This window comes from Candidatus Paceibacterota bacterium (assembly GCA_035452965.1).
Lineage (GTDB): Bacteria > Verrucomicrobiota > Verrucomicrobiia > Limisphaerales > UBA8199 > UBA8199.
This window is the reverse complement of the sequence record DAOTCE010000004.1, coordinates 57,672-115,342: the sequence shown is the minus strand read 5'-3', so window position 1 is coordinate 115,342 and position 57,671 is coordinate 57,672. Positions and strand designations below refer to the sequence as shown.

The window sequence follows — 57,671 nt, the reverse complement described above, 5'->3', positions numbered from 1 at the left end:
CAAAACCGATCAGATTGGTCAGGCCGAACAACGTCAGCGCGGCCACCACCATCACTGTGCCCGCCAACATGCTCGTCGTGGCCCGCAGTTTCGCGCTCAGGCCGGCAAACAGGAAGCAGGTGAGCATGATCATGCCCGCGTTGATGTTGACAATGCCCTCAGGCTGGATGGTTTGGCCGCTCTTGTCCATGCCTAGCAGAAAGTGCCAGAATCCGCTGTGGGTCCCGTCTGCGCCGAAGAGGAACTGCACCATCGGCGCGGTGTCCACCCAGTCCTCGATGTACTTGGGCAGCACGTCCCAGAGCATCGGGAACATCAGCCACCAGACCGAGAAGATGACCAGGTAGAGCGCCAGGTGCGGCTTTTTCAGCTCCGCCAGCGCTTCGAGCGCCAGGCTGCGCTGTTTCTCGGCGCCCGAGCGGAGGCGCTGCTGGCGGGCGAGGCGCTCCTCCTTGCCCGGTTCGCGATAGGTCAGCAGCAGCAGGAAATTGCAGCAGATCACTGCCGCATTGATGTAAAACACGTACTTCCACGATAGCTGGCGCATTTGCAGCGCGATCAGCGGGCCAATCCAGCCGCCGATGTTCACGGTCTGGTAGAAGATGCCCCACGCCATGGAGCTGTTCCGGCGGTTGGTGGCTTTGATGAGCGTCCCCTGCACCCCCGGCTTGAAGATCGCCGTGCCGGTGGCCAGCAGCATGGCTCCCGCGAAGAAACCCCAGTAGCTGTGGAACCACGCCATGACCAGGTAGCCCAACGCCTTGATGACCGTTGAGGCGAAGATGGTCTCCTTATAGCCATAGCGGTCCGATAAGCCGCCCGTGAATATCGGTATGAGCGATTGGAGAAGATTCCAGCACAGCAACAACGTGCCGAACGTGGCCATGGTCACCCCCAAACCCCCTTCCGACGCGGGCCGCGTCGCGTAGAGCGTCGCGACCGCCCGCACGCCGTAATAGGCGAGGCGCTCGACCATTTCCATCCCGCCGCAGACCCAAAACACGTAGCTGAGACTGGCGATCGAGGCCCACAAGCCGAGTTGCTTTACATCGGCCAATGTGGTTTCGGCGGGCGGCGGGGGCGGAGGCGTCGCGGTTTGTTGGCTCATATCAAAGCAGCGTCTTGAACAGACCATACAGGCCCACGCTCAAGGCCGCCAGCGAATCGCCGGCGATGAGTCCACCGCCTATGAGCGACATCGTGCTCATGTCGGACGGCAACTGTCTTCCCGCAGACTGTGGGCGGCGCGCGGCGAGCCGGTCCTGGGCCGCATTGAACAACGATGACCCCACCCCGCCCGCCGTCCACCACAGCACCGTGGGCAATTCCACAAACCCCCCGAACGACGACGCGTAAGGGCTGGGCAGGAGCACCGCGTCGAGGACGAAATCCCCCGCTCGCGCCCGGCGCGAGGTCTTCAAAGCCTGCTGGTAGCCCGGAATCCGCTTGATCAGCTTGCGCGCGATCTCGATCAGCAGGCCGAGCGCGATGCCCAGCCGCAGGGCCTTCATAATGTGCGGCTGGGAAGTGGTGATGCCTTTCAACGCGCCGACCAGTTTGTAGGTCATGGCCGATTGCCATTGTTGGGCGCCTTCGATGTTCGGGTGGCTGAACTGGTCCTTGGTGAGCACGTCATACGAACTCATGAACACCTTCGCCAGCACCACCGCCAGCACCGCCCCCATCGCGATGCCGATGACCTGATAGCGGAACTGCACGATGCGGTTTGTCCCCAGCCGCCAGCCGGTCGAACGGTCCTGCTGCATGTCGCCCCCAGTGCTGCAAGCGATCAGGAGAATGGCCGCGCACAGCAGCCCCACGCCCGGGTCGCGCAGCCCCAACGCCGCCAGGATGAACACCGTCAGGACAAACGCGCTGGAGATGGGGTTCCAATCCGAGATCCCCAGCGAAATCCCGTTCACCAGCACAAAGAGGAAGCAGAGACCCACCGCGACCGCGAGAAAGAACACCGGCTGCTGCAGCAACTGGCTGCCGAGCACCACCGTCGCCGCGCCCCAGAACAGCACCCACAACACGAGCCGCAGCATGTTGACGCGCTTCCAGTCCTCGGCCGGCTTGGCGGGTTCGGCGCTTTGTTGGCGAAACCGGCGCGCGGCCTGGATGAGAATCAGCGCCAGGTCAAGAATCGCCGCCCCGAGAATGGTCCCCAGCGAAATGATAAAGCCAATCTTGCGGAACGGCTCGTCCGGCTTCAACCAGCCGATGCTCACCAGGTAAGGCGTCTGCCACACACCGATCAGCCCCACCACCAGGGCCGGAATCGCGATGCGCGCCCCCACGATCAACCCCGCTCCGAACGTGGAGGTGGAGATGCTTAAGTGGGTCAGCGCCTCGATCCCCTTCTGCGTCACCCCGAACCTGCTCAGCGACGGCAGGTTCAGCGCGAAGAGTCCTCCCCCGTAACCCGCCAGCATTCCACCGCCGAGCTTGGCAATCGAGCGTTTCAGCAGCGTCTTGTCCGTCAGCGCCCGCAGGATGTTGGCCACCGCAAAGCCCGATGGGAAGGCCAGTTGCATCCGGTCCACCAGCACCGGCGTGTAGAGCATGCCGATCCCGACACCAAACATCCCGATGGACATGAAGTACAGCACCAGCTTCCACACCGGCGGCTCAGGCAAGCCCATCCACACCATCGCCTGCACCAGCACCGCCATGCCGCACATGCCGGCTACGGACGCCGCCATCGTTTGCATGTAATTGGCCCCGTGCCGCCCTTCCGGGCCATAAGGGAGCGTGACCGTGCTGCCAAGGATGCCCGCCAGCACCTGGCCCCCGATGAAGAACCCGATCGAGAAGTTCATGAACGCCGCCGAGATCCCTCCCAGCGGCCCCAGAACCAGGATCGCCACCGCCGCCAGCATCAGGTGATAGGCCGGCGAGCCGATTCGCGGCAGCAGACGCCGCACGCCCGAATGAGCCGTTGGATGGTCAGCCATAGCGCAACTAATTCGGCGCAAGATAGGGAAGGGGGCACTGCAGGGAAAGCAAAACACCGCCGCTCCCACATCACGGCGTCGGGAAGCAACGTGAAAAACTCCCTTGACAACAGGCGGGATTTGGATTAGGAATATCCAAGTTCGAGTGCGGGGCTCGGCCCTCGGACAGCGCGGGAAGATGGAGCCCAATCAAGGACCAATTATGACCCAATCATGCTCTAATCATGCTGCAATCATGCAGTCAGCACGGGAACATCACGCCACTCGCACGCTCCGGTCCCGCTCAGCCCGCTCTCAGGCGGCGGGGCAGCGTGCGGGGTGCATGCGGCGCATAGCCTCAGCGTGTCATGAGTCAGTCGGCCTCGGCTTCAAGGCGGATTAAATGCGCCGACGGACGTCGGCGTCTGCTTCGGCACGAGCTCCGTGCCGGGCGGCCTGCCTCCCGCGGTCACGCCCAGTTCCGGCATAAGTTTTTACCGGCTGGAGTTGCTGCCGTGGTCTGGCCAGCCGTTGCAGGCCGGGTTTGACATCTGTTTCCGGTGGCCTAGCTTGCCCCGATGTTCGACTCGTTAAGCAGCAAGCTGCAGAATGCCTTCCGAAACCTGCGCGGCCTCGGCAAAATCTCCGAGACCAACGCCGCCGAGGCGTTGCGGGAGGTGCGGCAGGCGCTGCTCGAGGCCGACGTGAATTTCAAGGTGGCGCGGGACTTCATCGAGCGGGTCAAGGCCAAGGCGCTGGGCCAGGAGGTCGTCCAAAGTGTTCAGCCCGGGCAGCAAGTCATCAAGATCATCCACGACGAGCTGGTGGACCTGCTCGGCTCGGCCAACGCGGGGCTCCAGCTGAGCGGCAACCCGAGCTGCGTGCTCATGGTGGGCCTGCACGGCTCAGGCAAAACCACCTCCAGCGGAAAGCTGGGGCGGCTGTTGCACAAGCAGGGGCGCACCCCCTTGCTGGTGGCCGCCGATGTTTACCGCCCGGCGGCCATGGAGCAACTGGAGAAGCTGGGACAGCAAGTCGAACTGCCTGTGTTCGCTCACAAGGGCGAGACGGACGTGCTCCGGATAGCGCGTGAGGCTCTGGACTTCGCGCGCGCGAACAACCGCAATACGCTGATCTTCGACACGGCGGGGCGCCTGCAAATTGACGAGCCGCTGGTGCGGGAACTGGTCCGGCTGCGCGACCTGGTCAAACCGCAGGAGACGCTGCTCGTGCTGGACGCCGCCACCGGCCAGGAAGCCGTCAACGTCGCAACACACTTCGACCAGGCGCTCCAAATCACCGGTTCCATCCTCACCCGGTTGGACGGCGACGCCCGCGGCGGCGCGGCCCTGAGCCTGCGCGCGGTGACGGGCAAGCCGATCAAGTTCGCCGGCATCGGGGAGAAGCTGGACGAATTCGAGCCGTTTCACCCCGAGCGCATGGCGTCGCGCATCCTGGGCATGGGCGACGTGGTCAGCCTGGTCGAGAAAGCGGCCGAAGCGGTGGACCTGGACGACGCTCGGCGCATGGAAGAGAAGATGCGCAAGGGCCAGTTCTCGCTGGAGGACTTCCTGGAGCAACTCCGTCAGATGAAGAAGCTGGGGCCGCTCGAGTCCATCGTCGGCATGTTGCCCGGCGGAACGGAAGCCCTGAAAGGGGCCGATTTGAACAAGCAAGAGAAGGAATTTCGCCACATGGAGGCGATGATTTGCGGGATGACGCCCCAGGAGCGGCGCAATCCCCATATCCTCAACGCGCGTCGCCGCCAACGAATCGCCAAGGGCAGCGGCGTCACGGTCACCGAGCTCAACACGATGCTCAACCGCTTTTCGCAAATGCAGCAGATGATGAAGAAGATGGGCAAGTTCCAGAAGATGATGGCCCGGATGGGCGGGGGGGCAGGCGGGTTGTTGCGGCCGCGTTGACTCCCACCGCTTTCACCGCCGGGTGAGTCGGGGGCAATTCAGCGAGGGGGTATTGTGCCACAAGCTGCTGCGATTGAGGCGCTCGCCCCAGGTGGCCACGCCACAAACGCAGCAACCGGACCAGTCCCGGCTCCCCCTCCAGGCGGAGCTCTGCGGCGCGCTACAGGTGGAAATGGCCCGCGGCTTCCGGCTGATACAACACCTCTTCGACTCGCAGACGCACGAGGCCGGCCGGCACCTGCCACTCGAATTCGTCGCCGACGCGATGTCCGAGCATCGCTGTGCCAATTGGAGCCACGACGGAAATCTTGTCATGCTCGATGCTCGCGTTTCCCGGAAAAACCACCGTGAAGGTCATTTCTTCCCCGGTGTCCAGGTCCCGCAGCCGGGCCTTGGAATTCATGGTGATGACATCGGGCGGCACGTCCGCCGGCGTAACGATCCGAGCCTGCTTCAGCTCGGCTTCTAACGCCCGCAGGTCATCGCGCGAGTTCTTGATGCCTTCGACCAGCGGGCGAAGCCGCTGCAGGTCTGCTTCAGTGATGTAGATGACGCGTGGATTCATAACGGACTTCACGATGGTGTTCTGTTGTTGTGTTGTTGATTGTGTTGAGAGGCGACCTGAGTCCGTCAGGCCGAAAGCCAAAAGGCCATTTCGTTGACTTGTTCGGGCGAGCCGAGGACGAGCAAATCGTCGCCGGCCTGCAACGTTTCGGTGCGGCCCGGGCTGACCAGCGAACGCTGGCCTCGCTCGATGCCGACGATCTGAATGCCGAACAGGGAGTTCAGCGCGAGCTCCCCAAGCGGCCGGCCGATCTGCCGCGAGTTGGCCGGCACCGTGAGGTGTTCGAGGCTCAAGTCCGCAAGTTGCGATTCCTGCCTCGCCGCCACGGTGAGCTCCGCCTCCTGGTTGAGCCAGCCTTCGGCGCGGCGCAAGTCTTCTTCCTGGCCGAGCAAGAGCACCTTGTCGTTCGGGTACAGAACTGTGGTGGAGCCGGGGTTCGGGATCCCCACGCCCTGCCGCTCAATGCTGACAATCGTGCAGGAAAACTTCTGCCGCAGCGGCAATTCGGCGATAGTCCGGGCTGCCGCCCAGCTGTTCTGTCCGATTGTGAATTCACCCAGGTTGAGATCCCATTTCCCTTTCCGGCCCGGCCAGCCCGCCAGCCGTGGCTTCGCGTCGGCGAAGGGTGAATCGGCCAGCTGCGTTCGCAACTCGACCTCGAACCGGCTGTGCACCCGAATCAGTCTGCGCCAGAACACCGCCGCCAGAATGAGGAATACCGCCGCCAGCGCGGCAAACCCCCATCCGGGCAGCGCGCCATAAGGCAAGAGCGCCGCCAGCCACACGAATATGGCTACCAACGCCGCGCCTTTCAGCAGCCGTTCAAAGAACGACTGCAGCCCGGCGCGTTTTGCCCGCCCGGCGAAGGCGGATTCGGCGCAGATCATGCCCAGCGCTTCCACGTTTCTCCACAGCGCGATCAGCGGCGCAAGCAACAAAATGCTAAACCCGAACCAGAAGATCAGCGGCAAGCCGTTGGCCGCGGGCCAATCCGCGCCCAGCCATTTCTCGGCCAGCGCATACAGTGGCTTGGCGAAAGTCAGCAACCCGGAAATAAACAGCACCAATAACGCGACCTGGACGATGCGAGGCGCCGTGAGTCTCCATAACAGGCTGGCGCCCTGGCGTTGTTTCATGCTCTCCACCCGTTCGCGGTAGAAGCCGAGCCACTCCTCCAACAAGCCCGGTTGCTGGCGCTCCACCCAGGCGCTCAGCCGGCCGGACCGGCGAATGAACAACGGCGTTGTGACCGCGGTCAGCAGACAAACACCGATGCCGAGGGCATAGAAGGACGGAGGCACCAGCCCCCCCTGAACGCCCGTCAGCGCAATGATGAGCGAAAACTCGCCAATCGCCGTCAGACACAGCGCGGCGCGGAGGGCGTCTCCGATCGGGTGCCCCACCATCAGCAGCGCGCCCGTGGCGGCAAACGCGCGGCACACGATGGCCAGGAAGAATACCCCCAGCACCAGCGGCCAGACCTCGGCCAGCAGCTTGAAATCGAACAACATGCCCATTGCCACGAAGAAGACCGGCGCAAACACTTCGCAGAGACCACCAAGCACTCGCTCAACCTGGTCCCCCCGCCCGGTGGTGGACACAATCGTGCCGAGCAGAAACGCCCCGAGCGCGGCTGAGAATCCGGCCTTGGCGGAGAGCAACGCCATCGCGAGCAACAATCCGACGATCGCCAGGGAGCGGACCTCGGAGGAAATGCCAAGCCCCAGGCGGTTCAGCAGCGGAGGGATGAGCAACAACGCGCCAATGACCATCGTGATAATGACGGCCTTCAATCGAATTACCGCGTGGACTACGACCATCGAGTCCGCTTGTCCGGCTTGAATCAGCGAAGCCAGCACCGTCAGGGTGATTACAGCCACCAAGTCATCGAGCGCCGTGACCGTCAACGCGGTCTGGCCGAAACGGTGGTGCGTGGCGTTCGCCTCGCGCAAGCTCTTGCCGATGACCGCGGTGCTCGAAACCATGAGCATCCCCGCCAGGACAAGGCTGTGCTGGCCGGGCCAGCCGAGCGCGGCGCCCAAAACGCGGCAGGCAACCAGCACCAACATGGCGATCAGCACTGTCGCCAGAACCAGCGGCAGGCCGACTTTCCTGAGGCGTTGCAGTCTTATCCCCGTGCCGATGCTGAAGATCAGAAAGACCAACCCGATTTGCGCCAGCGACTGGATCCGCCCGGTGTCGGAGACCAGCACGAACGAATGCGTGTGCGGGCCGATCAGAATCCCAGCCGTAATGTAACCGATCACCACGGGCAGGCCGGCGCGCTGGCAAACCCACGCCGCCGCCGCGGCGATCAACATCACCAATCCCAAATCCTGAATGAAATCAATCCCGGACATGTTCGGCTGATGGCTGGGTGTTTCCCGTGCTCCCCCGGCCCGGCGGGCTGGCGCTTTCGGTTGCGCACAAGACCGGGCAGGGCGCATGCCGCAGGATCACGTCTGCATTCGATCGCCTGGCCCCCATCAAAATGGCGTGGAGCAACGGGATGCCGGCCCGAACTGTCGCCTCGAAATCCACCAGCCAGCGCAGCCCTGTTCGCAGCCATTCGGCCGGCGCCGCTGCCACCGGGGGAATTTCCGCTGCCGGGCTCAAGCTTGACTGGCTTAGCGTGTTCATTTCGTCTTGGCTGCTGGAGGATTTGTCGCCCGCGTTTCTACGCGCCCTGAACCTGCGTGTCGCGCGCCTCGCTTGCCCGGGGTGAATCCAGAATTGAACCGCCCAGCACGCTGAGTTTTCTATCCGGGTTGGAGATCTCGCCTACGTTCGGTGTAGGGGGGAGCGGTATCCTGCCCTCTGAAGGAAGTTCCATCGGGGCAAAGCACCGCTCCTGAAGCATCTTCAAGACCGTCTCATAACTCCTGGCTACATAGCGGCAGCCCGCATCATGGCCGCGGCTCCGCCGCAGACGTCCATTTCCCGCTTCAACCAGCAATTCGCGGATGATTCTCAAGAACACCGAAACATCTATCGGCTTCTCGATCAGCGCCTCGACCCCGGCGGCGGTCGCCCGCCGCTCTTGTCCCGATTCCGCCGTGATGATCACTGTGGGAACGCGCGGGTTCAACTCGTTCATGGCTTCGAAGACATCCCAGCCGTTGTCCGCCCCGAGATTCAGGTCGAGAACAACCAGATCTACCGCAACGGACTTGAAGAGGACAATCGTGTCCGCGCCGTTCCGCGCGGAATGCACCTCGTAACCCTCAGACCGTAGAAGCTTAACGAGCGAGTCGCGCACGGACCAATCGTCGTCCACGACAAGTAATGTCGGTTTCATAGGCGCCAGTGTTGCTTTCTCAGCGTAATACGGCTTTTGCATGCCTGGCTTGGATTGCGCTAGACCGCCGCGCATTCCCGGGCGCGCGTAAACTCCCGGCGCAGCGCCGGCAAATGCCGCTTCAACGCCAGGGTGCCAGCCGACTTCTCGAACACAAAATGCTCGACGTGCAAACTGCCGAACACAAAGTCTCGATACGCGGTGCCATAAAGGTCGCTGGCGAAGTAAATGCGCGGGGCGAGGCGCTCCGCCAGCAGCGTGGATAACGCGGCGTCCACACCCGCGGCGACCTGGGCACAAGTTGCGTTGGTCCCGGTCACCGCGCTGTTGGCCAGGCTGTGCAGGTAGTAAATCCGCTGGTCCGGATAGTCCAGGCACACGCCTATTGTGTCCGAGCCCGCCAACGGGACCGAGGTGTTGTCTCCGAGTTCGAGGTCGTTGATTGCCACGGTGCCGCGCTCCCGCCACAGCCGATGCAAATGCTCCATCGTCTTTGGATGGAGTGCGTAGATGTATTTCGAAGATGCGCCCAGCTTCTGGCCCAACTTCACGTTCTCCTCGTGCAGGACCAGCAGTCCGCGGGGATAGGACGACAGCCGCGCCACCGGTTCCATGATGGGCCGCAGATCTTCGCGGCGCTGAAGCGCGTTGGCCGGAAACATCCGCAGTCTGCCCTGCTCAACCAGGCCAGTCGGCTCCCAGACCGTCTCGCTCAGGAATTCCTGCCGCGACCAGGTAATCATCGGGCGCCAGCCATCCACCGGCACCGAGGTGTCGTACTCGAAATGCACAATCTCGCTGGGGGCGCCGTAGCGCTGGAAGCCGTCCCAGACCCAGATGTTCACGACGCCAGGGTTCATCCCGGAACTGATGATGTGCGGGGCCGAGCGTTCCTGCTCCCGCGTCGGATGAAGCGCCGCCACCACGTCTGCCACACCTCGCTTCCCGTCGTTCAAGGCGGTGTTCACGTACGAAACGCCGGCCGCATCCGTCGCGGTCAAGATCGGCATGGTGTCCAGATCCGTCAGGTCGAGCACGATGTCAATCTCGTGTCGGCGCAGCAACTGATGGTAATGCGCCAAGTCATCCGGCAGGCTGATCCGGCAACCAACGAACTCGTAATCCAGCTTGTCGTGGTCGAGATGCGCGTCGCGCAACACGCCCTCATCCGGATCAACGAACACAACACGACCGAAATCCGTACGCCGCTGCACCAGGCGCTGCAAGAACGCCTGAGCGACGTGACCCGAGGCTCCCGCGATTAACAGATTCGGCCGGCGGGGTCCCGGCCTGGTGACCGCCGGCCACCAATCCGATGCGCTATTGCGCCTCGCCGGCCGGTTGTGCCTCCTGCGGTCGGCGGCGGCGGCGCCATCTACCCGAACCGCTCGCCTTGAACCTCCGATAACCGGCGCCGGTTCAAATTCGCGGACGATAGTATTGGTTTCATTGGTTTCTTTGTTCATGGCATTCCTCTGTTTCCCTGGGGTTCTCACCCCTTTCGATGGTTCTGCTTGTGAAACGGAATCCCCGACGGATCATTCCGCGGAGGATTCCCGCCTTCCCAGCCATCAGCCGCGAGCCGCAGGATGCCATCGGTGCGCATCCGCCCGATGACGGCGCACACGGCGGACCAGTCGTGCGGTCTTTCGCCGGCGGAGTTGACCCTCCATCTTCTCCGCCACAATGTCCAGCGCCGCAGCCGGGTCGTGGGCCGTGTGTTCGGCAACCAGGTCGTTGCCCGGAATCTCATAATGCACTCGGGCCCTGAACTGCTCCGGCGACGGAGTGGCGCGGACTCGGTGCAATTGCACCCGCGCCCGGAACGCTCGGGTTGCATATCGCCGCGCCCGGCCAATCTTCCGGCCGATCGCCGCGCGCAGTTTGTCGGTGAGGTCTACTCCATCCGTGCGAATGAGAATGTCCAAGTTCTCCTGCCGCCAGGAACTGACATTCACCTTTCTCGCCGCGCGTGGTGCGAGCAGCGAGGTTGCGGTGCGGCCGTTCTTTTTCATGAGCATTTGTCGTTGAGTTAAGCGCGGCGCCTTTAGTGCCGCGCGAGATGTCGTCTTGGTTTAGCTGGGTTCGTGCCACTTTGCCTTTCTCCCGCAATTCACACATTTTCGGGCCGGCGCGACACGCGGTTGACGGCAATAGCGGGCGATTTCGTTCCAGGACCGGTCTGATTTGTTTCGCTCCGGCCACACTTCCCGATTAGACTCGCAGGGGTTGAGCCCATGAGTGCAAAAGCACCATTTCGCCTGACTGAACTGCTGATCGCCGCCGTGATCGTTATGGGGGCTTTAGTCTGGGCTGAGCGAACGGCCTGGCGAGAAATCAGCACGCTGCGGGCGGAGATGAACGTAGAGCAAATTGAGAAACTGGCCGCAGCCGACCGGCTCGCAGCGGAACGTTTCGTGACCGGGACGAACGCAACCTTGATCCGGGTGCAGAGGTTCCTTTTTCTGTCACTCCTGGGTTTGCTGTTCAGCGGAGCGGTGGTAGTTGTGCTGATCTATCGTCGGATGATTGCGCCGCTGCGGAGCACTCTGACCGAGAGCCGCGCCATCATCGAGCGCCAGGAGAAGCTCGCATCGCTGGGTGTCCTGGCCACCGGCATTGCCCACGAAATCCGGAATCCTCTCACCGCCATCAAGGTTCGGCTGTTCACCCTCAAGAACAGCCATCGGGCCGGCACTTCCGAACATGAGGATCTGGAGGTTATCCACAACGAGATCAACCGGCTTGAGTGCATCGTGCGCGAATTCCTGCAATTCGCCCGTCCCGCCGAGCCGGAACTGCAAACCATGCCTGTGGGAAAGCTGCTCCGGGCCACCTGCGAACTGCTCGAATCCGAGCTGGCCCGGCGGGCCATCAAGCTCAAGCTGGATCTCCGCACCGACGAGCTGGTCCGTGTGGACCTGGACAAGATGAAACAGGTGTTGATCAACTTCGTTCAGAACGGTGCCGACAGCATGAAACCCGGCGGCACGGTTGTCTTGCGGTCGCGGCTGGATTGGCAGGTGCTGAACGCGCGGCCAGTTAATGCCGTCGTCATTGACATCGTGGACACCGGGAAAGGAATGCCTCCGGAAGTTCAGCGGCGGCTGTTTGATCCTTTTTTCACCACGAAAGAGGAAGGCACGGGTCTCGGCCTCCCCATCTCCGCCCGCATCGTGGAAAAGCACGGCGGCGTCATTCAATATCAAACCCAGCCTGATCGCGGGACCACGTTCAGCATTGTGCTGCCCTCCGCCCCGAAACATGAAATCGAATCCCAGAGTGCTGCTGATTGAGGATGACCGGAGCATCGCCACCGGCCTGCAGAAAGCAATGCGCGCCAACGGCTACGACGTCGTGGTGCAGCCGCGGGGCGACACCGGGCTAAAACAGGCCCTGGCCGAATCGCATGACGTCGTTATCACGGACCTGAAGCTCCCGGGAACGGATGGATTGGAACTGGTGCGCCAACTGCATCAAGCCAAACCAAAGCTCCCCATCATCCTCATCACCGCACATGGCACCACCGAAACCGCCATTGAAGCCACCAAGTGGGGTGCGTTCGATTACGTCCCCAAACCCTTTGAGGTCGAGGAACTGCTCGACCTGACCGCCAAGGCTTTGGAGAGCAGCCGTCTGATGTCCGAACCCGTTGACATGGGGGATGCCGTGTCCGCGCGCACCGCCATTGTCGGCAATAGCCGCGTCATGCAGGCCATCTACAAGGAAATAGGCCGCATCGCCGCCACCCCCGTCACCGTGCTCATCCGCGGCGATACCGGCACCGGCAAGGAGCTGATCGCGCGCGCCATCTATCAGCACAGCGACCGCGCAACCGCCCCGTTTATAGCCATCAACTGCGCCGCCATCCCCGAGACGCTCCTCGAAAGCGAGCTTTTTGGCCACGAGCGCGGCTCATTCACCGGCGCCGATGCGCGGCGGATAGGGCGCTTCGAGCAGGCCCATGGAGGGACGATCTTCCTGGACGAGATCGGGGACATGAACACGAATCTGCAGGCCAAGCTGCTGCGCGTCCTGCAGGAAATGGCCATCCAACGAGTGGGCGGCAAAGACCCGGTGCCGGTGGATGTGCGAATCATCGCCGCGACCCATCGCGACCTGGAGGCGGCCATACGCGAGCGTCTGTTCCGGGAGGACCTGTTCTACCGGCTCAGTGTGGTGACAATCGCATTGCCGACGTTGGGCGAGCGCACTGAGGACATCCCCGATATGGTGAGGTACTTTCTGCGTCGTTACGCTCCCGAGGCGGGGGTGACGTCGCCCTCCATCTCTCCGGAGGCGATCGCCTATCTTCAAAGCCAGCCCTGGCCGGGCAACGTTCGGGAATTGGAGAACACCACCCGCAAGGCCTTGTTGCTCGCCCGCGACTACACCATTGGGGTGGACCACGTCCGGGAAGTGGTGACCAAGACCCGCCAACCAACCGCGGTTTCGCAACAGACCCATGCGGCCTATATCACAGAACTGATGGATGCGATTGAACGCGGCGATGCCCAAAACGCATTCGCCAGGATGCTGGCGGATCTCGAGCCTGAACTCTACTCTCAGGCCATCCGGCGCGCAGAGGGCAACCTGACAAAGGCCGCGCAATGGCTCGGTGTCACCCGGCTGAAGATGCGCGAGAAACTAAAAGAATTCGGGCTGCATCCGAAGCAGGAGCGCGAGGGCCCCTGAGACCCGTCAAAGTCAGAGGCCCAGAAACCCGCTTACCTCTCGCCACACCTGCATCGCGCCGCGAGCACGCCAATCAGCACGCCCACGCCGAACGCTTTTCGGCTAGCCTTATATGGACGCCCGCAGTCGTGTTGCACTCCTGCACCTCCCCGCGCTGGAGAATCCACGTGATTTCGCAAGGCGGAAGCCGTAGTTTGGGGGAGGATGAATCGCTTGGTGCTGAAGGCAATGGTCCTGCGGAGCAATCGTTTCGCGGGGTTGGCGCCCAAAGTGCATTGGGCCCTGTTCAGCCTCTTCCTCCTGCAGTTTGCCCTGGTGTGGAGTCGCTTAGTGCTGCCCAAACCGATCTTCGGTCCTGCCCGGTGGCCCGACGGGCTGCTGGTGGTTCTTTCAGCCGCAACCCTCCTTGCCTCGCTCGCCCGGCAGTTGCCTGGCCAGAACGTGATAATGATATCGGTGATCATCGCGCTGATCGCCGGTGCAGTCCAGTCACTTGGCGCATGGACCGCCATCCCCTTCGGTCCCTATGTCTATACCGAGCACATTGGCCAGGAGCTTTTTCATCCGCTGCCCTGGGCCGTGCCCCTGGTCTGGATCACCGTCATTCTCGCTTCCCGCGGCGTTGCCCGGCTGATGCTGCGGCCCTGGCGCAAGTCCCAAACCTATGGCTTCCGGCTGATGGGATTAACCACCTTGCTCGTGGTGCTGTTTGATGTCGGCCTTGAACCTTTTGCCACCCGGATCAAGCACTACTGGTTTTGGAACCCCACTAAACTCAGGTTCGAGTGGTACACCGCCCCCTGGATCAACTTCTTTGGCTGGGCGGTTACTACCCTGCTCATTCTTGTCTTCGTCACCCCCTTCCTGATCAACAAGAGGCCCATGGCGCCGCCGCCGCCGGATTATTCGCCGCTGGTCGTTTGGCTTCTGTTGCTGCTGCTCTTCGCGACCGGCGCCGCGGTTGGGCAACTCTGGCCGGCCGTTGGCCTCATCGCCCTGGTCAGCATCGCCGCCGCCGTCTTCGCCCTCCGCGGCGCCCGGTGGTGAACCCCATCTTGATGACCGCCGGCTCACGTCGGCGGCTACACGCCTGCAGAGGCGACGTCAGCGGCTTGGGGGGTGCAGCGAATCCAGGAAGGTCCGCACGGGAAACAGCGCCCCGGGGCACCGCGTGTGCACCACATTGAACTGCTGATGCGTCTTGACGGCGCTCGCCGCGAGCTTGCATCGGGCCATTAACGCCTCCACCAGCGTCCGCAGGCTTTGCATTTGCCTGGCCGTGGGCCGGCGTTTGTCAAAGTTCCCCACCAGGCAGATGCCCAGCGCGATCTTGTTCTGCGCTGCGCTGGCCAGGTGGCCGCCATCGAGTTGCCGCGTCCAGCGCGGGCTCACCCCGATCTCGCCGTCTCGCATGCCGTTGCCGTTGCCGACCACGAAGTGATACGCCAGCCCGTTTTCCATGTGCCGCACCTGGCGGTGATATTTGTCGAAGGTCCTCATGCTCCCGGTATCCGTGCCGCTGTGGTGTATCACGATATGCTCCCAGCGCCCCTCGCGCACCGCCGCCCGGTCAATCGCGCGCCGTAATGAACGTGGCAGTTCAACGCGGGCAATCTTCTGGGTCGCGGCGCTCCTGGGTGTCACCTTTGGCCCGGCAGTGGCCACACCTGGAATCGTCAGCCGTTGCCCAACGTAAACCTGGCTGTCGCGGTTCAGCCCGTTGCACTCTGCCAGCGCCTCGCAGGTGATGCCGTGACGCTGGGCGATGCCGAAGAGGGTATCTCCGCGGCGGACCGTATAGGAGTGCGGCCGGGCGGCGGCTTGGGCCGGGATCCTTAGCCGCTGGCCGGCGTAAACGTGCTGATTTCGGTTCAGCCCGTTGCGTTCCGCCAACGCCGCGGAGGAAACGCCGTGACGCTGCGCAATGCCGTAAAGCGTGTCCCCCCGCTTGACCGTGTAGGACTGCTCCGCCGCAGCTACTCCGGCGCACACCGACAGGGCCCACAATAATCCACACAGCGCCGCATAAGGCGCTGTCCACTCGATCAATCGTCTCGGCGGCAAACGGTAGTCCACGCTCGCATAGGCTAAATCAGAACTTCTCCCTCCGGCCAGCCCTTTTTCGTGGCGCTGGCCGTGTCTGGTGAACCTCGGCTCAACCCTATAGTTTTCCCGCCGCCTTTGTGATCTTCACCCGCGCTACCAGCATGCCGGCCATTTCCTCCACCCGCAGTTCGCAACTCCCGACGCGCAGCACATCTCCCGTCTTCGGGAAGCCACCCAGCCGATGGGTGATCCAGCCGCTGACGGTGCTGATCCCCTCCTCGTGCAGCGGCTCTCCCGCCAACTCCTCCAACTCATGCAGCGGCAGCGTGCCCGCTGCCTCCCAAGTGTCCTCGCGGGTTCGCGCCAGCAATGGCTTCTCCTGGTCGAACTCGTCCTGGATCTGCCCCACCAGCTCCTCCAGGATGTTCTCCAGTGTTACCATGCCCAGCGTGCCGCCGTACTCATCCACGACGATCGCCAGGTGCAGCTTACGTTCCAGAAACATCTGCAACACCTTTTCCAGGCGGGCGGTCTCTGGAATATAGATCAGGCCACGAGCCGCGAGCCGCAGGTCTGCCCCTTCCCGCGCCTTGATGCGCATTGCGTACAGGTCTTTGATGTGCACGACCCCCAGCGTCTTGTCCAGATTCCCGCCTTCGCACAGCGGAAAGCGCGAGTACCGGGTCTTCTCTGCGACGTCCAAACACTCGGCGATGCTGGCCTCCGTATTCAGCGCCACAATCTCCTGCCTTGGGCGCATCACTTCCCGGGCAACGCGATGCCGCAGGTCCAGCGCATTCAAGACAATATCCCGTCCCAGGGCGGCGCTGCCCGCCTGCTTCTGCGCAGCGCCCAACAGCAGGCGCAGCTCCTCCTCGGAATGCGTGCGGCCCCCCTCGCCGGCCAATTGGATGCCCGCCTGGCGCAGCATCCATTGCGACGACCAGTTAAGCCCCACGACAAACGGATAGGACGCGCGGTAGAACCACAGCAACGGATAGGCAATCCACAGGGTCGTTGTCAGCGGCTTCTGGATGGCCAGCCATTTAGGCGCCTGCTCGCCCGCGCTGATATGAAGGAACGTGATGGCCGAAAAGCCAATGAGAAACGCAATCCACTCCTGCATCTGCGGCGAATCCAGGTTCAAGAAGCCGAACACCGGCTGCAGCAGGACGGCGAACACCGGCTTTCCGATCCAGCCCAAGCCCAGGCTGGTGAGGGTGATGCCCAGTTGCGCCGCGCTCAGAAACGCATCGAGCCGTTGCAGGATGTACTCGGCTACCTGCGCCCGCCGGTGGCCTCGCCGCACCAGGGGGCTTAGCTGGGTGTCTCGCACCTTCACCAACGAGAACTCCGCTGCGACAAAGAACCCGTTGAGCAGCACCAGGACCGCCACGCCCAGGACATGCAGGATCATGGAGAACAGCGAGTCCCAATTCATCTCACAGGCTCACCTTTCCGAAGACCACCTGCAGCACGTCCTGCAAGCTCAGAATCCCGATTTCGCGCTGTTCGCGGCTCAGCACGATTGCCAGCCGCTGTCCGCTTCGCTGCAGCCGCCGCAGCGCCACCTCCAGCCGCAGGTCCTCATCCAGGAACAGCGCCGGCTTCATGTATTCGCTCGCCGGCTTGTTTACGTCCATATCCGGCTGATACAGCAAAGCGTCCATCGCCAGCATCCCGACGATCCGCTGCCTTCCGTCGCGCTGATCCCACACGGGCAGGCGGGTAAACTGCCGCTCCCGGCACAGGGCCAGGGCCGCGCTGACCGGTGTCTGCGCCGTCATAGCCACCGTCTGCTCTAGGGGGCGCATCGCCTGGCGCACCGTAAGCGTCTGCAAGTCCAGCACGTGGCTGATCATCGTCCGCTCTTCGGTGGTGAGCGTCTGGGACGACTCCTGCATCACGAGGCGCAGCTCTTCCCGGTTGCCGAACACCCGCCCGGTAAAGGCCTTGCCGCCCCGCCAGCGCAGCAGTGCGCCCGAAAACGCCTCCACCAGCGCCACGAGCGGACGCAGCGTCAGGTGGATGAACCGGAACGGGCGCGCCAGGACCAGGCACAATCGGGTCGGATACATGCGGAACAGCATCTTGGGCAGCAGATCAAAGAATGCGTAGAACAGGAACACCGCCACCCCGAACACCCCCACGAACCACGCCCGATAATCGCCCAGCGCCCCATGCAATTGCACCACCAGCCAGCCCAGGATCAGGAAGTTCGCCACCGTGTTGCCCACGAGGATGGTCCACAGGAAGTTCTCCGGGTGCTCCAGGTAGTCGTGCAGCACCCTGGCCGACGCCTTGCCCGCGCGCACTTGCTGCCGTATCCGCAACCGGCTCAGGGCAAACACCCCTGCTTCCATGCCCGACAGCACAAACGACACTGCCAGGCACGCCACGAACAACACCCAGATCATCGAGTTTGTGGCCGCGTTCACGTTTGCGACTTCTTCACCACTTCCACCTGCAACTCCCTCACCCGCCGCTCATCCACCGTCTGCGCCGTGAGTTTGAGCCCGCGGAACATCGCCGCTTCGCCCTTGGCCGGCACCACATCCAGCAGGCTGGCCAGCAGGCCGCCCATGGTTTCGACCTCCGGGACATCGCCCAGCGCCGGATATTCCCGGCGGAAATCGTCCAACCGCAGCGTTCCGGCCACCCGCCAGCGCCCCGGGGCCAGCGTCTCCATCACAAATCCCTCGGCCTCCGCCTCGCCGTGAATCTCCCCGATCACTTCTTCCAGGATGTCCTCCATCGTCACGATGCCCGCCGTGCCTCCAAACTCGTCCAGCACGATTGCCAACCCGCGCTGCTGCCGCTGCAAGGCCTTGAACAGTTGCAGCAGGTTCATCGTCTCCGGCACGAAGGAAGGCAGCTCAATGGCGTCGGCCAGGTCAATCTGCGGGTTCAGCAACAACGCCCGTGTGTTGAGAATCCCGACAATGGTATCGGTCGTCTCGTCATACATCGGCAGCCGGAGGTGCCTGTGCTTGCGCGCCGCGGATACCATATCCTCGATGGACAGGTCATCCGAGATCGCGGCCATTCGTGACCGTGGCTTCATCACCTCCCGCGCCGTGCGGCGATCCAGGCTGATGATTTGCAAGATGATCTCCTTTTCCGACTGCGCCAGCGCCCCCTGCTGAAACGCCATCTCAAGCAACTCCTGATAGTCGGCGTCAGTCACCGCCACCCCCGGCTGGACCGTCCGGCGCGCGACCGCCCGGAGGATCGCCGCATTGACCCGCTGGGCTACCCGGCACAGCGGGAGGCTGAAGCGCAGCACCAGGGCCATCGGCCGCGCCACGCGCGATGCCCATCGCTCGGGCCGGCGCACCGCCAGCGTCTTGGGCCACACCTCGCATCCGATCAGGATCAGCGCCAGCAATACCACCACTGTCCACGCCAGCGGCCAGTGCCCGTGGATGGCCATCCACAGCGCCACCGCCAGCATCGCCGCGCTGGCAAACGTGGTTCCCAGCACCATCGTCGCCAGCAGGTCCTGCGGTTCCGCCAGCAACCGCTCCACCGTGCCGCCCGCTCGCGGTTCCCGCTCCGCCAACTGCCGCACTTGCCACTTGCTCAGCGAAAACAGCGCCGTCTCTGCGAGCGCGAAGAAGAAGCTCGCTCCCGCAAAGACCACCACCACTGCCACGGCTGCCAACGGCCCGGACGCCATGCCTGCAGCATGACGGCAAGATCGCGGCAAGGCAAGCCTGCCAGCAGGGCTGCCAGGGCTGGTGCATCGCGTCTTGCCGCCTTGCCGCCGGCTATCCGCCGGCTGGCCTCTCCGCTGATTTGATACTGCAGTCCATACAATCCCCTATCCCTGGACCGAATATCCGTTCCTGTGAAAAGCGGCGCTGTGTCCATTTTCTGGACAGTGGTGGTTCTCGGGCAAGTCCGTTGCCACAGCCCCCAAAGCCGGAAATGCCGGTGTGACAACGCTGCGACACCCGTTATTACCCAGTGTGTATCCCATGGGGCCCGACCCCCATGGGAACCACACCGTAGCCCCGCCGGATTCACGCCGTCTCAACGCCGTACCTGGCTTGGGCGCGGCGGGTGCCTCAGTTCGGGGTTGCTTCCCAACGAAGGTCGCGCAGAATCCGTCTCATGAATTACGCCTTGGTCCTGATCTCGGCCTGCCTGCTGCCGCTCACACTTGCCTTCGGCCAGAATGCCGACAGCCGGCCCAACATCCTCTTCATCATGAGCGATGATCACGCGGCACACGCCATCAGCGCCTATGGCAGCCGGGTGAATCGGACGCCTAACATGGATCGCCTGGCCAAGGCCGGCATGCGCTTTGAAAATTGCTTCGCGGTGAACTCGATTTGCGCCCCCAGCCGGGCGACCATTCTCACCGGCAAATACAGCCACCTCAACGGCGTGCCGACCTTTAACCGCTTTGGTGGTTCCCAGCCCACGGTCGCCAAATACCTGCAGGCGGCGGGCTATTACACCGGGATGATTGGGAAATGGCATCTGGGCAGCGAGCCCACTGGGTTCGACAAGTGGACCGTTCTGCCCGGGCAGGGGGTCTATCACGATCCGGCCTTCATTGAACCCGAGGGCCGCCGCGTGATCAAGGGTTACGCCACTGATGTCATCACCGACCTCGCCGTGGACTTCCTCAAGAACCGGCCGAAGAACAAGCCGTTCTTCCTCATGTGCCATCACAAAGCTCCGCACCGGTCGTGGGAGCCGGACGAAAAACACCGTGCCATGTTTGCCAACAAGCACATCCCCGAGCCGCCCACCCTGCGCGACGACTACGCCGGCCGCGCCGACGCCATCCGCGAGTGCCGGCAGAAGGTCTTCGAGGACATGACCCGCCGCGACCTCAAGCTGGAGCCGCCCGCCGACCTGAAGGGTGCCGCCCGCAACGAATGGCTCAACGTCAAGCCGACCGAGGTCGAGACTGAGATCAAAGGCAAGAAGCAGAAACTGACCGGGAAGGCCCTGAACAAGTGGAAATACCAGCGCTACATGCAGGATTACCTCGCCTGCATTCAGTCGGTGGATGATAACGTCGGCCGCCTGCTTGATTGGCTGGACAGGAATGGCCTGGCCAGGAACACCCTTGTCATTTACACCAGCGACCAGGGCTTCTTCCTCGGCGACCACGGCCTTTACGACAAGCGTTTCATGTACGAGGAATCCATCCGGATGCCGTTCCTGGTCCGCTGGCCGGGCGCAATCAAGGCCGGTTCCGTTCAGACCGCCATGGCCATCAACCCCGACTTCGCGCCCACCTTCATGGACCTCGCTGGCCTGCGCGTGCCTCCCGACATGCAGGGCCGCAGCCTCGTGCCCCTCCTCAAAGGCCAGCGCCCCGCCAACTGGCGCACCAGCTGGTACTACCGCTACTACCACGACCCGGGCGACCACAACACCCGCGCCCACTACGGCGTCCGCACCGAAACGCACAAGCTCATGCACTTCTGGAAGTCCGACCAGTGGGAGATGTACGACCTCGTGAAAGACCCGGACGAATTGCGCAACGTTTACAGCGAACCGGCGCAGCAGGAGCAGGTCGCCAGGCTCAAAGCTGAACTGTACCGCCTTAAAAAGGAGGTCAAAGACGAAGACCAGTTCGCCAACGAACAACCGCCGCACGATGTCTCCGGGGCGCAGCGGGCATTCCAACCCAAACGTTAGTTGGTCCGCTGCAGGCTCCTGTCCCTCAACCCCCATTAAGTAACAGCACGAAAGACAAAATAATATGAACCAAACTCCCCCTCCGCTAACGATGCCCACCCGGGTAAGGAATTGTGGCCTGGCGATCTGGAGCCTCGTGCTGGGCATTCTAAGTCTGACCTGCTTCTGGCTGTTGACGGCCATCCCGGCGGTCATTTGCGGCCATGCGGCGTATTCCCGAATCCGGCGCTCCGCCGGCGCCCTTTCCGGCGAAGGGTTGGCGCTGGGCGGACTGATCACCGGCTACGCCAGCATCGCCCTTTCCATCTTCGTCATTCCACTGTTGGCCGCTATCGCGATTCCCAACTTCGTCAAAGCGCGCACTATGGCGCAGAGGAATGCCTGTATCAGTAATCTGCAGCAGATTGACAATGCCAAAATGCAGTGGGCGCTGGAAAATAAGAAACCGGATACCGCCGTGCCGACGATCGAGGAGTTGGATTCGCTGCTCAAAACGAAACCGCAGTGTCCTGCCGGCGGGGTTTACACCATCAACGCGGTCGGCGAGAAGCCGTCCTGCTCGATTCCCAGCCACCAATTGCCCTCCAACTGAACCCGGCGCCTGCCACAGGTAGATTTGCTTTTTGCGCGCCCGCCTGTACTGCGCGCTGCGCGGGTGAGCGCCCACAACAGCTGACTTGACCGCAACGGGGCATGCGGCTATAGACTTTGGGCCGCAAGCGCTTGCCCTGCTGGAACGAGGCGTTGCGGCCCTTGGAACTGCTGCCGCACAGCCAGTATTCGGCAATGCGAATCCGGTTGTCAGCCGGATCGGAGTAGTGGCCTAAGCCAGTTTAGCTCAGTGGTAGAGCAACGGTTTTGTAAACCGTCGGTCCTCGGTTCGAATCCGAGAACTGGCTCCACTAACTTATTAGAGGATTGGCTGGGCGCACAGAACCTTACCCGGAAGGGCTGCGCCGGTTTCCGACGTGTGCTTTGCCGACGGTGCAAGTGTGCCGCAGTTCGCTACTGCGCCGCCGGTAGCCAGCCTGCTGCTGCCGGACGCGTCAGCAGTCATGACCTTTGATCGGCCTGTCCCGGATTGAGGCTACGCGGGGGGTGCCGGGACGGGAGTTGACGGCGGATGTCATGAATGGGCGGAGCAATTTCTCGTTCTTGCAGGCGCCGGAGTTGAAAGGACCAAATAGGGCCCGCCGTCTGCCTGGCGTTCAGCCGGATCAATTCGTTCTGGATCGCAATCGGTAGTTAGTGTATCGCTTTCGGCATTGTTGATCGCGAAATACTCACTGCACGAAGGGCCTTTTCAATCACGGGTGGGCCATGCCGTGAGCACAAGCAATCGCGTTCCTGAATAGAACGTATTCCTCGAGGAGAAACCACAAATGACAGAGCAGAACCTGGTGTACCGCGGCAAGTCAAAAGACGTCTTTAACATCACTGAAGGCCCCCACGTGGGGAAGTACAGATTCGTATTCACTGATAAAGCGACGGGCTATATAGAGAACGGCAGGACTGTCTTCGACCCGGGGTACGATACGGTCGTTGGCGAGATTCCCGGCAAGGGTGCCATCGCGTGCAGGTTCGCCACGCATTTCTTCAAATTGCTGAAGCAGAAAGGTGTCGCGACACATTACATCGAGACGGTCAACGAGAATGAGATGATCGTGGAGCCAGCTATCCCCCTGAGCATGCAAGCGGAAGCGCCGCAATTCCCGGGGTCGGCTCCATTGTTGAATCTGGAATTCACGTGGAGAAACAACGCCACCGGGAGCTTCTGGAGAAGATATCCATTTGTAGCTCCTTGCAAGAATCTTCACAAAGTTGTCGAGGTGTGGACCAAGGGCGACAGCGACCTCCTGATTACGCTGGAAGCCCTGGCAGCGACGGGCGCGCTGACCAGGAACGAGATCGCGCAGAGTGTGGAGCTGGTGAAAGACATCGCGGAAATCGTTTCTCAGGAGTTCACGTCGAAGAACCTCCATGTCATAGATGGCAAGTTTGAACTGGGCCGGTTGAAATTCGGTGACGGGAGAATCGTGCTAATTGACGAGATATCACCCGACGTGTTGCGGGTATGCCGGGGATTTCAACCTGACCCGGCCGGGAACTGCACGGTGTTCGACCAATGCGCCGTTGCGAATTATTCCGAGGGCAAGCGTACGATTAAGAACCGGAAACAGGTGTCCGCGGCCGAGTTCATCAACATCTTCCTATAGCTTCCCCAGGAAGAAAATCCGGCGAGTCCTGATGCTGGCCGCGGAGCCCTGCCGGTCCCTGGCTTTGAGCCGGGAACAGGCCTCATGTCTGGATTCAAGCAGTCGCGGCTTGATTGGAGAAGTGATTCAGCAGCGTATTGGGCGGGGCTTCCGCCGGTTCAAACGCCCTGCTGATTCGGCAGTGCGGACACTACCCGCGGCTAGCTGTGAATATCATGTGAATAACTAGTCTCTCATCAGGCTTGCTTTTCGGGGTCCGTAATGAGTGGGAGTTCGCAATGCCTGTAAATACTGGTTGAAATGCATGTTGAAGGAAGACGGCGACAACGAACTAACGGGCATTTCGAGTGCAAAGAACTTCCCGTAAGAGACGGCGCAACCCCATGCTGAGATTCGAACGTCGGCTCCAATCCCAGAACTGGTAAGACACGCTCCAGCCCCTGTTGAAGGCCGGTAACATTCATTTCGACCTGGCGGATCGAGCGGGGAGTGTGCGCGAACGGTGCTGAGGGTGAAGATTATCCAGCGGCGGGGAAACGAAGGCACGGCACTCTCCATTGGCTGATTGTCGCGAATTGGGAGCAGAAGCCCTTCCTCAATCTCGAACAATGGTTCGCGTGTTTCGGGACCGGCCCATTCCAAACTGCTGCCGCGCAGGCGCGAAATGTCAGGGCGAGCGGAGGCGGTAAAAACGGGAGGTGTAATCTGTCCAGGCAGGATCACTGAAGTAGAACCAACCATTGGAAAGGGTGTTCGTACTCAAGGCAATCCAGGTCGCGCCTCCGGAATTAGTGCAGGCCTCCACCGCGACAGAGGCATTTGTTGCCCAGGAAACAACAAACCCAAATCCGTCTGCCTGGATGCCAAAGTCGGGGCCGAAGCCCAAGATCACGGGGGATGGAAGCAACCATGGCGCGGTGGGAAGATTGTTGAATGTCGGGCCCCAGCCCCTCGTTCCCGGCAAGTAGTAGATGGTCGCCTGGTCGGCGGCCAGGAAGGCATGCGTGTCAATATCGGCTGGGGCGTCGCCTCGGAAATAAACCCCTGTCAAGTTGGTGCAGTAGACGAACGCATTTTCTCCGATAGTAGTGACGCCTGTGCCGATCGTAACGCTAGCCAGACTGCTGCAGTAATCAAACGCATGGGTTCCGATGCTGGCAACGCTGTCGGGTATCGTAATGTTGGTCAGGCTGGTGCAATAACAGAACGCATAATACCCGATGCTGGTGACGCTATTGGGGATTTCAACCCTGGTCAGGTTGGTGCAGCCCTGGAACGCAACGTCGCCGATGCTGGTGATGCTGTCGGGGATCGTGACGCTGGCGAGGCCGCTGGAATGGAACGCGCCCCACCCGATACTGGTGACGCTGTCGGGGATTGTGACGCTGGCCAGGTTGGTGCAGGCGTGGAAGGCATAGCTTCCGATGTGGGCGACGTTGCTGCCAATCGTGACGTTGGTCAGGTAGGAGCACGAGGAAAACGCATGGTCCTCGATGCTGGTGACGCTATGAGGAACTTCGTAACTGCCCCTCTTAGCTGTCGGGCACTGGATCAGGGTAGTCTGGTTGTTCCTGAACAAGACCCCGGCGGCGCTGCTGTAGACGGAATTGCCAGCATCCACCGTGATGGCGGTCAGTTTGGGACAGGAATAGAACGCCCTGACCCCGATGCTCGTGACGCTGCTCGGGATCGTGACATGGGTCAGGTCTGGGCACTGAGCGAACGCCCAGAGTCCGATGCTGGTGACCAGCAGTCCGTTGGTCGTGCTGGGAATGATCGCGCCACCGCCGGGACCGGTGTATCCCGTAATGGTGATCGAACCGTTGTTAGTCGTGTAGCTGAAATACGCCCCCGCCGTTACGGGAAGCATGAGCAACAGGCACAAGAAGTTCCTAACTAATCTTTCCATACGGCCTTGTATTCCAGGACAAAGTCTCCAGCCCCCCTTTGTCCAGGTCTGCGCTTTTGCTCATATCGCCTTCGTGCCGCTCAATATCGGGTGAGGCCTTCCTCCGGGATTTCAGGCGCGCGCGTCGCCAATCAGGCGGTCCAACTCGCCAGTTCCGCGTTTGCCGAAATCACTCAGGGGCGGACCTGATCATTACAGGTTCTTCCACTCGGAGCAGCATCCCCCCATGGCGCGGCCAAGACAACACGAAGAACTACGCAGGGACAGCCGGGGAAAGTACGGATAGACGGGCGGCGCAACCCGGGCGCGGCAAGGTCAGGCCGGCGGGGTCTGCGCGTAGCTCAAGGGCACAACCAGCACGGCGCACTCAGCCTTGCGAACAATCTTCTCGGCTACGCTGCCAAAAAGCGCTTTGCTCACGCTGCCATGCCCGTGCCGGCCAAGGACAATGACATCAATCTGTGCCGATTTGGCGAATTCAAGAATGGTCGCGGCATCCGGGCCGATGCGGAATTCCACCTTCACCTCCAGGCCTTTCGGCACGCGCGACAGGTAGGCCGCGGCGACTTTCGCATCAATTGCCTTCTTGGCCTCGTCGTTGATGTTCTCCACCTCGGCGAGCTGGGATTTCCAGTACTGCGCGTCCGGCTCCTGAATGACGTGGAGCAAGTACAGCGTCGAGTCGGGCCGGCGGACGGCCGCGTCCATGGCAAAATCAAACGCGGCATCCGCGCTTTCGGAGAAGTCGGTGCAGAAGAGGATGCGTTTGAAGCGCGACTCGGGCAGCGAGGGAAGGTTCATAATTCCTCCATTACCTAATGAGTGTGGGCAGGAAGGTGGCGATGGACGGGAAGATGACGAGCAGCATAGCCGCCAGGACGAGCGCCCAGAGGAAGGGCATGCTGCCACGGAAGACCTTTTCCAGCGGCACGTCGCGCGACATGCCGGCTACGACATACACGCATACGCCTACCGGCGGCGTAATCACGCCCATCATTGTCACCACCACTATCATGACTCCAAACCAGATGATGTCGTAGCCCAGGGCCAGGATCACCGGGTAGAAGATCGGGATGGTCAGAATATCGAGCGCCAGGGCGTCCAGGAAACATCCGCCAATAAGATAGAAGACGAGAATCAATCCGATGATGCACCAGCCGGGCAGCGACAATCCCGACAGCCAGGAGGCCAGGTTCGACGGCACCTGGGTCACGGCAAGGAACTTTCCGAAGATGATCGCCCCGGCGACAATCACCATCACCATGCACGAGGTGCGGATGGATTCGTTCAGACATTGGATTAGCTTGCGCCAGGTCAGTTCGCGTTTGAGGAAAGCGATGGCCATCGTCCCCGCCGCGCCAACGGCCGCGCCTTCGGTGGCGGTGAAGAAGCCGGCGAACATGCCGCCCATCACCAACAGGAACAACGACAGTGTTTCCCAGGTTCCCTTGAGCGAACCGAACTTCTCGCGCCACGAGAAGACCGGTCCCGGCGGGCCGAGTTGGGGCTTGCGCCGGCATTGAAGGTAGATCACGCCGCAAAACAGCAGCGCGATCATCAGGCCCGGCACCACCCCGGCGATGAACAGCTTGCCAATGGATTGCTCCGTCAGGATCGCATAGACGATGAACACCACGCTCGGCGGGATCAGCATGCCGATGCCGCCGCCGGCCGCAACGCAGCCGGTGGCCAGTTGCATGTCGTACTTATAGCGCCGCATCTCCGGCAGGGCGACCGACGCCATGGTTGCCGATGTCGCCGGCCCGGAACCGCAGATGGCCCCGAAGGTCGTGCAAGCGCCGACGGTGGACATCGCCAGGCCCCCCGGCAGCCGCCCCAGCCAACGATACGCGGCGTTAAACAGTCCGCGGCTGATGCCGCTGTGAAACGCAATCTGTCCCATCAGCACAAAGAGGGGAATGGTCGTGAGGTTGTAGTCCGAGAAGGTGGTGTAGAGGTCAATGGTCGCCATGCTGAAGGCCGCCGGGGGCGACACCATCATCGCAAAGCCAATCAGTCCCACCGCCGCCATGACGTATCCTACCGGCATGGACCCCGCCAGCAACAGCAGCAGCAACGCAAACCCAATCAATGCGCCTTCATGCGGGCTCATGGCTTGATCATCGGTTTGCCCGGATGCGTCAGGTGATACGCTTTGATCAGCACCACCAGCGCGCAGGAAACGGCCAGGACGTAGGGCACCCAGAAGATCGGCAGTTGCAGCGTCATGCTCACCTCGCCTCTGGCCCGCAATGAGTTGCCATAGTCCACGCAACCCCACGCCAGCAGGCCAAACAACGCCATGCCCCCCAGCCGCATCAACGCGTCCACTACGACGCGCCCGCGCCGGCCCAGTTTGTGGAAGAAGTACTCGACCGCCACATGGCCCTTAATGGCGGTCGTGTAAGGCAATGCCGCCGCGATGGTGATCGCCGCGGCGATTTTGACGATGTCATAAGCGCCGGTCAGCGACAGTCGGCACATCCGCAGCACGACCTCCGCGGTGGTTACCAGCACCATGACCAGCAGGCTCGCGCACGCCAGGTAGGCGAGCGCCATCACCAGCATCCGCAGCGCCTGATTATAGAATCGAAGCGGGGCCTTCTGGTCAGCCGACAAACCCGGCGGCGAACTCATTTGGCCCTGGTCGTCTTGGCCAGCTCTGCCTGGATATCGGCCAGCATTGCCTCTCCGGGCAGGTTCTTCTCCTTGGTCTTCTTCACGAAATCATCCAGGATCGGCTTGACCGCATTCCTCCACTGCTGCTGCTCGGCCTCCGGCAGTTGGATGAACTGGCGCTTGAGCCCGGTGACAAACTCGCGCCCGGCTTGATCGGCCTGGTCCCAGGCTGCGCCCTGCTTCGCGGTCCATTCCTGGCTCACGTCGGTGAACACTTTCTGCACCTCCGCCGGCAACTCGGCCCACTTGTCCTTGTTCATCACCACAAACATCGCCGTTGTGTAACCGATGGCCGTAGAATCCACGACGTATTCGATGGTCTCACCCTGTTTCCAACCTTTGAGCGTCTCGATGGGGCAAAGCGTGGCCTCGACGACGCCCTTGGAAAGGGCTTCGTAAGTCTCCGGCTGGCTCATCGCGACCGGCGTAGCGCCCAGCGCCTCGACGATCTTCGCCGACAGCCCGGTGGCGCGGATTTTGAGTCCCTTTAGATCCGCGAGCGACTTGACCGGTTTTTTGCTCGCGAGAATGCCCGGCCCATGCGCGTGAACGTAAAGGACCTTCACGTCAGCTAATTCGGCGGGTTGATACTTCTGGACCATCGCGTTGGCGATGCGCGTGGCCGACGCGCCATCGGGGTAACCGAGCGGCAAGTCCAATCCTTCGATCAGGGGAAAGCGCCCGCGGGTGTAGGCAAAGCAGCTCATGCCCAGATCAGAGATTCCTTTGATGACGCCCTCGTAACACTGGTCGGCTTTGGTAAGCGAACCGGCGGGGTAGATCGTGATCTGCACCCGGCCCGCGGTGCGTTTCTGGATTTCATTCGCCCAATCAGTCGCCGCGAGGCACTGAACATGCGTTGGCGGGAAGAAGACGCTGTAGGACAGCTTAATCACTCCCGCCGGTTTTGCGGGCTCGGCAGTTGGGGATTCTCCGGCGGGTTTACAGGCGGTCAGGCAGACACCGGTGAGCAACGTTGCCCCGGCCATCACGGTCCATTTTTTCATGTTCATAAGAACTGCGTTCAAGGTTTCGGCTTGTTTCAGCGCCCCATGCCTTTGCTGGCTCGTGCAGGCCTGGCGCCACATCACGGCACCCTTATAGCTCCATCAGGCGGCGGACCGCAACAACTCTTGTGTTCGCACGGGGAGTTTGTTTCCGGGCTGTCTCCGGGCTTGCTTTGCGGAGTGAAGTCGCTGAAGCTCTCGGCCGCTGACTATGGCGAATAAGGCATTGCTAACAGGCATCACCGGGCAGGATGGCTCATACCTGGCGGAACTGCTCTTGTCGAAAGGCTACGAAGTCCACGGGCTGATTCGGCGGGCCAGCACGTTCAACACCGGGCGGTTGGACCCTATCTACGACGATCCGCATTCCGGGAAAAACCGGATGTTCCTTCACTATGGCGACCTGAGCGACGCGAGCGCGCTGGCGCGGTTGATCGGCAAGATTCAGCCCGAGGAGATTTACAACCTGGCGGCGCAGAGCCACGTGCGGGTGAGCTTCGACAGTCCCGAATACACCTCGGACATTGTGGCCACCGGCACCGTGCGCCTGCTGGAGGCGATCCGCGAGACAGGCATCCGGCCGCGCTTCTACCAGGCGTCTTCGAGCGAGATGTTCGGCATGGTGCGCGAGGTGCCGCAGACGGAACGAACGCCCTTTTATCCGCGCAGCCCGTATGGATGCGCGAAGGTGTTCTCCTACTGGGTCACGGTCAACTACCGCGAGTCCTACGGGCTGCATGCGAGCAACGGGATTCTCTTCAACCATGAGTCGCCCCGGCGGGGGGAGACTTTCGTGACGCGGAAGATCACGCGAGCCGTGGCGCACATCAAAGCCGGGCTGCAAAGCAAATTGTTCCTGGGTAACCTGGATGCCAAGCGCGACTGGGGTTTCGCCAAGGAATACGTGGAGGCGATGTGGCTGATGCTGCAGCAGGACCAGCCGGACGATTACGTCATCGCCACCGGCGAGACGCATTCGGTGCGGGAGTTTCTGGAGGCGGCCTTCGCCCACGCCGGTTTGGATTGGAAGCAGCACGTGGAGATTGACCCGCGCTATTACCGCCCTGCCGAGGTGGATTTGCTGATTGGCGATTACAGCAAGGCCAAACGCCAACTGGGCTGGCAACCCAAAACCCGGTTCGTGGACTTGGTGAAGCTGATGGTGGACGCGGACGTGGAGCTCTTGCGCCGCCACCGCCAAGGCGAGATCAGAGTGAGCGGCTAACATGCCGCCCGCCTGCGCCTCCGAGGCCAACGGGCGAAGCTGGATTCCCAGCTTGCCGCATGTCTTGTCTTGGGTTCTTTGCGGATTCCCGAGTAATCCCGATGGCAATCCGCCGTCTCGGGCTCCCTTTCTTGCCTCCAGCACCCCCACCGGACAGGCGACCAAGCCGTTACAGGGTTCGCAAACCGGCGTTGGCCTGCGGATGGCTGGGTGATCGCTTGTCAGTGCGGTCAGGCTACGGTGTGTATCCCATGGGGAGCGCTCCCCATGGGATACACACCGTAGCCCCACCGTGCTGTCACCGTAACCCCAAGCCAAAGGTGCCGGGGTCAGCAGCGACCGGAAATGGCAGGCAGGCGGCACCACTGTCCAAAATTTGGACAGTGCGCAAGCTTGAAGTTGGGAGGGCCGATCCGGTTCCGGCTGGGGGCCAATGATGGCCTTGTATTTCCTGTGCTTCGACTTTCCGGGATGTGCGTGGGAAAAGCACCGTAGGTAGTTCCCGGCTATCCGTGAAAGGCGCGATTTTGAAACTGGCCAGAGGGGCCCTTTTGGTTTACCAGCATAGTCGCATGATTGACCGGCGTGCATTCTACGACCAGCGGGCTGAGTTTCGCGTGCGGGAAACCGGCCGCTACTATCAGCAGTTGCTGCGGCGGCAGTACGCCTTCTGGGTGCCGCCCGGATTGCGCGTGCTGGAGGTGGGCTGCGGTTTGGGCGATTTGCTGGCGGCGGTGAAACCGGCCCGCGGCGTGGGGGTGGACTTCAGCCCGGCGATGATCGCGCTGGCGCGGGAGCGACATCCTGACCTCCAATTCCACGTGGCCGACGCGGCGGAAGTGCCCGCCGCCGAGCAGTTTGACTACATCCTCCTTGCGGACCTGGTGAATGATCTGCCCGACGTGCAGGCTGTATTCGAGCGTTTGCACTCGGTTGCGCACCCGCGCACGCGGCTGGTGGTGAGCTTCTTCAACAACCTCTGGCGTCCGGTGCTGAATGTGGCCGTGAGGCTTGGACTGAAATCCCCAACGCTGTTGCAGAATTGGCTCTCCCGCGATGACGCGGTGAACCTGCTGCACCTGGCCGGCTGGGAAGTCATCAAGACCGACGCGCGCATCGTGTGGCCGCTGCGGATCCCGTTGTGGAGCTGGTTCTGCAACCGGTGGCTGGCGCCGTTGTTGCCGCCCTTCTGCGTCACGGTAGGAGTGATCGCCCGCCCACGGCCGCAGCCGGGCCCGAGCCTGCAGTACCGCTGCTCGGTGGTCATTCCCGCGCGCAATGAGGCGGGCAACATCGAGGAAGCGGTCCGGCGCACGCCGGAGATGGGACTGGGAACCGAGCTCATCTTCATCGAAGGGCACTCCAAGGATGATACCTGGGGCGAAATCCAGCGGATGGCGGCCAAGTACCCGCAGCGGACGATCAAGATTCTCAAGCAGCAAAGCCGGGGCAAGGGCGGCGCCGTGCGCGAAGCCTTCGCGGCGGCCACCGGCGACTTGCTGTTCATCCTCGACGCGGATTTGACCATGCCGCCGGAGGAATTGCCGAAGTATTACGAGGCGGCCCGTTCCGGCACCGCGGAATTCGTCAATGGCGTGCGGCTGGTCTATCCAATGGAAGACCAGGCCATGCAATTCCTCAATATGATTGCGAACAAGTTCTTTGGCCTGACCTTTAGTTGGCTCCTGGGCCAGAAGATCAAAGACACCCTCTGCGGCACCAAGGTGCTGTTCCGCGCCGACTACGAGGCGATTGCCCGGAACCGGTCCTACTTCGGCGACTTCGATCCCTTTGGCGACTTCGACCTGCTGTTCGGCGCGGCAAAGCTCAACCTGCGCATGGTGGACCTGCCGATTCGCTACCGCGCCCGGACCTACGGGACGACGAACATTCACCGCTGGAGCCACGGCTGGCTGCTGCTGCGCATGGTATGGTTCGCCGCCCGGCGCCTGAAATTCATCCCATGACGGCGCCGCTGGCGCAACACCAGGCGGAGATTGAGCGCAACCTGCGCGCCTGGAATGCAAAGCCCCTGCTGAAAGAAATCTACGCCGGTTTCTATCAGCGCATCCGCGCCCTGATTCAACCGGCCATCCCCGGGCGGATCGTCGAGATCGGCTCCGGGATCGGCAATCTCAAGACGGACCTCCCCGGTGCGCTGGCGACCGACCTGTTTCCCAACCCGTGGCTGGATCTGGTGTGCGACGGCTACGAACTGCCATTCCGCCAGGGGAGCTTGTCGCACCTGGTGCTGTTCGACGTCTTTCATCACCTGCGCGCGCCGAATGCCTTTCTGCGCGAAGCGCGGCGCGTGCTGGCGCCGGCCGCAGGCCGGTTGATCATCTTCGAGCCGTACCTTAGTTGGACCAGTTCACTGGTCTACGGGCTGTTCCACCACGAACCGGTGGGCTGGCGGGAGCCGATTCTCCGGAGCGAATCAATGCCTCGGCCCCGCGATTACTACGCCGCACAGGGGAATGCAACCCGCCTCTTCTTCCGCCGGGAGGTCCCCGGCTGGCCGGAGGGCTGGCAGGTCTTTCACGCGGAAGCGTTCAGTTGTTTTCATTACCTGCTGTCAGGGGGATACGCCAAACCAGCCTTTTACCCCGCCCGCTGCCTGACGGGTCTGCGGAAACTCGATGCCAGCCTATCCCGCTTTCCGCGGCTATTCGGCGGCCGCTGCCTGGTGGGGCTTCAGCCAACGTAGCCCAATGGAACGTGCCTGCCGGCCCTGATCTCGGTGGACTCCCAAACAGTCCAGAGCTGGCACCAACACTGGCCTGGCTGGGAGCCTATTTGGGGTTGGCGCGGGCTTGGTGAGACGGTAGCATCCGGCGCAATACTTATGAACCGACACACCAATCTCCCCACCTCACGTCGCGAGTTTCTGAAGGATACCGGCCGCTTCGCTGCCCTCTCTGCGTTGGCAGGGGTGGCCCTGCCGCATGTTCATGCCGCCGACGACAACACCATTCGCCTGGCCTTGATTGGCTGCGGCGGACGTGGCAGCGGCGCCGTGGCCAACGCGATGTCGGCGGGCGGGCTGGTGCTGGGCGACGACGGCGGCACGAAACGGGCCGCGCTCTCGGGGGCGGGCGGTCCGGTCAAACTGGTCGCAATGGCGGACCTGCGCCAGGATAAGCTGGACCAATCGCACGCGGCGCTGAGCCAGTCCCTGGACAAGTTGATTGATGTGCCGCCCGAACGCCGGTTTCTCGGCTTCGACGCCTATCGCAAGGCGATTGATTGCCTGCGGCCGGGGGACGTGGCGATGCTGGCCACGCACGCTGCCTTCCGCGCGCCGCACCTGGAGTACGCGGTCGAGAAAGGTGTCAACGTGTTCATGGAGAAGGACTTCGCGTCCGACCCGGGCGGCATAAAGCGCATCCTTAAAGCGGGAGAAGCCGCCGATAAAAAAGGCCTCAAGATCGCCGCCGGGCTGATGTGCCGGCATTCCTCGGCCCGGCAGGCGCTGATCCAGAAGATTCGCGACGACGCGATGGGAGACATCCAGTTCATCCGGGCCTATCGCATGGATTCCAGCTACGCCATGCCTCCGTTCCCGCGAGGCGAGAACGAGCTGCTCTGGCAGCTTAGCCCCGGTCACCCCTACCAGTTCATGTGGTCGGGCGGCGGCCTGTTCATCGAGCTGATGATCCACCAGATGGACGAGTGCTTCTGGATCAAAGACGCCTGGCCGGTATCGGCCCACGGCGTCGGGGGGCGCATGGCCGGCAGCACCGATTGCGGCCAGAACCTGGACAGCTACTGCGTCGAGTTTACATTCCCCGACGGCACCAAGGCGCAGGTTGTTAACCGCTGCCTCACCAATTGCCACACGGACTTCGCCACCTACATTCACGGAACGAAATGCGCCGCTCAGTTCTCCGGCAACATCCACGCTCCCACCACGCACATTTACAAAGACCAGCGCACCGAGCGCTCCAACCTCGCCTGGCGCGCGCCGAAGGAGACCGTCAACCCCTGGCAGGCCGAATGGGATGTCCTGCTGAGCGCGATTCGGCAGAACAAGCCGCACAATGAGACCCGGCGCGCCGCCCTTTCGAACCTCGGCTCGATCATGGGCCGTGCCGCGGTGCACACCGGCAAGATAGTCACCTGGGAGGAAGCGATGGCTTCCAACTTCCAGTTCTGCTCCAACGTGGATGAGTTGACCGAGAAAAGCCCCGCACCCATCCAGGCCGATGCTCAGGGCCGCTACCCGGCGCCTGTCCCGGGAAAGACCGTAGAGATTTAGCAGGCGGCTCTTATGAAGCGCGGCCTGACGGGCACCGCGGCGCTGGCGTGCGCGCTGGTCCTGAGTGCCGCAGCCGCCCGGGTTGATGGTTCGTCGCGGAAGAACGTGCTGTTCATCGCGGCGGACGACCTGAACTGCCGCATCGCTTGTTACGGCGATCCGATCGCCAAAACTCCCAACCTTGACCGCCTGGCCAGGCGCGGCGTGATGTTCCGTCGCGCTTACTGCCAGTACCCCCTCTGCAATCCCAGCCGCGCTTCGCTCATGACTGGCCTGCGGCCCGACACCACGCGCGTGCACGATCTGCAGACCGACTTCCGCTCCACCCTGCCCAACGTAGTTACCCTGCCCCAGCTCTTCCGGCAGAACGGCTACTTCGTCGCCCGCGTCGGCAAGCTTTACCACTACGGCGTCCCGCGCGAGATCGGCACCGATGGCAAAGACGATCCGGTGTCCTGGGACTACAAGTTCAACCCCATTGGCCGGGACAAGACCGAGGAAGCCAACATCCATCTGCTCACCCGGGGTGGTTACAAGAACACCATTGGCTTCGCGATGGCCTGGCTCGACATGGATGGCCCAGACGAGGACCAGACCGACGCCAAGGGTGTCACCGAAACCATCCGCCTGCTTGAGGAGCAAAAGGACAAGCCCTTCTTCATCGCGCTGGGCTTCTTCCGCCCGCACACCCCTTGGATCGCGCCGAAGAAATACTTCGACCTCTACCCGCCAGAGAGCATCAAGCTGCCGCCGCGCGACGCCGCTTCGGAGAAGGCGCTGCCGGATATCGCCCGCAACATCCGGCCCGACGACTACGGCCTCAGCGAGCAGGATCTGAAGGACTGTGTCCGCGCCTATTACGCCGCCGTTAGCTTCGTGGATGCCCAGGTGGGCCGGCTCCTCGACTCGCTGGATCGGCTGGGTCTGGCGAAGAGCACGTTGATCGTGTTCTGGAGCGACCACGGGTTCTTGCTGGGCGAGCACGGGCAATGGCAGAAGCAACTCCTGTTCGATCCGTCCCCTCGCACACCGTTGATTGTTTACGACCCCGCCGCCAAGGGGAACGGCACCCCATGCAACCGGGCGGTGGAGTTGCTGGGCATTTATCCCACCGTCGCCGACTGGGCGGGCCTGGAGAAACCGAAAGATCTGCAGGGCTCCAGCCTGCGGCCTTTGCTCGACGCGCCAACCTCGGCCGCGTGGCATCACCCCGCGTATTCTCAGGTGACGCGTGGCAAAGCCGGGCAGCGTGTCATGGGTTACAGCGTGCATACCGAGAGATACCGCTACACCGAATGGGATGGCGGCAAGGCGGGGTCGGAGCTGTATGATCATCAGGCGGACCCGAATGAGTTTTGCAACCTTGCGCGCGATCCGGCCAATGAGAAGACAGTGCGCCAGTTGCGTAATCTGCTCCGCCGGGTCCAGAAACCAGGGGCGAAGGCTGAAATCCGGGGGGACCCCGCCGACCCGCAAGGTTGACCGGACGCGCATCCGCCCGCGAAGGCAGGAGCGGGTCCCGGGTGATGCGCACGATATTGCGCCTCCATCCGCCTTTTGGATACAGTCGTGCCCCGATGCATGCGGAAGTAATCTTGTTGACGCTTGCGTTGAGTCGCCCGGCAGGCGGCGGGGCGGAGACGAATTCTCCTGGCCGGAATGCTGCAAAGCTGGAGCACACTCTATCGCTCACAGTCGCGCGTTGGCGGCAGGAGATCCAAGCAAACCTGGGTTTCTCTACCAACTGAGCAGAAGTGCAACCCCCTCCGAACAACTCCACTGGTTGCAGCGGTCATGACGCACAGCGAGATGCAGGTCTCGCGGTTCCGCTGCGATGAGAGAGGAATTCCTGCCTCCGCTCCAGCGACGCTGGATGATCCTCGTGCTCATCTTCTGCGCGATCGTGTTGAATTACATTGACCGCCAGATCGTCTCGATCCTCAAGCCCACGCTCAAAGGCGAATTTCATTTGGATGACGCTGGGTATGCGGTGCTGGCTAATATCTTCACCGTCTGCTATGCCTGCATGTATCCGGTGGCGGGCTGGCTGGTGGACCAGTGGGGCGCCCGGCGCATGATGCTCACGGGGGTCGTGGCCTGGTCCAGCGCGTGTATCGGGGCGGTGTTCACGAAGACCTTCGGGCAGTTTGCCCTATGCCGCGGAGCGCTGGGGTTGGCGGAGCCGATGGCGTTCCCCGCTCAACTGCGCGCGGTGACCGTTTGGTTCCCCGGCAGCTTGCGAGCCACGGCGAACAGCCTTTGCGTGGCGGGTGGCTCCTTCGGGGCGGTTATTGCTCCACCGCTCATTGCCTGGCTGGCGCTGAAGTGGAACTGGCACGCCGCCTTTATTGTGCCGGGGGTGGCGGGGCTGGTCGTGGCGGCGCTCTGGTGGATGATCTACCGCGACCCGCCTGCCGAGGTGGCGCAAGCGGCCACCGGTTCGGCAGCGCCCGCGCAGGTCCCGAAGTTCACCTGGCCGCAACTGTGGCGCACGCGCAGCCTGTGGGGCATTCTTCTCATCCGCTTCATCAGCGACCCGGTGTGGTATTTCTGCCTGTTCTGGCTGCCCGGTTACTTGCAGGAGCAATCGGGGCTGACCCTGGCGCAAATCGGCATGGTCGGCTGGGTCCCCTTCCTGGCGGCCGACCTCGGCGGCGTGGGCAGCGCCGCCTGGTCGGACTGGCTGGTGGAGCGCGGTAAACCGCCGGTACACGCGCGCAAGCTCATGCTTACAGCCATGGCGGCGTTGGCGCCCGTTTGTGCGCTCACGCCACATCTGGCGCATCCCGCGGCCACGCTCGCCATCTTCAGCGTGGCGGGCGCGGTGTGCCTGAGCTGGCTGTTCTCGCTGAGCGTGGTGATTGCGGAGACCTTTCCCACCGGTAATATCGGCAGCGTCCTGGGCATCGCGGCGGGCTTCGGCGCGGCGGGGGCAATGTTGTTCAATTACTATGTTGGCCAGGTCATGGGCACACTGGGCGCGAGTTGGATGTTCGTCATTATGGCTTTACTCCATCCGCTGGCCGCGCTCGTATTATGGACGATGGTGCGGCGCGAGCAGCCGAAGAAGGATGCGCCCGCACAAACTTGAATCGAACACATGAAACGCAGAACCTTTATCAGAACGCTCGGTCTCGGGGCCTCGCTCCCCTGGCTGGGCCGCATTGCACGCGCGGCGCCCACCAATGCTCAGCCCGTCTCTCACACGGTTCTAAGCTGCAACATCCGAGTGATATTGCCCGACGATGACGCCGCCGGCAACGGCTGGAAGGCGCGACGCGAGCTGTGTCTGGATGTGATTCGCGCGCAGAAGCCGGACATTGTATGCCTCCAGGAAGTCCTGCGTGAGCAGATGGAGGACCTGGCGCGCGGTTTTCCGGAATTCGGGAGCTTCGGCTTCGAGGGTCCGGAGATGGATTGCCGGACGACCGGCTACCAGGGCATCGCCAAGAATCCGATCCTGTACTCTCGCCGGCGGTACGATTTCGTGTCGGCGGGCGGCTTCTGGCTCTCGGAAACACCGCACTTGCCGGGCTCAGTTTCATGGGAATCCGCGCGCGCTCGGCACGTCAACTGGGTGCGGCTTCGTGATCGCGCCTCGGGAAAGCAATTCCGGGCGCTCAGTACGCACCTCGATCACAAGAGCCAGCCCGCTCGCGAGGAGCAGACCAAGCTGATCCTGGCAGAGGCCGCGCTATACGCGCCGGAGTTTCCACAAGTCCTGGCCGGTGACTTCAACGCGGACGCCAGCAACACTGTTCTCAAGCTCGCATTCGACGCGGGCTGGATTAATACCCAGATCGCCGCCCCCGGGCCGCGCGACAACGGCAACACCACGCATGGCTTTCTTGGCCCGAAATACACTCCCAAAACGGAAGCCGCCCGCAAGCGCGGTCCGATAGACTTCATCCTCACGCGTGGCCCTGTCTCGACTCTTGCCTGGAAGATCATCCGCGATGGGCGCGGCGGTCGCTACCCGAGCGATCATTACTTTATTGCCGCCAGGCTCGCTTTCAATCCCTGATGCAAGATGAGACGAAGAGACTTCATAAGGCATTTCGGGATCGTCGCCGCGCTGCCCTGGTTAGGACGCCCCGTGCTGGCCGCAACGGGAAGTGCCCCACCGGGCAAGTCCGGGATGCACAAAGTTCTCACGTGCAATGTCCGCGTGGACGTTCCCGCAGATGGCAAGGCGGGCAACGGCTGGGCCGATCGCAAAGAACTTTGCGCGGAGGTGATGCGGGCTCAGAAGCCTGACCTGGTTTGCCTGCAGGAGTGCCAGCATGTTCACTTTCAGCACTTGAAGACCCGCCTGCCCGAGCTCGACAGCTTCGCTTTGTCCAATCCCGACGCGCCAGCCCATCCGCACAACGCCATTCTCTTTTCCCGCGCCCGCTATGAGCTGGTCTCGGCGGGCGGATTCTGGCTCTCGCAGACGCCTCACGTGGCTGGGACCAAGTCGTGGGATTCAGCGGAAGCGCGGTTTGTGAACTGGGTCCACCTCCGGGAGTGTGGGGCCGGGAAGGAGTTCCGGCTCTGGAACACGCACCTCGATCATCGCGGTCAGGTCGCTCGGGAAAATCAGGCGAAGTTGATCGTGCAGGCGAGCGCGGTGTTGCCCGGGACCTTGCCACAACTGCTTACTGGGGACTTCAACGCCAATGCCGCCAATCCCGCGATCAAACTGCTGGCAGCCGGAGGCTGGACCGATACGTATTCCGCAGTGCACGGGCCGGCAGATCCCGGCTACACCGCCCACGCATTCCTCGGGCCACAGTACGCCGCGACGAAGCTCAACGGCAGGCCCGGGACCAGAATAGACTGGATATGGTGCCGGGGACCCGTGAAGCCACTCTCGGCCCAAGTGATTCGCGACGGCCGCAATGGCCGCTTCCCGAGCGACCATTATTTTGTGTCGGCTGTCGTGACCATCTAACAGTTGGAGCGCAGGAGAGCAGATTATGAATGGCAATGAAATGGGCTCAATTCAGGAACCCGCGCGAGCCGTGCCCGTTCGGGCAGACGTGGACGTGCTCGTTGTGGGCGGCGGCCCGGCCGGCATCATGGCCGCGATGGCTGCCGCCGAAGCTGGTCTGAAAGTCGCCTTGGTCGAAAGCCGCAGCTTCGTCGGAGGCAACCTTACCATCGGCTTGCCTGTGCTGGGATTTCTGAGCCAGAAACGCAAGCCCATCATAGCGGGTCTGCCACAGAGGCTCATTGATCGGCTCCGGGCCAGAGGCGCCGCGAGCGAGCACCGGCCATGCCCACTCCACGTGAGCCTAACGCTCGTCGAGCCGGAGGCGGTGAAGTCCGTCGCGCTGGACATGCTCCTCGAGCGCGGCGTGGACCTCATGCTCTACCGGGTGTTCAGCGGCGTTGTCATGGAAGGCGGCCGCATCTGTGGCATTCTCACCGAGAGCAAGGCTGGCCGGGAAGCGATCCTGGCCAGGGTGATCATTGATTGCACCGGCGACGGCGACGTGGCCTTCCGCGCTGGCGTGCCGTGCGAGAAAGGCGACGCGCGCGGAGGCATGCAGCCGCCCACGCTGATGTTTTGTCTGTCTGGCGTGGAAACCGAAAGGCTCCGTCACAGCCTGGCCAATGACCCCGAGACTTACCGTGCCGATTTCATTCCCGCGGATTACTTCGGCCAGAACCATCAGTTCATCGTCGTTGGGCTGCGGCAGTTGATTCAGAAGGCCCAGGCGGCGGGGCTTTCCCTTCCCACCGAACGGACGATTCTGATTACCGGCCTCCGCGCCGGCGAAGTCTGGGTGAACATGACCCGGGTCAAGGGCGTGGACGGCACCGATCCGCAGAGCCTGACTGCTGGCGAAGTCGAAGCCCGCCGCCAGATTGCCGGCATCTGCCAATATCTGGTCCAATACGTGCCCGGCTTCGAGCGAGCCCTTGTGACGAAAGTCGCTCCCTTCCTGGGCTTGCGGGAAACCCGGCGCATCGTGGGCCAGTATGTGCTCAACCGGGAGGACATCCTGAGTTGCCGCCGATTTGACGACGCCATAGCTGTCGGCAGCTACCCGGTTGATTTGCACCACCCCAACGACGACGACTGCACCATGGAGTGGTGTGGTGACTGTTACGATATCCCCTATCGCTGTCTGTTGCCGCAGAAGGTGGAGAATCTGCTCGTTGCCGGCCGCTGCATCTCGACGACCCACGAAGCCATGGCTGCCATCCGCGTCATGTCCACCTGCATGGCAATGGGCGAAGCTGCCGGCCACGCCGCTGGCATCGCCGTCACAGACAAGGTGTCTCCCTCACGCATCAGCGTCAGCAAGCTCCGCTATCAACTAGTCGCGCGCGGTGCCTATCTGCGCAGTTAGTTAGAGAGCGACTTGTGATGCCGGCGCTCGGTGCGCTCTGTTCCTCGCGTTGTGCGCTCACCCCTTGATTTGCGCCTCTTCGAGCGGCGGCCGTTCGGCCGGCTGGGGCGGCGGCGGAGTAAACAGGAAGCGGAACAGGTTCGTGCCCAAACTCCGGGCGCCATGGGCCGGCCAGTACCAATAGTTGAACAGCACGCCGGCCAGAAGCGGCGCCAGCACCAGGGCGCCCAAGCCCAGCGAAGTAAACCGGATCAAGGCTAGCGCGAGCATCAGGCTGACGACATTGGAAGCCACGGAAAACCAGAGAAAGGGCATGCGGTTTTGGGCAAAGATCAGCGTTGTCCAGAGAATGAACTGCATATCCAGCAACGAGTTGAGCAGCAGTAAAGCGAACCAGCCCGGCGGGAGTATGGTCTTGTGATTGCCAACTGCCCGCAGCAGGGTTGGTCCGCAGACGATCAAAGCGGCTGCCAGGAGCAGGAACGTAAGCCCTTGCAGCCAGAGTCGCGGCTGGAGCACCCGCTGCACCGCGGCGGCATCGTGGCGGGAAAGGTACTGGCCGATAAGAGGCCATTTCACGTTGGTCCAGACGGCGGCCATGCTGGCGGCGATGCCCACGAGCTGAACGGACAAACCGTATTGCGCGTTGGCGGCAAGGCCCAGGACTCCGAGGCAGATGGCGGTGTTTGCGTTCACCAGGAGGTAGCGACTGATAAAGTGCACCCCGGCCCGCCAACTGTTTGGCCACAGAATCTTCAGGATGTCCTTGAGCTTGGCCGATTGCGGAGGCGAATGGCCCGCCAGCAAGCGCAAGCATCGCCGTCGAGCCAGAGTTCGCGCAAGCACACTGCCGCACAAGGTCCCAACCGGCAGGCTGAGGAGACCACCGCCGACTAGCAACAAGGCAGAGGCGAGCACCAGGCGCGCGACCATAGACAGGAGGCCGATGCGCGTGGCGGCCAGGACCTGGTTCATGTTGCTCAGATAAACGCCCCACCAACCCGAATAAACATCGAAAAGGGCCGAGACAAATGTCACCACCCACGCCACGCGGGTGATCGCCGGGGAGGCGGTCTCTTCGATGCGCAGTTCCACCATGTAAGTTCCCCAGACCCCCAGCACAACCATAAGCGCCAGGAGAAGAATGCCATATAGCTTTCTGGTGGTGAAGAGAAGCTGCCAGAGCAAATCATAGTTCGGCGCTGAGGAGCTGCCGGGTTTGGCTATGCCTTGGGGCTGGATCGCCTCGGCGCCGCCCATGGCGTAGCTGACAAACCGGCCGATGGTTGGCCCAAACCCAAAATCTACGAGCGGCACCAGTGCCACCAGGCTCAACAAGACGTAGTACATCCCCAGTTCCGCCGTCGGGAGCTTGTGGAGCACCAGCGGGAGCAGGATAATGCCCGAGGCCAGGCGGGCACCATTGTAAACCCACGACCAAACAACGGTTGAGCGGCGCAAGCGGTCGAGAAACGCGCGGGCTTGGAATGTCTGGATTGCGGATGGCCGGCGGTTGATCATTGAGACGATGCCAGTTTGGGGAAAGAGCGAGGTCTAGTTCAAGCGCAACTATGGGGCAGTGGCACTGATCAGTAACAATGCATGCAAGTTCTCTGCTGGCGGCGGCAGTCAGTCGCGGATCGATCTGGCGGTGGATAAGGCCCCCGCGCGCGACGCAGAAAGCAATTGCTTGAGCGGGTGGTCCCAGCCACTATCCAGGTTTCCATGGACAAACTGGTTGAGACACGCAAAGAACGGTTTTGGTATCCAGAGGCATGGGCGCGGGACCAGTGGGTCAAGGCCGAATCGGCGAAACTGCCCACTGGCACTCGGGTGCTGGACGCGGGCGCCGGCGCCAGCAAGTACCGGCCGTTTTTTGCTCATTGCCGTTACGAGACGCAGGACTTCTGTCGCTACGAGGGGCCGTTGGTGAGGTGCGCGGAGCCAATAGACTACGTCTGCGAGATTACCAAAATCCCGCTGCCGGACGGATGTTTGGGTGCAATTCTCTGCACTGAGGTGTTGGAGCATGTGATAGATCCAATGGCGGTTCTGAGTGAGTTCGGCCGTCTGCTCAAGCCCGAAGGGAAATTGCTTCTGACGACCCCAATGTTTTCTGGCCTGCACATGGAACCTTATCATTATTACAGCGGATTCACCCTGCATTGGTACCGGCATTGGCTTCCAAAGCGCGGTTTTGTGATTGACAATATTGTCCCGCAAGGTGGGAGGGGGCGCACAGGGGTTTATTTTCTGCAGCAGGCTTACGGCAATTGGCGCGCTTGGGAATTGGAAGTTGGGGGTGTCAAGCGGATTTTGTCGCTGGGCTTGAGGATGCTGGTCAAACTGCCCGTCCACTACATGTTGCCCATGCTTGCAGTTCGGTGGGGTACTGATCCGAATCCCGAGCACAACACTACTGGACTGATGGTTGCTGCTACTCGGCGGGTGCACGAGAAGTAAGATGCCTGGCGCGACGCCGAGAAACCCAACGGGGCTTGGAGCCTGGTAAAACACGACCTTCGGACCTTTTGCCGGTTGACGAAAATCGTTGGAGATCGGTACCGTATCGTAATGTTGAATAAAGCAAAGGTAGGCCAGGCTATTTGGCACAGCACCTGCCGGATGCTTCGCATTGCAGTCGGCTTTAAGGCCAGGCAACGAAAATGGCCGCCGCAGAGCTTCGAGGCCACAGTCGCCCATCATGCCGACCTTACAAGGTTTTTGCTGAAGCACCTTCCCGCCGGGTGGAGTTTTCCCGGCAAGACTGCTTGTGAGGTAGGCTGTTCGGATTGCCTAAGCATCGCCAGTCTCCTGATTCAACTTGGGTGCAAGCATGTGGACCTCATAGAGCCATCACCCCCTGTGCTCAATCCTCTTCAGCCCAGAATACTGCGTGAACTGCAGCGCACGGGGTTCGATCTCGACCCGAGCATTCTCATCGAGGGGGCTGGGGGTGTCTGCTTCGATGAGACAAAGGTGACCTACCGGAATACGTTGATGGAGCAGGTTTCGCTAGTTGAAGGCTACGACTACATCTTCTCTTTCCACGTGATGGAACACGTGGAAGACCTTCCAGGGTGCTATGGCGCCTGCGGCAGGGCGCTGAAGAGGGGCGCTGGCCGGATGTTCCACCGCATAGACTTTTCGGGTCACGGCGATCTGGAGGATCCTGTGCCGCCTCTAGATTTCCAGACCTATCCCAACTGGCTTTACAACCTGATGTACCCGCGGGGTCACAGGGCAACCCGGTCCTTTGTCTCGCATCACCAGTCAGCGCTGGAGAATGCCGGTCTGATAGTTGAGGAAACGATAGTAACTCGAAGGGCTGATCCGCAGTACTTGGAGGACATTTGGCCAAAGCTGCGGAGAGAAGCGCGGCAGATTCCCAAAGCGGAACTGGGAGTGCTGGAAGCAGTTGTCGTGAGTCATAAACCATAGTGCCTTTCCGATGGTAAACGCGTGCCTCTAGATGAAGATTGGCTTTCTGACTACCGACAGCCGGGAAGTGCTGAAAAGTTACCGCACGCCGGCTCCGCATTTCGGGACGGCGCCGGAGGCCCTGTTGCAGGGCTTCGCGCGGCTGCCCGAAGCGGAAGTGCACGTGGTCTCTTGCATTCGCCAGCCGGTCGCCGCGCCCGAGAAACTCGCCCCCAATATCTTCTTCCACAGCCTGCACGTGCCGAAGATCGGGTGGATGCGGACTGCCTACCAAGGCTGCGTCCGGGCCGTTCGGAAGAAGCTCAGAGCCATCCGACCCGACATAGTGCATGGCCAGGGAACTGAGCTGGATTGCGCCCTCGACGCGGTTCTCTCGGGCTTCCCGAATGTGGTCACTATTCACGGGAACATGCGGCTGATTGCGCAGGTGAACCACGCCCGCCCCTTTTCCTTTCCGTGGCTGGCGGCGCGACTGGAACGCCTGACCATTCCTCGCTCTGCCGGCGTGGTTTGTATCACGCGTTACACCCAACAGGCGGTCATGGATTTGGCCCGGCACACCTGGGTGGTGCCGAACGCCGTGGATGGGTCCTTCTTCGAGGTCAACGCGGCGCTGGACCCGGGAGCGCCGGCGCGCCTGCTGTGCGTGGCTCACGTTTGCTTGCGTAAGAACCAGAATGCCTTCATCCGTGCGCTCGATCCATTGGCCCGGAAACACAAATTTGAACTCCGATTCTGCGGGGAAGCAAGCGACAAGAACCCTTACGGCCGTGAGTTTTTCAGCCTGGTCCGGGCGCGTCCCTGGTGTGCGTATGGCGGATCAGCCAGCCGGGAAGAGTTGAAGGCCCTGTTGCGCAATACGACAGTACTGGTGCTGCCATCACTGGAGGACAATTGCCCCATGACCGTCCTGGAAGCGATGGCGGCGGGCGTTCCGGTCGTTGCGGCCGAGGTTGGTGGCTTGCCCGATCTGATCGAGCCAAACAAGACGGGCATCTTCTGCAACCCCCTGGATCCCGGGAGCATGGCAACGGCTGTGGAGAAGTTGCTGGTCAACCCGACAGCAGCCGCGGAAATCGCCCGGCAAGCGAGGGCGAGTGCCCGGGAGCGATTCCATCCCGAGGTCGTTGCCGGGCGGCACCTTGAGATCTACCGGGAAGTGCTGAATAGATCTGGTGATGCTTCCCTGCATCGCTGATCCATGCCGTGCGAGGTAAGCGGATGGAGCGCATGGATCATATCTACTGCGGAGCCTCGAGCAGTGTTTCGTAAAGGCGCTTGAGTAGTTTGGCCACCTCTGTCCAAGTGAGGGGGCGTGGCGCCGGCTTTAGGCTCGGCGCAGCATCGTAAAACTGTCGCAGAAACGCCGCCGTGCGGCCGGAGGAGGCGGTGACCGGACAGTAGCAGGCGTTCTCGCGGAAAACAGTCGTCGCCCACGGCAGGCGGCTCAGCAGCAGGGGACACTCGCACGCGGCGGCTTCGAGCGCCGACAGGCTCAGGCTTTCCATGGCGCTCAGCAGCACGAAACCGCGAGCTTCGCGATAAACTCGCGCCAGTCTTGCCCGATCTGCAATTGGGCCTTCGTAGCGCAGGAAACGGGGATGCGCTTTGGCCAGCGCAATAAAGCGTTGGGCGTAGGCGTTCTGTTCGGAGTAGGGCTTGCCGATAACCCAAAGCGGCGTTTGCGCACGCACGGCGTACTGGGCGAGTTCGAGCACGCGCTTGTGTTCGGCAATGGTCGCTGCGCAAACCAACCAGGGCCCTCGCTTGGCCGGCCGACTGTTCAAGAAGACCTCTTCAACGCCGTTGGGCACGACATGGATTCTCTCGCGAGGGGCGCCATACACTTTCCGCATTAAGTATGCTTCCCATTCCGTCAAAGCCACGCACGCGTCGGCCAACCGGTAAGAATCCAAATGGAAACTGTCTGTCACGACGCGCGGCAGGGCGAGCGTCATCGCCCGTCGGGCCATCTTTTCCAGTGCCAAGCGCAGCCGGGACCGGGCGCCTTGTTCGGTCAACAGCTCGGCTTGGACAACTTTCAGTCCTTTCCCGCGTGCGAGTTGAAGTGTGCCCAGCCGAATGCGCCCGAAGAAGTGCAGTATGTCGCCGCTTTGGCCTGAGTCCCACCAGCGCAGGAACTCGGCCTGGACGCCGAGTCGTTCCAGGGCCTGGCGTGTCTGGATGATCTGAGTTTGCAGGCCTCCGTGCGCGAAGGCGAACGGGGTGAAGTGGTAGAAGAGAACCTTCATGACGCCGCGCAAGTGCAATTCGGGAACCGGCTTGGAGTTGTCGCTGCGCAATCTGTCCCAGTGGGCTCGCCAGCGCTAGTGGGGATTAAGGACTGACTCATAGATTGCCCTGATTTGTTGGCCGACCTCCAGCCAGGAGAAAGGCTTTGGTGGCGGTTCGAGAACGGGAGCTGCTTCGTAGAAATGCCGCAGCCGGGAAGCAGCCGCAGGCAGGGATTCTGTGAGGGGGCAATAGTTGGCCTTTTCTTTGAACGAATCGCGAGCCCATGGCAGGTCGCTCAGCAGCAAAGGACATTGGCAGGCGGCTGCCTCAAGTGCCGAGAGACTCAGGCTCTCCCACCTGCTCAGCAGCACAAATCCCCGTGCCTCGCGATAGATTTGGGCCAGCCGCTCGCGGTCGGTTATAGCCCCTTCGTAGCGCACTAGTCGTTGGTTCTGGCGCGCGTACTCGATGAATCGCCTCACGTAGTCGTCCGTATCTGAGAGAGGTTTGCCAATTATCCAAACGGGGGTTTCCGCCTGCACGGCCATTCGCGCCAGTTTCAGAACGCCTTTCAATTCGATGATGCTGGCTGTGCAAACCAGCCACTTGCCGCGAGCTGTCGGCCGGCTTTGTAGAAAGACATCTTCGACTCCATTGGGGATCACGTGCACCCGCGACGAAGGCGCATTATGTATCCGGGTCAAGAGGGCTGCTTCGTAGGGCGTCATCGCCATGATAGCGTCTAACTGTTTGTAGCAGTCCCAGTCAAAGAGTGCGCGGATACGGCTTGGCGCAAGCGGCTTGGCGACGGAATACGCGATCTTCTGCAGCAGCCGCTGCCAAGCCGGCCGTGCCCCCAAACCGGACATGAAGGCGGACATGACCACCTTCATTCCTTTCTGCCGCGCCAGATGTAGGAGGTTAGTGGGTATTCTGGCGAAGTGGTGCAGGATATCGCCCGTTTGCTGGTCGTTCCACCACTCCAGGAAGACTGTTTCCACGCCAATCCGCTCCAAGCCCGCTTTGGTTTGCTCAATCTGAACCTGGGCGCCGCCGTGTGCCAGCATGAAAGGCACGTGGCAATTGAAGAGTACCTTCATACTTGAGTAGCAGGAATCACCGTATCAGAGCCACTGGTCCCGTTCAACAAGAATACTCGATTCTGGAATCGCAAAGATCGGGGAATCCCGGCGCCTTTCAACAGCTCAGCGGAAACAACGAAATCGGCCAGACGCAGTCTCCAACGATGGCGGCAGGCTTACCTCAGTCCAACGCATAGGGGCTGGGTTTGGGTAACAGGCGGTTGGCGCCGGCGACGGTGGCCCCTGCGGGAACATCCTTGGTGACCACGGCATTGGCACCGATGGTCGCTCCGCGACCAATGCGCACACCGCCCAGGATTTTGGCTCCGGCGCCAATGTAGACGCCGTCCTCCACCAGCGGCGCAGCGCTGGTCAAATCACGCCCGCCCAAGGTGACTTGGTGGCCGATCACGACATCATCCCCAATGCGAGTTCCGCTGTGGATGACAATGCCCATCGGGTGGGGTAGAAACACGGTCTTGGGCAGCGCCAGGCCAATGTCGCAACCGAGATAGTACATGAAGAACCGGCTTACGACTGGCAGTCGGTGCCGCGTCAGGAAGATCAGCATTCGAGCTGCGACCGAGTTGCTAATCCAAGGGTTCTTGGGGTGGCGCCGCATAGATGGCGTTGGAATCCGGGACTGGGCTGGCTAGCAGCTCCTTTGGGCAGGGGACCAACCCCGTTCCGCCAGAAGTGCCGGTGTTTGGACTATGATTGCAGCTATTCACGAGTTTCTCTACGCGTCGCTTAAGGTCTCGCCGTCGCGCGACAGCGCCTCCAGGGTGGGCCAGGACGTTGGCCGAATCAAGCAACAATCCGGGCCCCGCACAGTGACGGGCGCATCTTGTCACTACCACCAGCCGGACCCTCGCGTCCGTAAGGCTCGCAGTTCCCTGCGCGCCTTCTCCGCTATTCTGGCGGGATCACGGGCGGCACGCGTTGGATGAAGGATATTCCGCGAGCGGGAGCAGCGCTTCCAAAACCGGCGGGCAGGGGCGGGCGGCATCGCTGGTGAATTCGCGCAGCAACGGCAGGGCTTCCTTCCAACAGGACGAAAGCGGCGGCAGGAGGGCGTGCTCAGGGGAGGCCGGTTCGGGGAAGCGATGTTGGACGGCCAAAGCGCAACCCAGCGGCGGGACGGCTTCCAGCAGGGCGGCGCGCGCTTCCTCAATTAGCCCGGCATCACAGAGCACGCGCGCCATCTTGAGTTTCCGGCCGGCGCGGTGGCGGTGGGCTGAGAGCTTCTCCAACTCGGCCGTTGAAAGCGGCGGTGGCGAGACTTCGGCGGATTCGGCCGGCCATAGCGGGCGGTTGGCGCGGGTGGTCCTGGCCAGCAGGCCGGCGTCAATGAGTCGTTGCAGGGCTTCGTCGGTGGCGCGGTCAATCACTTCCAGGCGCACGGGGGCCAGCGGGTCCCACTGGCCCGGGCCGAAGTATTCTGCGTGCAGGGAGTTGAGTTGCTCGCGGTATTGCGCGGCATCGCGTTCGACGACGACATAGAGGACTGAATGCGGAGCGTCGTTCGGGTAGCGCTCCTCGCAGCGAAGCAGGGCGCCGTTAATGTGTTGACGCGCCGCCGCGGCGAAGCCTCGCGGGCGGTCGGCCGGCAGGGGAGGTTTGGCCTCGCGCGTCTCGGGTTTCGCCTCGTGCGGCGGCGCGGCGACGAGTTGCTGCAGTTTGGCCAGGAAGGCCTGGCGGCCAGTCTGGAGCTTGATCTCCTGGAGGTTGCCCCGGCGGTCGAGCACGCCATCGGCGAGGGCCTGTTTGTTCGAGAGCGTGCCCAGCATGCGGTGCTCGATGGTCTTTTCGGATACGAGGTTGATGACGGTGACGGCGCGGGTCTGGTGCTTGCGCCACGCGCGGGCGATGCGCTGCTCCAGTTTGGCGGGGTTCCAGGGCAGGTCGCAGTTGACGACCACGCTGGCATTCTGGAGATTCAAGCCAGCGGCACCCGAATCGGTGCTGAGGAAGACACGGCAGCGGGGGTCGGATTTGAAGGCGTTGATTTCGGCGCGGCGGCGTTTCTGGGGAACGGTGCCGGTGTGCCAGGCGAAGCCCAGCTTGAGCCGGTCGCATAGGCCGCGGGCCAGCTCGAGCATCCGCTCCCATTCGGAGAAGACGATTGCCTTCACGTCGGGATTATCGCGGCATTCCTCGAGGATTTTCTCCAGCTCGGCCAATTTCGGGCAGGCGCGCTGGTCGGGATTAAGAATGAAGTTGGTGTCGCACACCATGCGCATCATGTTGAGATGGCGCAGCAGTTTGTCCTGCTCCTGCTGGGTCAGCGGCCGGCGTTTGGCGATGCTCGCCAGCCGGGCGACGACGCCCTCGTGGCCCTCGTATTCGCCCTGCTGCTCGGCGCTGAGCGAGACGAAGTGGTTGCGGTCGGTGCGTTCGGGCAGTTCGGTTTCGACGTCGGCCTTGCGGCGGCGGAGCATGTGGAGCTTGATGCGCTCATGGAGTTTGTCGAGGTTGCGGTAGCCGGCGGGGCGCCCGCGGTCGTCCAGGGCGTAATACTCGCGGTTGAACCGGAACAGCGGCCCGAGCAGGGACGGGTTCAGGAAGTCCATCAGCGAATAGAGTTCGTCAATGCGGTTCTCGATGGGCGTGCCGGTGAGGATGAAGGCATAGCGGCTGCGCAGGCGTTTGACGGCCTGGGTGGTCCTGGTGCTCCAGTTCTTGATCCGCTGCGCTTCGTCCAGCACGACGATGTCCGGCCGCAGCCGGTGGTTCACCTCCAGCGAGTCGGCCAGCATTTGCTCGTAATTGACGATGGTGAAGAACGGCCGTAGGGCAGGCGTCCCGCCTGCCAGTGGGCCGGGCGGCTCGCCCGCCCCTCTGCCGGCGGCCGCCTCGTAAGCCTTCAGCCGCCGCGCCTGGTTGCCGAATACCAGTTGATAGGGCAGATCAGTAAAGCGCTGTATCTGCTCCTCCCATTCGGTCTTCAAGGAGGCGGGCGTGACGACCAGCACGCGGGCTGCCCGGCCGAGCCGGTGCAGCAAGGCGCAGGCGGCGATGGCCTGAATGGTCTTGCCCAGCCCCATTTCATCGGCCAGCAACGCGCGTTCGGCGAAAGCCAGGTGCAGCATGCCTTCGCGCTGGTAGGGGAAGAGCGGGACTTTGGTCTCGTGCGCCGGCCACTGGCCGCTTTGCACTTTCAGCTCGTAGTCGCGCCGGAGTTCCTTGCGTTCCTCGACGCGGCGGCGGGCTTCGAGCCATGGACCGAGTTCCTGCGACAGGCGCAACCCCGGCGCCGCCGTTGCGCCGAACTGCTTGAGCGCCTCAATAGCTTCCTCCGGAAGCCCCTTGCGTAACTTGCCATCCGCATCGAACCACGCCTTCAAGGACCGCGACGTGGCGCCATTGCCGTTGATGAGTCGAATCGAGTCGGCCGTCGGGTCGGGCACTACGTCCAGCCGCGTTGTCCCGTCCTGTTTCGCCGCCCGGAAGAGCCGCTTGAAGCGCGCCTCCAGGTGCAGCAGCACTGCCTCGACGTGCTTGCATGTCCCCAGACCATTGATGCGGAAATCCACGCACTCGCAGGCGAACTGCCGCTGGCGCACGTCGCGTACTTCCACTGAATAGGTCAGGCCGCTGCCCGAGCGGACCTGGAAGTTGGAGAAGATGGGATGGCGCGGATCGGTGTTGGAGGTGCGGAAGTCCTCCGATCGGGCGCGGGCGCGGCGGCGGTTGATTTCGTCTTCGTCGGTCGTGCGCCAATTATGCGGCGACGGCACGGCAATTTCCGGCGATGCTGGTTTCGGCAATCCAGAATGATCCGCAAGGCGCCACCGCCGTCAAAGCGGAATTGTTCGCGGTTATTCACCGGCTGTTCACAACAAACGCACGGTTGGCTCTATGTTTGCGACATCGGTCCGTTATAAGTCATTGCAATGACAATGCTTGTGGTGGAATCAGGGGGTGAATTGACGTAAATATAATGGGCACAATGGCTTACGCCAGTGAACCTACGGTGTGGATACGGTGTGGATACGGTGAGGATACGGTGTGGGTTCCTTGTGGCCCGCAGGCCGTATTCGGGCGATTCCAAACCGAACGGCTGGGTCTTTGGCGCGGTGACGTGGCGCCAGGGGCTATTTTGTCACCGAATGGCCGCGTAGACCCGGTGCACGTCGTCGTGGTCGTCGAGGGTGTTGAGGAAGTCGGCGACTTCCTTGCGGGCGGCATCGCTGAGTTCGGTGAAGTTCTTGGCCAGGTAGCGGATTTCGGCTGAGAGGATGGTCCAGCCGGCGTTCTTTAGCGCCTTGGAAACGTGATCGAGGTCTTTGATTTCCGTCAGGAACCGCGTGCCTTTCTGGCCAGTGGGAACCTCTTCGGGTTCGAGGAGTTCGAGTTCCTGTGCGCCAGCCTCGATGGCGTCCGCTTCCGCGTCGCGGTTGGGGTCGGTGTGGGTGGCTTCGACGACGCCGAGGTGTTTGAAGAAGAACGCAACGCTGCCCGGCTGGCCGAGCGAGCCCGCCCTGAAGATATTGCGGATTTCCGGCGCGGTGCGATTCCGGCTATCGGTCAGGCACTCGACTACAACCGGCACCTTGTGGGGGGCGAACCCCTCGTAGGTGACCAGCTCGTAGTTAACCTTCTCGTCGGTCTGGCCGGAGCCTTTCTTAATGGCGCGCTCGATGGTGTCGCGGTAGCAGGAGGCTTTGCGCGCCTTCTCGACGGCGGCGGCCAGGCGGGGGTTGAGGTCGGGGTCAGGGCCGCCGAGTTTGGCCGCGACCATGATTTCGCGGACCAGCTTGGCGGTCAGCTGGCCTTTCTTCTGCGCGTTGGCCTCGCGCCCGGCTTGTTTCCATTGTGCGCCCATAGCATGGAGGTTCGACCCGCATAATGTGCGGTCCCGCTGGCTGAGCGTCAACTCCGGGGAGGGGTCAGGAACTGGTATTCGGCCTGGACCGGGCTGAGGTCATTTACAATTTTGGCACGAGGAGTATATGCCTGACGCTGTGGCCTCCAGACTCATTGCAGGGCTGTAGTCCTATCTGGATCCGTCTGTGGCGGCGGGTTTTAGGCCGCGTAGATGCTCGTCGAACCAGTCGGCGAAGAGTTCCATGTCCTTGCCCATATCCGGCCAGCCGTGAAGCTTGCCTTCGCGCACGACCAGTTTGGCGGTTGCCCCTGCTTCCTTGCAGCGCTTGACAAACGTCTCCGCCTGGCAAATCGGCACCAGCTTATCCGCGTCGCCGTGGATGATCAGAACGGGTGGCGTGTTCGAGTGGACAAAGTAGATGGGCGAAATCTCCCGGCCCAGTTTTTGGCGCTCCTCCGCGGTGTCCGAGCGCGGTCCAAACGCGGCTTTGAAGTCTTTCAGCACCCCCACGCCGACCGCGTCCTCGCCGGGGCGGCTGTAGTTCAGAAAGTCCGTCGGGGGGAAGAAACACGCCACGCATTGCACCGCGCTGCTCTCGCGGTCCACAGGATCTTTGGCCTGGGCGTCGCCCGGGTTGCCCTGGGTGGCCATGGTGAGTGAAAGATGCCCGCCGGCGCTGCCGCCGGTGATGCCCAGGCGGTTGGACTCCACGCCATATTTGGCCGCGTTGTGCCGAATGAACCGCACGGCCCGGTGGATGTCCGGCACAATCTCGGTGATGTTGAACTTTGGCTGCGAACCGTGCACGACGGCAAATACGGTGTAGCCGCGTTTCAGGAATGGTTTGAAGTAATCGGCGTTAATGAACTCGTGCGCGGAAAACCATCCACCGCTGACCATGAGGATGATTCCGACGCCGTTGGCCGGGCGCGGTTGGAAGACGTCGAGCGTGAGCGCGGTGCCGGACTTGCGTCCATAGATGACGTCCTCCGTGCGGGTGTAATCAACATTCGGTTGGGCCCACGCACGAGACAGAGACGCCGCGAGAAGGCATGGAATCAGTATTCTCTTCATATCCTGCACAAAGAGCAGTCTATCGGCCGTTCTTGTCAGGGGCAAGCGGGCTTGCAAGGGTTAAGTAGTCCCTCAGAGCCTGTTTAAGAATGCCAGTCTAACGCCGGGCGTGGACACCCGGCCTACAGTGAATCGGCGAAAAGGCGCGATCCTGTAGGCCCGGTCCCCTGACCGGGCGAATTCTCAAACAAGCTCTCACACGCTAAACTTGAACAGCAGCACGTCGCCATCGCGGACGACGTAATCGCGTCCTTCGATACGGTAGTGGCCGGTCTCGCGGGCATGGCCCACGGAACCTTCTTTGACGAGGTCGGCCCAGTGCACGGTCTCAGCTTTGATGAAGCCGCGCTCGAAATCAGTGTGCACGGTGCCGGCGGCCTTGACGGCGGTCGCACCTGAAGGAATCGTCCAGGCGCGAACTTCCTTGTCGTTGAAGGTAAAGAAGGTGCGCAGACCGAGGAGTTGGTAGGTGCTGCGAATCAAGGCGGCGATGCCGGATTCCTGCACGCCGAGTTCCTTCAGGTATTCACCTGCTTCCTCGGGAGAGAGGTCGGCCACGTCGCTCTCCAGTTGGGCGCTGACCACGACCGTGTCGCAGGCGTGATGGGTGCGGGCATAATCGCGGACTTTGGTCACCTGTGGGTGTCGGTCCGCGGCAGCCAGGTCGCCTTCCTTCACGTTGGCGACGAAAATGGTGGGCTTGTCGGTGAGCAGGAAGAAGCCGCGAACTATAATCTTCTCCTCCGGGGCGAGCGGCAGGCCGAGGGTGTTGGCGGGTTTGCCGGTATTGAGGTGTGCGCCAAGCTTCTCGAGCAACTGTGCCTCGAGGACGGCGTGCTTTTCTCCGCGTTTGACGTCGCGCGAGATCTTCTCCAGACGCTTCCGGATGGTCTCCAGGTCGGCCAAAACCAGCTCGGTGGTCACGATCTCAATGTCCCGCACAGGGGCAATGTCGCCGGTGACGTGGACGATATCGGGGTCCTCGAAACAGCGCACAACCTGGATGAGCGCGTCCACTTCCCGGATGTGGCTGAGAAACTTGTTGCCGAGGCCCTCGCCGTGCGAAGCGCCTTTGACCAGGCCGGCGATGTCCACGAACTCGAAGGCCGTAGGAATCCGGGTGTTGACCTTGGTGACCCTCGCGAGCTGGGGGAGGCGCGGGTCCGGCACACTGACGACCCCCAGGTTGGGCTCGATGGTACAGAAGGGGTAATTCTCCGCGGGCGCCTTGTGGGAGCGGGTGACGGCGTTGAAGAGCGTGGATTTCCCTACGTTCGGAAGACCAATGATGCCTGCCTTTAGCATGGCGGAGTTATACCCGTAAGTGAGCTCCCAGGACAAAGGGAAAAGCGCGGACCCGGGGACCAGCGGGACGCGCCAAGCTACTTTACGGCGTCGCGGATGACTTGCTTGAACTTGTCAATGCCCTGGTCGAAGGCGGCGGCGATGGGCAGAATCGGGGCCTGGCGGATGCGACGTTTGAACTTCTTCAAGTTCGCCTCTGCCGCCGGCTCGTCCATCTTGTTGGCAACCACCAGGCGGGGCCTTTCCACCAGGGCAGGGTCGTAGAGCTCCAGCTCGCGCAACAGGTCTTTGAAATCATCCCATGGGGTGCGGCCATCCGTGCCGGCCATGTCGAGCAGCAGCACCAGCACTTTGCAGCGCTCGATGTGGCGCAGAAACTCGTGCCCGAGGCCGACGTTCCGATGCGCCCCTTCAATCAGCCCCGGCACATCGCACACGGTCAAGCGGTGGAAGTCGGGATATTCCACAATCCCGAGCTGGGGGTGGAGTGTGGTGAAGGGATAGGGGGCGATCTTGGGCCGGGCGTGGGAGATGGCCGTCAACAGGGTGGATTTGCCGGCGTTGGGGTATCCCACCAGGCCAACCTCCGCCATGATGCGCAGTTCCAGGAGGTAATTGCCTTCCTCGCCCGGTTCGCCAGGTTGGGCGAAGCGCGGGGTTTGGCGTGTGGCGGTCGCGAAATTGCGGTTGCCCAGGCCGCCCCGCCCACCCCGGCACAGGACGAAGCGTTGCCCGTGTTCGGTGAGGTCAATGACCAGTTCGCCGCGCGAGCGGGCCCCGGAAGCCGCGGGGAAGACGGTGGTGCTGCTTGCCGGCATGTCCTGATTCCCTTCCGCCCAACTCTCTTCCCTGTTGAGAGGCCGAATCGTTTGCCGCCGGCGGGATTGGCTCTGGAAATCCTCTTGCGCGGAAACCCTCGAAGCCTCGGAGCCGGCGCCGGAGTCCAGCTTCCACACCAGCGTGCCGCAGGGGACTTTGACGACGAGGTCCTTGCCGGCGTGGCCATCCATGCCCTTGCCGAGGCCGAACTCACCTTTCTGGGCGATCAGGCGCGGCTGATAATACTGGGCGATGAGATTATTCAGGTCGTGGTCGGCCAGGAGGATGACGTCGCCGCCTCGGCCGCCGTTGCCGCCGCTGGGGCCGCCTTTGGGCCGAAACTTCTCGCGCTGGAAGGCGACGCAGCCTCTCCCGCCGTGGCCGGCGCGGGCGTAAATTTTGATTTCGTCAACGAACACAAAAAAGGCGAGGCCGGAGCCTCGCCGCAGAGGATTCCCGGCGCCGCCTAACCGCTCGTGGGGGCGGCCTCCGCCAGCACGTTGATGCGGCGGCTGTTCTTGTCGAAAGCAACTTTGCCATCCACCAGCGCGAAGAGCGTCCAATCGCGCCCGGTGCCGACGTTGCGGCCCGCGACAAATTTGGTGCCGCGCTGGCGGACCAGGATGCTGCCGGCGGTGACCGATTCACCGCCGAAGCGCTTCACGCCCAGCCGCTTGCTGATGCTGTCGCGCCCGTTGCGGATGCTGCCTTGACCTTTCTTGTGTGCCATAAAGTAGAGATCTCTGTTAAGTGCTAAGTGATGGGTGTGTGGCAAGGGCCCAAGCCCGCTCAAGCTTTGATTTCCTTGATCTTGACGACAGTGAGTTCCTGGCGGTGCCCGATGGTCTTGCGGAAGCCTTTGCGGCGTTTCATCTTGTAGGCGATCTTCTTCTCGCCGCGAGTGTGCTCGACCACGTCAGCCACGATGGAAGCGCTCCCCACGGTCGGAGAACCCACCATGAGCTTGCCGTCGTTGTTGACCAGGAGCACACGGTCAAAATTCACCGCTTGCCCGGCTTCGACCGCCAGGCGCTCGACTTGGAGCGTATCGCCCGCGCTAACGCGATACTGCTTACTGCCCGTTTCAAATACAGCGTACATAAATTGTCTTAACCAAAGGGACGGTAATACAACCAGAATGCAACGGTGGTGTCAACCCGTCAATTTGAGCCCAAGCTAGGGCACTTCCGCCCCAATAGCAAGCCCTCGAATGGCGATTGGGCTTGCCCCGAGACGCGCAGCCAACACTATTGCGCCATGAATCTTCGCGAACGCGGATTGCCTGTTCGGATGACGAGTTCTGCCGTCGGTCTTCTGAGCGCGTATTGCGCTATTGTGCTCACCCTCAGCGCGCCGGCCCAGGAGCAGAAGGCTCCCGAGCGGCCACCTCCCGTCACGCTGACCGAGTTGCAACAGCGGTTGACCGAGCACATCGGCCAGCCGAAGTTTGCCGCCGCGCTATGGGGCGTGAAGATTGTCTCGCTGGACAGTGGTAAAACCGTTTTCGAACACAACCCGGGGAAGCTCTTCAGCCCTGCCTCGAACTCGAAGCTCTATACTGTGGCTCTGGCGCTGGACCGGCTTGGGGCGGATTACCGGATCAAGACTTCTCTGTATGCGCGGGAGAAACCCGACCGGTCGGGCACGATCAAGGGCGACTTGATAGTCTATGGACGCGGCAATCCAACCATCAACACGCGACTGTGCGGCGGTGATATCTACCAGGCATTGGAACCGCTGGTTCGCGAGCTGTCCAATGCGGGCGTGAAGCGAGTCACCGGTGACGTGGTGGGTGATGAGAGCTTCTTCCGCGGCCCTCCCTTCGGCTCAGGCTGGGTGTGGGACGACATGGAGTATTACTACGGTGCGGAGATTTCGGCGCTGACCATCAATGACAACACGCTGCAAGCCGTCGTCAAACCCGGACCGCGCGCTGGCGCGCCGTGCCAACTGTCGCTGCTGCCTGCCACCGCGTGGATTACCTTCAACAACCGAACGGAGACCGTTGAGAAGGATCGGGCGCGCAGAATTCGTTTCTACCATCCGCTTTCTCAGAACGTGATTTACGTCTCCGGCCAAATGCCGGTCGGCGACGCGGGCTACACCGAGGAAGTCAC

At 62.1% G+C, this 57,671-nt stretch carries 48 protein-coding genes and 1 tRNA gene (2 of these 49 cut by a window edge); 21 read left to right on the top strand and 28 right to left on the bottom strand.

Annotated features, from left to right (window positions below; all coding sequences use genetic code 11):
- Positions 1 to 1,108, bottom strand: the 5' portion of a protein-coding gene (locus P5205_05530) for an MFS transporter (GenBank protein HSA09816.1). 488 nt of this gene lie to the left of the window's left edge; only the first 1,108 of its 1,596 coding nucleotides appear in the window; it begins with the start codon at positions 1,106 to 1,108; the stop codon falls past the left edge of the window.
- A gap of 1 nt (position 1,109) precedes the next feature.
- Complete coding sequence (locus P5205_05525; GenBank protein ID HSA09815.1) at positions 1,110 to 2,957, bottom strand: OPT/YSL family transporter; 1,848 nt, start codon at positions 2,955 to 2,957, stop codon at positions 1,110 to 1,112.
- Positions 2,958 to 3,514: 557 nt separating this feature from the next.
- Between P5205_05525 and ffh the strand changes: the two genes are divergently transcribed.
- Entirely contained in the window at positions 3,515 to 4,861 is a 1,347-nt protein-coding gene (gene ffh / locus P5205_05520) for a signal recognition particle protein (GenBank protein HSA09814.1), read from the top strand.
- A 160-nt stretch (positions 4,862 to 5,021) separates the two neighbouring features.
- Here the strand turns inward: ffh and rnk are convergent, their stop codons facing one another.
- The 6 genes from rnk to raiA all read right to left on the bottom strand — a co-directional run bounded on the left by rnk (position 5,022) and on the right by raiA (position 10,739).
- Positions 5,022 to 5,426 carry a nucleoside diphosphate kinase regulator gene (rnk, locus tag P5205_05515; GenBank protein HSA09813.1) on the bottom strand — a complete coding sequence of 135 codons (405 nt, stop codon included), beginning with the start codon at positions 5,424 to 5,426 and terminating at the stop codon, positions 5,022 to 5,024.
- A 65-nt stretch (positions 5,427 to 5,491) separates the two neighbouring features.
- Positions 5,492 to 7,786 (bottom strand): cation:proton antiporter, encoded by a 2,295-nt coding sequence (locus P5205_05510; protein ID HSA09812.1) that lies wholly within the window; start codon positions 7,784 to 7,786, stop codon positions 5,492 to 5,494.
- Positions 7,773 to 8,066, bottom strand: a complete 294-nt coding sequence (locus P5205_05505; protein ID HSA09811.1) for a hypothetical protein — start codon at positions 8,064 to 8,066, stop codon at positions 7,773 to 7,775. The genes P5205_05510 and P5205_05505 overlap by 14 nt, the downstream gene beginning before the upstream one ends.
- Before the next feature lie 37 nt (positions 8,067 to 8,103).
- Positions 8,104 to 8,724 (bottom strand): response regulator, encoded by a 621-nt coding sequence (locus tag P5205_05500; GenBank protein HSA09810.1) that lies wholly within the window; start codon positions 8,722 to 8,724, stop codon positions 8,104 to 8,106.
- A 59-nt stretch (positions 8,725 to 8,783) separates the two neighbouring features.
- The gene (locus P5205_05495; protein HSA09809.1) at positions 8,784 to 10,190 is read right to left on the bottom strand and encodes a saccharopine dehydrogenase NADP-binding domain-containing protein; all 1,407 of its coding nucleotides are present in this window, start codon (positions 10,188 to 10,190) and stop codon (positions 8,784 to 8,786) included.
- 105 nt (positions 10,191 to 10,295) lie between these two features.
- The gene (gene raiA, locus P5205_05490; GenBank protein ID HSA09808.1) at positions 10,296 to 10,739 is read right to left on the bottom strand and encodes a ribosome-associated translation inhibitor RaiA; all 444 of its coding nucleotides are present in this window, start codon (positions 10,737 to 10,739) and stop codon (positions 10,296 to 10,298) included.
- A gap of 222 nt (positions 10,740 to 10,961) precedes the next feature.
- Between raiA and P5205_05485 the strand changes: the two genes are divergently transcribed.
- From P5205_05485 to P5205_05475, 3 genes are all read left to right on the top strand, one after another.
- Positions 10,962 to 12,020: an ATP-binding protein gene (locus P5205_05485; GenBank protein ID HSA09807.1), complete on the top strand. Its 1,059-nt coding sequence runs from the start codon at positions 10,962 to 10,964 to the stop codon at positions 12,018 to 12,020.
- Positions 11,989 to 13,419, top strand: coding sequence for a sigma-54 dependent transcriptional regulator (locus P5205_05480; GenBank protein HSA09806.1), 1,431 nt, complete (start codon positions 11,989 to 11,991; stop codon positions 13,417 to 13,419). Before P5205_05485 ends, P5205_05480 begins: the two co-directional genes overlap by 32 nt.
- Positions 13,420 to 13,623: 204 nt before the next feature.
- Positions 13,624 to 14,466, top strand: coding sequence for a carotenoid biosynthesis protein (locus tag P5205_05475; protein ID HSA09805.1), 843 nt, complete (start codon positions 13,624 to 13,626; stop codon positions 14,464 to 14,466).
- A gap of 57 nt (positions 14,467 to 14,523) precedes the next feature.
- Here P5205_05475 and P5205_05470 read toward each other — a convergent pair whose 3' ends face one another.
- The 4 genes from P5205_05470 to P5205_05455 form a co-directional block, all read right to left on the bottom strand.
- On the bottom strand, positions 14,524 to 15,495 hold the full coding sequence (locus P5205_05470) for a LysM peptidoglycan-binding domain-containing protein (GenBank protein HSA09804.1): 972 nt from the start codon (positions 15,493 to 15,495) through the stop codon (positions 14,524 to 14,526).
- Between the two features lie 85 nt (positions 15,496 to 15,580).
- Complete coding sequence (locus tag P5205_05465) at positions 15,581 to 16,906, bottom strand: hemolysin family protein (GenBank protein ID HSA09803.1); 1,326 nt, start codon at positions 16,904 to 16,906, stop codon at positions 15,581 to 15,583.
- Between the two features lies 1 nt (position 16,907).
- Positions 16,908 to 17,903 (bottom strand): CNNM domain-containing protein, encoded by a 996-nt coding sequence (locus P5205_05460; protein ID HSA09802.1) that lies wholly within the window; start codon positions 17,901 to 17,903, stop codon positions 16,908 to 16,910.
- Positions 17,900 to 19,144 carry a hemolysin family protein gene (locus P5205_05455; protein HSA09801.1) on the bottom strand — a complete coding sequence of 415 codons (1,245 nt, stop codon included), beginning with the start codon at positions 19,142 to 19,144 and terminating at the stop codon, positions 17,900 to 17,902. Before P5205_05455 ends, P5205_05460 begins: the two co-directional genes overlap by 4 nt.
- Positions 19,145 to 19,581: 437 nt before the next feature.
- Here P5205_05455 and P5205_05450 point away from each other — a divergent pair, with 437 nt between their 5' ends.
- The 4 genes from P5205_05450 (at position 19,582) to P5205_05435 (ending at position 23,345) form a co-directional block, all read left to right on the top strand.
- Positions 19,582 to 21,129 carry a sulfatase gene (locus P5205_05450; protein ID HSA09800.1) on the top strand — a complete coding sequence of 516 codons (1,548 nt, stop codon included), beginning with the start codon at positions 19,582 to 19,584 and terminating at the stop codon, positions 21,127 to 21,129.
- Between the two features lie 64 nt (positions 21,130 to 21,193).
- Positions 21,194 to 21,721: a DUF4190 domain-containing protein gene (locus tag P5205_05445; protein ID HSA09799.1), complete on the top strand. Its 528-nt coding sequence runs from the start codon at positions 21,194 to 21,196 to the stop codon at positions 21,719 to 21,721.
- 235 nt (positions 21,722 to 21,956) lie between these two features.
- Positions 21,957 to 22,031 (top strand) — tRNA-Thr (locus P5205_05440).
- A gap of 480 nt (positions 22,032 to 22,511) precedes the next feature.
- The gene (locus P5205_05435) at positions 22,512 to 23,345 is read left to right on the top strand and encodes a phosphoribosylaminoimidazolesuccinocarboxamide synthase (protein HSA09798.1); all 834 of its coding nucleotides are present in this window, start codon (positions 22,512 to 22,514) and stop codon (positions 23,343 to 23,345) included.
- Between the two features lie 667 nt (positions 23,346 to 24,012).
- Here P5205_05435 and P5205_05430 read toward each other — a convergent pair.
- The 5 genes from P5205_05430 to P5205_05410 all read right to left on the bottom strand — a co-directional run bounded on the left by P5205_05430 (position 24,013) and on the right by P5205_05410 (position 28,940).
- Positions 24,013 to 25,254 (bottom strand): leucine-rich repeat protein, encoded by a 1,242-nt coding sequence (locus P5205_05430; GenBank protein ID HSA09797.1) that lies wholly within the window; start codon positions 25,252 to 25,254, stop codon positions 24,013 to 24,015.
- A 315-nt stretch (positions 25,255 to 25,569) separates the two neighbouring features.
- On the bottom strand, positions 25,570 to 26,055 hold the full coding sequence (locus tag P5205_05425) for a universal stress protein (GenBank protein HSA09796.1): 486 nt from the start codon (positions 26,053 to 26,055) through the stop codon (positions 25,570 to 25,572).
- Between the two features lie 10 nt (positions 26,056 to 26,065).
- Entirely contained in the window at positions 26,066 to 27,367 is a 1,302-nt protein-coding gene (locus tag P5205_05420; GenBank protein ID HSA09795.1) for a TRAP transporter large permease, read from the bottom strand.
- On the bottom strand, positions 27,364 to 27,891 hold the full coding sequence (locus P5205_05415; protein HSA09794.1) for a TRAP transporter small permease: 528 nt from the start codon (positions 27,889 to 27,891) through the stop codon (positions 27,364 to 27,366). The genes P5205_05420 and P5205_05415 overlap by 4 nt, the downstream gene beginning before the upstream one ends.
- Entirely contained in the window at positions 27,888 to 28,940 is a 1,053-nt protein-coding gene (locus P5205_05410; protein ID HSA09793.1) for a TRAP transporter substrate-binding protein, read from the bottom strand. Before P5205_05410 ends, P5205_05415 begins: the two co-directional genes overlap by 4 nt.
- A 211-nt stretch (positions 28,941 to 29,151) precedes the next feature.
- Between P5205_05410 and gmd the strand changes: the two genes are divergently transcribed.
- The 9 genes from gmd (at position 29,152) to P5205_05365 (ending at position 40,767) form a co-directional block, all read left to right on the top strand.
- Positions 29,152 to 30,165, top strand: a complete 1,014-nt coding sequence (gene gmd / locus P5205_05405) for a GDP-mannose 4,6-dehydratase (protein ID HSA09792.1) — start codon at positions 29,152 to 29,154, stop codon at positions 30,163 to 30,165.
- Between the two features lie 572 nt (positions 30,166 to 30,737).
- Entirely contained in the window at positions 30,738 to 32,132 is a 1,395-nt protein-coding gene (locus P5205_05400) for a glycosyltransferase (protein HSA09791.1), read from the top strand.
- A complete protein-coding gene (locus tag P5205_05395; protein ID HSA09790.1) occupies positions 32,129 to 32,872 on the top strand; it encodes a methyltransferase domain-containing protein in 744 nt (247 codons plus the stop codon). Before P5205_05400 ends, P5205_05395 begins: the two co-directional genes overlap by 4 nt.
- A 138-nt stretch (positions 32,873 to 33,010) precedes the next feature.
- Complete coding sequence (locus tag P5205_05390) at positions 33,011 to 34,423, top strand: gfo/Idh/MocA family oxidoreductase (GenBank protein ID HSA09789.1); 1,413 nt, start codon at positions 33,011 to 33,013, stop codon at positions 34,421 to 34,423.
- Positions 34,424 to 34,435: 12 nt separating this feature from the next.
- The gene (locus P5205_05385) at positions 34,436 to 35,905 is read left to right on the top strand and encodes a sulfatase (GenBank protein ID HSA09788.1); all 1,470 of its coding nucleotides are present in this window, start codon (positions 34,436 to 34,438) and stop codon (positions 35,903 to 35,905) included.
- 352 nt (positions 35,906 to 36,257) lie between these two features.
- Positions 36,258 to 37,514, top strand: coding sequence for an MFS transporter (locus P5205_05380; protein HSA09787.1), 1,257 nt, complete (start codon positions 36,258 to 36,260; stop codon positions 37,512 to 37,514).
- A 9-nt stretch (positions 37,515 to 37,523) separates the two neighbouring features.
- Entirely contained in the window at positions 37,524 to 38,447 is a 924-nt protein-coding gene (locus tag P5205_05375; protein HSA09786.1) for an endonuclease/exonuclease/phosphatase family protein, read from the top strand.
- A 6-nt stretch (positions 38,448 to 38,453) separates the two neighbouring features.
- Positions 38,454 to 39,359 carry an endonuclease/exonuclease/phosphatase family protein gene (locus P5205_05370; protein HSA09785.1) on the top strand — a complete coding sequence of 302 codons (906 nt, stop codon included), beginning with the start codon at positions 38,454 to 38,456 and terminating at the stop codon, positions 39,357 to 39,359.
- A gap of 40 nt (positions 39,360 to 39,399) precedes the next feature.
- Positions 39,400 to 40,767 carry an FAD-dependent oxidoreductase gene (locus P5205_05365; protein ID HSA09784.1) on the top strand — a complete coding sequence of 456 codons (1,368 nt, stop codon included), beginning with the start codon at positions 39,400 to 39,402 and terminating at the stop codon, positions 40,765 to 40,767.
- 57 nt (positions 40,768 to 40,824) lie between these two features.
- Here P5205_05365 and P5205_05360 read toward each other — a convergent pair whose 3' ends face one another.
- A complete protein-coding gene (locus P5205_05360; GenBank protein ID HSA09783.1) occupies positions 40,825 to 42,288 on the bottom strand; it encodes a hypothetical protein in 1,464 nt (487 codons plus the stop codon).
- A 204-nt stretch (positions 42,289 to 42,492) separates the two neighbouring features.
- Between P5205_05360 and P5205_05355 the strand changes: the two genes are divergently transcribed.
- From P5205_05355 to P5205_05345, 3 genes are all read left to right on the top strand, one after another.
- Positions 42,493 to 43,230 carry a class I SAM-dependent methyltransferase gene (locus P5205_05355; GenBank protein HSA09782.1) on the top strand — a complete coding sequence of 246 codons (738 nt, stop codon included), beginning with the start codon at positions 42,493 to 42,495 and terminating at the stop codon, positions 43,228 to 43,230.
- Positions 43,231 to 43,605: 375 nt separating this feature from the next.
- Positions 43,606 to 44,208, top strand: coding sequence for a hypothetical protein (locus P5205_05350; GenBank protein HSA09781.1), 603 nt, complete (start codon positions 43,606 to 43,608; stop codon positions 44,206 to 44,208).
- A gap of 31 nt (positions 44,209 to 44,239) precedes the next feature.
- A complete protein-coding gene (locus tag P5205_05345) occupies positions 44,240 to 45,406 on the top strand; it encodes a glycosyltransferase family 4 protein (protein ID HSA09780.1) in 1,167 nt (388 codons plus the stop codon).
- A gap of 43 nt (positions 45,407 to 45,449) precedes the next feature.
- Here the strand turns inward: P5205_05345 and P5205_05340 are convergent, their stop codons facing one another.
- The 10 genes from P5205_05340 to rplU form a co-directional block, all read right to left on the bottom strand.
- A complete protein-coding gene (locus P5205_05340) occupies positions 45,450 to 46,460 on the bottom strand; it encodes a glycosyltransferase family 4 protein (GenBank protein ID HSA09779.1) in 1,011 nt (336 codons plus the stop codon).
- Positions 46,461 to 46,535: 75 nt separating this feature from the next.
- A complete protein-coding gene (locus P5205_05335) occupies positions 46,536 to 47,543 on the bottom strand; it encodes a glycosyltransferase family 4 protein (GenBank protein HSA09778.1) in 1,008 nt (335 codons plus the stop codon).
- Positions 47,544 to 47,706: 163 nt separating this feature from the next.
- Positions 47,707 to 48,096: a DapH/DapD/GlmU-related protein gene (locus P5205_05330; protein ID HSA09777.1), complete on the bottom strand. Its 390-nt coding sequence runs from the start codon at positions 48,094 to 48,096 to the stop codon at positions 47,707 to 47,709.
- Positions 48,097 to 48,451: 355 nt separating this feature from the next.
- Complete coding sequence (locus P5205_05325; GenBank protein ID HSA09776.1) at positions 48,452 to 51,295, bottom strand: DEAD/DEAH box helicase; 2,844 nt, start codon at positions 51,293 to 51,295, stop codon at positions 48,452 to 48,454.
- Between the two features lie 335 nt (positions 51,296 to 51,630).
- Positions 51,631 to 52,353, bottom strand: coding sequence for a YebC/PmpR family DNA-binding transcriptional regulator (locus tag P5205_05320; GenBank protein ID HSA09775.1), 723 nt, complete (start codon positions 52,351 to 52,353; stop codon positions 51,631 to 51,633).
- Between the two features lie 171 nt (positions 52,354 to 52,524).
- Positions 52,525 to 53,430 carry an alpha/beta hydrolase gene (locus tag P5205_05315; protein ID HSA09774.1) on the bottom strand — a complete coding sequence of 302 codons (906 nt, stop codon included), beginning with the start codon at positions 53,428 to 53,430 and terminating at the stop codon, positions 52,525 to 52,527.
- Positions 53,431 to 53,625: 195 nt separating this feature from the next.
- Positions 53,626 to 54,735, bottom strand: a complete 1,110-nt coding sequence (gene ychF / locus P5205_05310; protein HSA09773.1) for a redox-regulated ATPase YchF — start codon at positions 54,733 to 54,735, stop codon at positions 53,626 to 53,628.
- Between the two features lie 77 nt (positions 54,736 to 54,812).
- Positions 54,813 to 55,973 (bottom strand): GTPase ObgE, encoded by a 1,161-nt coding sequence (obgE, locus tag P5205_05305; protein ID HSA09772.1) that lies wholly within the window; start codon positions 55,971 to 55,973, stop codon positions 54,813 to 54,815.
- 47 nt (positions 55,974 to 56,020) lie between these two features.
- Positions 56,021 to 56,284: a 50S ribosomal protein L27 gene (rpmA, locus tag P5205_05300; protein ID HSA09771.1), complete on the bottom strand. Its 264-nt coding sequence runs from the start codon at positions 56,282 to 56,284 to the stop codon at positions 56,021 to 56,023.
- A 59-nt stretch (positions 56,285 to 56,343) separates the two neighbouring features.
- Positions 56,344 to 56,655, bottom strand: coding sequence for a 50S ribosomal protein L21 (gene rplU, locus P5205_05295; protein ID HSA09770.1), 312 nt, complete (start codon positions 56,653 to 56,655; stop codon positions 56,344 to 56,346).
- Positions 56,656 to 56,811: 156 nt separating this feature from the next.
- On the opposite strand from rplU, the gene dacB reads away from it, so the two are divergent.
- On the top strand, positions 56,812 to 57,671 hold the 5' portion of the coding sequence (gene dacB, locus P5205_05290; protein ID HSA09769.1) for a D-alanyl-D-alanine carboxypeptidase/D-alanyl-D-alanine-endopeptidase. The gene runs 715 nt beyond the window's last position; the window shows 860 of its 1,575 coding nt (coding positions 1–860); its start codon is at positions 56,812 to 56,814; its stop codon lies beyond the right edge, outside the window.

Excerpts from the sequence above, each read along its gene's own strand:
- P5205_05525 (HSA09815.1), bottom strand. The coding sequence starts at position 2,957 with ATGGCTGACCATCCAACGGCTCATTCGGGCGTGCGGCGTCTGCTGCCG.
- ffh (HSA09814.1), top strand. The coding sequence starts at position 3,515 with ATGTTCGACTCGTTAAGCAGCAAGCTGCAGAATGCCTTCCGAAACCTG.
- rnk (HSA09813.1), bottom strand. The coding sequence starts at position 5,426 with ATGAATCCACGCGTCATCTACATCACTGAAGCAGACCTGCAGCGGCTT.
- P5205_05510 (HSA09812.1), bottom strand. The coding sequence starts at position 7,786 with ATGTCCGGGATTGATTTCATTCAGGATTTGGGATTGGTGATGTTGATC.
- P5205_05505 (HSA09811.1), bottom strand. The coding sequence starts at position 8,066 with ATGAACACGCTAAGCCAGTCAAGCTTGAGCCCGGCAGCGGAAATTCCC.
- P5205_05500 (HSA09810.1), bottom strand. The coding sequence starts at position 8,724 with ATGAAACCGACATTACTTGTCGTGGACGACGATTGGTCCGTGCGCGAC.
- P5205_05495 (HSA09809.1), bottom strand. The coding sequence starts at position 10,190 with ATGAACAAAGAAACCAATGAAACCAATACTATCGTCCGCGAATTTGAA.
- raiA (HSA09808.1), bottom strand. The coding sequence starts at position 10,739 with ATGAAAAAGAACGGCCGCACCGCAACCTCGCTGCTCGCACCACGCGCG.
- P5205_05485 (HSA09807.1), top strand. The coding sequence starts at position 10,962 with ATGAGTGCAAAAGCACCATTTCGCCTGACTGAACTGCTGATCGCCGCC.
- P5205_05480 (HSA09806.1), top strand. The coding sequence starts at position 11,989 with ATGAAATCGAATCCCAGAGTGCTGCTGATTGAGGATGACCGGAGCATC.
- P5205_05475 (HSA09805.1), top strand. The coding sequence starts at position 13,624 with ATGAATCGCTTGGTGCTGAAGGCAATGGTCCTGCGGAGCAATCGTTTC.
- P5205_05465 (HSA09803.1), bottom strand. The coding sequence starts at position 16,906 with ATGAATTGGGACTCGCTGTTCTCCATGATCCTGCATGTCCTGGGCGTG.
- P5205_05455 (HSA09801.1), bottom strand. The coding sequence starts at position 19,144 with ATGGCGTCCGGGCCGTTGGCAGCCGTGGCAGTGGTGGTGGTCTTTGCG.
- P5205_05450 (HSA09800.1), top strand. The coding sequence starts at position 19,582 with ATGAATTACGCCTTGGTCCTGATCTCGGCCTGCCTGCTGCCGCTCACA.
- P5205_05445 (HSA09799.1), top strand. The coding sequence starts at position 21,194 with ATGAACCAAACTCCCCCTCCGCTAACGATGCCCACCCGGGTAAGGAAT.
- P5205_05435 (HSA09798.1), top strand. The coding sequence starts at position 22,512 with ATGACAGAGCAGAACCTGGTGTACCGCGGCAAGTCAAAAGACGTCTTT.
- P5205_05430 (HSA09797.1), bottom strand. The coding sequence starts at position 25,254 with ATGGAAAGATTAGTTAGGAACTTCTTGTGCCTGTTGCTCATGCTTCCC.
- P5205_05425 (HSA09796.1), bottom strand. The coding sequence starts at position 26,055 with ATGAACCTTCCCTCGCTGCCCGAGTCGCGCTTCAAACGCATCCTCTTC.
- P5205_05420 (HSA09795.1), bottom strand. The coding sequence starts at position 27,367 with ATGAGCCCGCATGAAGGCGCATTGATTGGGTTTGCGTTGCTGCTGCTG.
- P5205_05415 (HSA09794.1), bottom strand. The coding sequence starts at position 27,891 with ATGAGTTCGCCGCCGGGTTTGTCGGCTGACCAGAAGGCCCCGCTTCGA.
- P5205_05410 (HSA09793.1), bottom strand. The coding sequence starts at position 28,940 with ATGAAAAAATGGACCGTGATGGCCGGGGCAACGTTGCTCACCGGTGTC.
- gmd (HSA09792.1), top strand. The coding sequence starts at position 29,152 with ATGGCGAATAAGGCATTGCTAACAGGCATCACCGGGCAGGATGGCTCA.
- P5205_05400 (HSA09791.1), top strand. The coding sequence starts at position 30,738 with ATGATTGACCGGCGTGCATTCTACGACCAGCGGGCTGAGTTTCGCGTG.
- P5205_05395 (HSA09790.1), top strand. The coding sequence starts at position 32,129 with ATGACGGCGCCGCTGGCGCAACACCAGGCGGAGATTGAGCGCAACCTG.
- P5205_05390 (HSA09789.1), top strand. The coding sequence starts at position 33,011 with ATGAACCGACACACCAATCTCCCCACCTCACGTCGCGAGTTTCTGAAG.
- P5205_05385 (HSA09788.1), top strand. The coding sequence starts at position 34,436 with ATGAAGCGCGGCCTGACGGGCACCGCGGCGCTGGCGTGCGCGCTGGTC.
- P5205_05380 (HSA09787.1), top strand. The coding sequence starts at position 36,258 with ATGAGAGAGGAATTCCTGCCTCCGCTCCAGCGACGCTGGATGATCCTC.
- P5205_05375 (HSA09786.1), top strand. The coding sequence starts at position 37,524 with ATGAAACGCAGAACCTTTATCAGAACGCTCGGTCTCGGGGCCTCGCTC.
- P5205_05370 (HSA09785.1), top strand. The coding sequence starts at position 38,454 with ATGAGACGAAGAGACTTCATAAGGCATTTCGGGATCGTCGCCGCGCTG.
- P5205_05365 (HSA09784.1), top strand. The coding sequence starts at position 39,400 with ATGGGCTCAATTCAGGAACCCGCGCGAGCCGTGCCCGTTCGGGCAGAC.
- P5205_05360 (HSA09783.1), bottom strand. The coding sequence starts at position 42,288 with ATGATCAACCGCCGGCCATCCGCAATCCAGACATTCCAAGCCCGCGCG.
- P5205_05355 (HSA09782.1), top strand. The coding sequence starts at position 42,493 with ATGGACAAACTGGTTGAGACACGCAAAGAACGGTTTTGGTATCCAGAG.
- P5205_05345 (HSA09780.1), top strand. The coding sequence starts at position 44,240 with ATGAAGATTGGCTTTCTGACTACCGACAGCCGGGAAGTGCTGAAAAGT.
- P5205_05340 (HSA09779.1), bottom strand. The coding sequence starts at position 46,460 with ATGAAGGTTCTCTTCTACCACTTCACCCCGTTCGCCTTCGCGCACGGA.
- P5205_05335 (HSA09778.1), bottom strand. The coding sequence starts at position 47,543 with ATGAAGGTACTCTTCAATTGCCACGTGCCTTTCATGCTGGCACACGGC.
- P5205_05330 (HSA09777.1), bottom strand. The coding sequence starts at position 48,096 with ATGCTGATCTTCCTGACGCGGCACCGACTGCCAGTCGTAAGCCGGTTC.
- P5205_05320 (HSA09775.1), bottom strand. The coding sequence starts at position 52,353 with ATGGGCGCACAATGGAAACAAGCCGGGCGCGAGGCCAACGCGCAGAAG.
- P5205_05315 (HSA09774.1), bottom strand. The coding sequence starts at position 53,430 with ATGAAGAGAATACTGATTCCATGCCTTCTCGCGGCGTCTCTGTCTCGT.
- ychF (HSA09773.1), bottom strand. The coding sequence starts at position 54,735 with ATGCTAAAGGCAGGCATCATTGGTCTTCCGAACGTAGGGAAATCCACG.
- rpmA (HSA09771.1), bottom strand. The coding sequence starts at position 56,284 with ATGGCACACAAGAAAGGTCAAGGCAGCATCCGCAACGGGCGCGACAGC.
- rplU (HSA09770.1), bottom strand. The coding sequence starts at position 56,655 with ATGTACGCTGTATTTGAAACGGGCAGTAAGCAGTATCGCGTTAGCGCG.